The 46,241-nt window shown below is 58.9% G+C and carries 39 protein-coding genes and 2 pseudogenes; 19 read left to right on the forward strand and 22 right to left on the reverse strand.

The annotated features are described in order from the left end of the window. Positions 1-315, forward strand: coding sequence for a hypothetical protein (locus EN853_RS23685; protein ID WP_127861696.1), 315 nt, complete (start codon positions 1-3; stop codon positions 313-315). 272 nt (positions 316-587) lie between these two features. Here the strand turns inward: EN853_RS23685 and EN853_RS23690 are convergent, their stop codons facing one another. The 4 genes from EN853_RS23690 to EN853_RS23710 all read right to left on the reverse strand — a co-directional run bounded on the left by EN853_RS23690 (position 588) and on the right by EN853_RS23710 (position 6,214). Beyond that, on the reverse strand, positions 588-1,496 hold the full coding sequence (locus EN853_RS23690) for a hypothetical protein (RefSeq protein WP_127861697.1): 909 nt from the start codon (positions 1,494-1,496) through the stop codon (positions 588-590). 1,096 nt (positions 1,497-2,592) lie between these two features. Further along, positions 2,593-2,841, reverse strand: a complete 249-nt coding sequence (locus EN853_RS23695) for a DUF982 domain-containing protein (RefSeq protein WP_127861698.1) — start codon at positions 2,839-2,841, stop codon at positions 2,593-2,595. Positions 2,842-3,612: 771 nt separating this feature from the next. Beyond that, the gene (locus EN853_RS23705; RefSeq protein WP_127861699.1) at positions 3,613-4,611 is read right to left on the reverse strand and encodes a dienelactone hydrolase-related enzyme; all 999 of its coding nucleotides are present in this window, start codon (positions 4,609-4,611) and stop codon (positions 3,613-3,615) included. After that, positions 4,601-6,214, reverse strand: a complete 1,614-nt coding sequence (locus EN853_RS23710; protein WP_127861700.1) for a hypothetical protein — start codon at positions 6,212-6,214, stop codon at positions 4,601-4,603. Before EN853_RS23710 ends, EN853_RS23705 begins: the two co-directional genes overlap by 11 nt. 462 nt (positions 6,215-6,676) lie before the next feature. Between EN853_RS23710 and EN853_RS23715 the strand changes: the two genes are divergently transcribed. Continuing rightward, entirely contained in the window at positions 6,677-6,898 is a 222-nt protein-coding gene (locus EN853_RS23715) for a hypothetical protein (protein ID WP_127861701.1), read from the forward strand. 286 nt (positions 6,899-7,184) lie between these two features. Here EN853_RS23715 and EN853_RS23720 read toward each other — a convergent pair whose 3' ends face one another. The 12 genes from EN853_RS23720 to EN853_RS23770 all read right to left on the reverse strand — a co-directional run bounded on the left by EN853_RS23720 (position 7,185) and on the right by EN853_RS23770 (position 20,007). Further along, positions 7,185-8,390 carry an RES domain-containing protein gene (locus tag EN853_RS23720; RefSeq protein WP_245517166.1) on the reverse strand — a complete coding sequence of 402 codons (1,206 nt, stop codon included), beginning with the start codon at positions 8,388-8,390 and terminating at the stop codon, positions 7,185-7,187. A 350-nt stretch (positions 8,391-8,740) separates the two neighbouring features. Next, positions 8,741-9,874 (reverse strand): hypothetical protein, encoded by a 1,134-nt coding sequence (locus EN853_RS23725; RefSeq protein ID WP_127861703.1) that lies wholly within the window; start codon positions 9,872-9,874, stop codon positions 8,741-8,743. After that, positions 9,846-12,839: a hypothetical protein gene (locus tag EN853_RS23730; protein WP_127861704.1), complete on the reverse strand. Its 2,994-nt coding sequence runs from the start codon at positions 12,837-12,839 to the stop codon at positions 9,846-9,848. Before EN853_RS23730 ends, EN853_RS23725 begins: the two co-directional genes overlap by 29 nt. Positions 12,840-12,925: 86 nt before the next feature. Continuing rightward, complete coding sequence (locus EN853_RS23735; protein WP_127861705.1) at positions 12,926-14,770, reverse strand: hypothetical protein; 1,845 nt, start codon at positions 14,768-14,770, stop codon at positions 12,926-12,928. Next, positions 14,771-15,289, reverse strand: coding sequence for an ABC-three component system middle component 2 (locus tag EN853_RS23740; RefSeq protein ID WP_245517167.1), 519 nt, complete (start codon positions 15,287-15,289; stop codon positions 14,771-14,773). Continuing rightward, on the reverse strand, positions 15,274-16,359 hold the full coding sequence (locus tag EN853_RS23745; RefSeq protein ID WP_245517168.1) for an ABC-three component system protein: 1,086 nt from the start codon (positions 16,357-16,359) through the stop codon (positions 15,274-15,276). The genes EN853_RS23740 and EN853_RS23745 overlap by 16 nt, the downstream gene beginning before the upstream one ends. A gap of 522 nt (positions 16,360-16,881) precedes the next feature. Then, a complete protein-coding gene (locus EN853_RS34120) occupies positions 16,882-17,043 on the reverse strand; it encodes a hypothetical protein (protein WP_167524594.1) in 162 nt (53 codons plus the stop codon). Positions 17,044-17,066: 23 nt separating this feature from the next. Further along, the gene (locus tag EN853_RS23750) at positions 17,067-17,483 is read right to left on the reverse strand and encodes a hypothetical protein (RefSeq protein WP_127861707.1); all 417 of its coding nucleotides are present in this window, start codon (positions 17,481-17,483) and stop codon (positions 17,067-17,069) included. 12 nt (positions 17,484-17,495) lie between these two features. After that, positions 17,496-18,035, reverse strand: coding sequence for a hypothetical protein (locus EN853_RS23755; protein ID WP_127861708.1), 540 nt, complete (start codon positions 18,033-18,035; stop codon positions 17,496-17,498). A 111-nt stretch (positions 18,036-18,146) separates the two neighbouring features. Then, on the reverse strand, positions 18,147-18,860 hold the full coding sequence (locus tag EN853_RS23760) for a thermonuclease family protein (RefSeq protein WP_127861709.1): 714 nt from the start codon (positions 18,858-18,860) through the stop codon (positions 18,147-18,149). Then, positions 18,857-19,402: a thermonuclease family protein gene (locus EN853_RS23765; protein WP_127861710.1), complete on the reverse strand. Its 546-nt coding sequence runs from the start codon at positions 19,400-19,402 to the stop codon at positions 18,857-18,859. The genes EN853_RS23760 and EN853_RS23765 overlap by 4 nt, the downstream gene beginning before the upstream one ends. Next, positions 19,399-20,007, reverse strand: a complete 609-nt coding sequence (locus EN853_RS23770) for a hypothetical protein (RefSeq protein ID WP_127861737.1) — start codon at positions 20,005-20,007, stop codon at positions 19,399-19,401. The genes EN853_RS23765 and EN853_RS23770 overlap by 4 nt, the downstream gene beginning before the upstream one ends. Positions 20,008-20,074: 67 nt before the next feature. Between EN853_RS23770 and EN853_RS23775 the strand changes: the two genes are divergently transcribed. The 13 genes from EN853_RS23775 to EN853_RS23835 are packed head-to-tail and all read left to right on the forward strand — an operon-like array spanning position 20,075 to position 33,138. Further along, positions 20,075-21,115 (forward strand): lytic transglycosylase domain-containing protein, encoded by a 1,041-nt coding sequence (locus EN853_RS23775; protein WP_348631603.1) that lies wholly within the window; start codon positions 20,075-20,077, stop codon positions 21,113-21,115. 13 nt (positions 21,116-21,128) lie between these two features. Further along, positions 21,129-21,476, forward strand: a complete 348-nt coding sequence (locus tag EN853_RS23780) for a TrbC/VirB2 family protein (RefSeq protein WP_127861711.1) — start codon at positions 21,129-21,131, stop codon at positions 21,474-21,476. A gap of 2 nt (positions 21,477-21,478) precedes the next feature. Beyond that, positions 21,479-21,778, forward strand: a complete 300-nt coding sequence (locus tag EN853_RS23785) for a VirB3 family type IV secretion system protein (protein ID WP_127861712.1) — start codon at positions 21,479-21,481, stop codon at positions 21,776-21,778. A 3-nt stretch (positions 21,779-21,781) separates the two neighbouring features. Then, positions 21,782-24,193: a VirB4 family type IV secretion/conjugal transfer ATPase gene (locus EN853_RS23790; protein ID WP_127861713.1), complete on the forward strand. Its 2,412-nt coding sequence runs from the start codon at positions 21,782-21,784 to the stop codon at positions 24,191-24,193. Further along, positions 24,190-25,275, forward strand: coding sequence for a lytic transglycosylase domain-containing protein (locus EN853_RS23795; RefSeq protein ID WP_127861714.1), 1,086 nt, complete (start codon positions 24,190-24,192; stop codon positions 25,273-25,275). Before EN853_RS23790 ends, EN853_RS23795 begins: the two co-directional genes overlap by 4 nt. Before the next feature lie 11 nt (positions 25,276-25,286). After that, complete coding sequence (locus EN853_RS23800) at positions 25,287-25,991, forward strand: type IV secretion system protein (protein ID WP_127861715.1); 705 nt, start codon at positions 25,287-25,289, stop codon at positions 25,989-25,991. Between the two features lie 10 nt (positions 25,992-26,001). Then, the gene (locus EN853_RS34760) at positions 26,002-26,205 is read left to right on the forward strand and encodes a hypothetical protein (RefSeq protein ID WP_127861716.1); all 204 of its coding nucleotides are present in this window, start codon (positions 26,002-26,004) and stop codon (positions 26,203-26,205) included. 15 nt (positions 26,206-26,220) lie between these two features. Continuing rightward, positions 26,221-27,240, forward strand: coding sequence for a type IV secretion system protein (locus EN853_RS23810; protein ID WP_127861717.1), 1,020 nt, complete (start codon positions 26,221-26,223; stop codon positions 27,238-27,240). Between the two features lie 38 nt (positions 27,241-27,278). Then, a complete protein-coding gene (locus tag EN853_RS23815) occupies positions 27,279-27,971 on the forward strand; it encodes a type IV secretion system protein (RefSeq protein ID WP_127861718.1) in 693 nt (230 codons plus the stop codon). Next, positions 27,968-28,777, forward strand: a complete 810-nt coding sequence (locus EN853_RS23820) for a TrbG/VirB9 family P-type conjugative transfer protein (protein ID WP_127861719.1) — start codon at positions 27,968-27,970, stop codon at positions 28,775-28,777. Before EN853_RS23815 ends, EN853_RS23820 begins: the two co-directional genes overlap by 4 nt. Then, a complete protein-coding gene (gene virB10, locus EN853_RS23825; protein WP_127861720.1) occupies positions 28,777-30,003 on the forward strand; it encodes a type IV secretion system protein VirB10 in 1,227 nt (408 codons plus the stop codon). The genes EN853_RS23820 and virB10 overlap by 1 nt, the downstream gene beginning before the upstream one ends. After that, on the forward strand, positions 29,984-31,000 hold the full coding sequence (gene virB11 / locus EN853_RS23830; protein WP_127861721.1) for a P-type DNA transfer ATPase VirB11: 1,017 nt from the start codon (positions 29,984-29,986) through the stop codon (positions 30,998-31,000). Before virB10 ends, virB11 begins: the two co-directional genes overlap by 20 nt. Then, positions 30,997-33,138: a type IV secretory system conjugative DNA transfer family protein gene (locus tag EN853_RS23835; protein ID WP_127861722.1), complete on the forward strand. Its 2,142-nt coding sequence runs from the start codon at positions 30,997-30,999 to the stop codon at positions 33,136-33,138. Before virB11 ends, EN853_RS23835 begins: the two co-directional genes overlap by 4 nt. Positions 33,139-33,163: 25 nt before the next feature. Here EN853_RS23835 and EN853_RS23840 read toward each other — a convergent pair whose 3' ends face one another. From EN853_RS23840 to EN853_RS23860, 5 genes are all read right to left on the reverse strand, one after another. Next, positions 33,164-33,628, reverse strand: coding sequence for a hypothetical protein (locus tag EN853_RS23840; RefSeq protein ID WP_127861723.1), 465 nt, complete (start codon positions 33,626-33,628; stop codon positions 33,164-33,166). Between the two features lie 50 nt (positions 33,629-33,678). Further along, a complete protein-coding gene (locus EN853_RS23845) occupies positions 33,679-34,035 on the reverse strand; it encodes a hypothetical protein (protein ID WP_127861724.1) in 357 nt (118 codons plus the stop codon). Between the two features lie 239 nt (positions 34,036-34,274). Beyond that, positions 34,275-35,369, reverse strand: a complete 1,095-nt coding sequence (locus tag EN853_RS23850) for an ABC transporter ATP-binding protein (protein WP_127861725.1) — start codon at positions 35,367-35,369, stop codon at positions 34,275-34,277. A 96-nt stretch (positions 35,370-35,465) separates the two neighbouring features. Further along, positions 35,466-37,649, reverse strand: coding sequence for an iron ABC transporter permease (locus EN853_RS23855; RefSeq protein ID WP_127861726.1), 2,184 nt, complete (start codon positions 37,647-37,649; stop codon positions 35,466-35,468). A 109-nt stretch (positions 37,650-37,758) separates the two neighbouring features. Next, complete coding sequence (locus tag EN853_RS23860) at positions 37,759-38,781, reverse strand: ABC transporter substrate-binding protein (RefSeq protein WP_127861727.1); 1,023 nt, start codon at positions 38,779-38,781, stop codon at positions 37,759-37,761. 216 nt (positions 38,782-38,997) lie between these two features. Here EN853_RS23860 and EN853_RS23865 point away from each other — a divergent pair, with 216 nt between their 5' ends. From EN853_RS23865 to EN853_RS23880, 4 genes and pseudogenes are all read left to right on the forward strand, one after another. Beyond that, positions 38,998-39,744, forward strand: a complete 747-nt coding sequence (locus EN853_RS23865) for a response regulator transcription factor (RefSeq protein ID WP_127861728.1) — start codon at positions 38,998-39,000, stop codon at positions 39,742-39,744. Beyond that, positions 39,741-41,897, forward strand: a complete 2,157-nt coding sequence (locus EN853_RS23870; RefSeq protein ID WP_127861729.1) for an ATP-binding protein — start codon at positions 39,741-39,743, stop codon at positions 41,895-41,897. The genes EN853_RS23865 and EN853_RS23870 overlap by 4 nt, the downstream gene beginning before the upstream one ends. A gap of 59 nt (positions 41,898-41,956) precedes the next feature. Continuing rightward, a pseudogene (locus EN853_RS23875) lies at positions 41,957-42,129 on the forward strand (transposase); the annotation flags it as partial. 45 nt (positions 42,130-42,174) lie between these two features. Further along, positions 42,175-42,685: pseudogene (locus tag EN853_RS23880) on the forward strand (nucleoside kinase). Positions 42,686-42,979: 294 nt separating this feature from the next. Here EN853_RS23880 and EN853_RS34125 read toward each other — a convergent pair. Continuing rightward, on the reverse strand, positions 42,980-46,241 hold a 3,262-nt coding region (locus tag EN853_RS34125; protein WP_210234807.1), incomplete at its 5' end, for a hypothetical protein.

Genomic DNA, 46,241 nt, shown 5'->3' on the forward strand with positions numbered 1-46,241 from the left:
ATGAGCAAGAAAGATAACCGCCGTGAGACAGGCGCCAGGAAATACCCGGCCCAATCCACCCCGGATCCTTCGGACCAGTTCTCGCAGGCCGCCGCCAACAACGAAGAGCCTCACGATAGATTTGGGCTCACTCGGAAGAAGGGTGAGGTAGAGGACGAGACACATCAGTCCGAAGGCCAGAACCCTCCGCGTCGAGCGACACCCAGCCCGGCGACGGAGAAAAGCTCCGGGGCCGGCCCGTCGGTCGCCGAACATTCCAAGGACGCCAAGGCGCCCAAAGGCGGGCGCCAGCCCGGCGCCTATGTGAAGGATTGAGGCGGACGCAGGCAGGGCGAATCGGAGCTCAGGCGGGACAGTGCGAACGCCGTCGCCTCAGGTTCCTTGTTCCTCCGCACCTTTGTCTTGGATTGATCCCGCCGGCATCGGTGGTTCTCGGGATCGCCTTCGACCGTGTTTTCGCCCTGATCCAGTTTTCGCCTGGATGTCCCGATGCCAGGGTCGTTGGCCGCCACCTATAAACAGTCAAGAATGAGCGGTCGGTTTTTCAAAACCAAACCGCTCCGGGGCGGCAAGATTGCGAGTGGCCGTCAGCCGCGAACGAACAGTGCCTCGTCTTCATCTCGTTGCTTGCCGCCGAGCGCTGCGGCAACGCTGGCGATGAAAGCGCCAACCATCATCGACAGGGCGCCGACCAGCGCGAAAGTGGCGCTCGCCTTCCTGGCCGTGTCCGCGGCCGCCTTCGCCTTGTTCTTGGCGTCATCGACGGCTGCGAGAACGGTGTCGACGCGCTTGGCGGCGTCGGCTTCCGAAAGCCCGGTGCGGGAAGCGACCAGTTTCACAAGATAGGCCTTATCCTCGGCCGATACTTCGCCCTTGGCGGCGCTTGCCACCAGGATGCGTGTTGCCTGCGCCGTTACGGCGGCATCGTTCTGTCCGGTTGCCGCGACGGTGCCGGTCTCGGCCGGCCGGAATAGCGTATCGACGAAATAGCCCAGGCTGTTGTTGTCGGTTGTTCCAGCAGCCGCATTCGTGGCCGCAGACGAAGCGCCCGCTGCTGCGCCGGCCGCGACATTGGACGCAGCCTGCACACCTGCGCCAACCGTTGCGGACAATGCGGAACCAAGGACGCCGGCGACGAGCAACGTTGCCACTGCCCAGGCAAGGAAACCGTGCGCCGTATCGCGAAAGTAGACTTCGTCGTCATGGATACCGACCCATTTTGTCCGTAGCCGGCCGGTCAGATAACCACCCAGGCCGGCCGAGAGCCATTGCACGACGACCAGCCAAACCGCGGCCGAAACCGCGAAAGTGGTGGCTGATGCGCTTGCGCCGGTCCAAGGGGAGACCATCGTCAGCCCAAGTCCAGAGCCGATCAGCATCAGGATCACCGTCAGTGTCGACGCAGCGAAAGCGCCCGCCACGATCGGGCCCCAGCTTACCGCAGATGACGACGATTCCTTTTTGCCGGAGACTTCCACCTCAGTAACGGGGGTCATGTGAAGCTCCTACCGTGCGAACAGCATGAGCAGGATGATGATCGGAATCGGAACTCCGAGAAGCCAAAGCAATATACCGCGTCCCATTAGAACCTCCTATATTCTTGAGACGAAATACCAATTCCGCGAACTGGCTTTCGTTCCAAAGGTTTAGCGAGGAAATTGAAATAGGGTGCGCCCGATCTATTTTGGCGATCTGCGCAAGCCGCAAAGAACTTCGCTTCCCCGTCCCGTTAGGAGCGTGACTGACCGCGGCCCAGGGCGGTGCCGCTGCAAGGAAAACTTCGAAACTGTATATTAGTTCCACCTAAAGGGACGTGGACCAATATCGGCTGAAACACCTTGGGCAGCTCAACGCTCCTCCGCCAGACCTGCGAGATCAGCAGCGTTGCCAGGCTGCTGAAAACGACCCAACCGCGGATCTCGCTGTCGGGAACCGCGGACAGCGGGCCGAATCCGGGCGGCCGGTCCGTAGTGTTAGTCGGAGTGGATTGGGAGCGCTCTTCAGAAAGAGTCCATGGACGTTCGCTCGGGTCATGATGCCTTCCCCTTGGTGTGTTGCGCCCATAGGCGCTTCACCGTGGTGACGCAGGATCGCAAACTGGATTATCCCGCAAGGCTGTTAGGCTGCCTCCAACCTACCTTTTCAAGCTCAGCCGAGAGCCGATCAGCGTCGACTATGCCGCGTCTGTAAAAGCTCATAACCTTCAAGGCTACCTGTTCGCGCTCATCGATGTGCGTGATCTTATGATTCGCGCAGTAGTCGCTCACGGCTCTTGCCAGAATTTCAAGCTGGGCGGGACCAGCAACAACGCCACAGTCCAGCATGCTTGCCTCCCAACACAGGGGCGAAAGCATGGTAGCCGCTTCAAGCGTCCGCCTGCCTTTAGTGGTACGGACGATCCAAAAACCCTACGCCTGGAATGGGCCGACTGCGAATCAATTTAACCGGATGAAAGAAAGCCCGACAGGGAGCCATCGGGCCAGCTTGGCTTGGGCGTTGCAGAGGCAGGGGGTGGATCGGGGTCGCCTACTGCAACGAGGTCGAATGTGGTCATGTTAGCCGGTGCTTGGCAATGCGAAATCGCAGCCCGTGTCAGTCGAGCAGCAAGCCTTCTTTCCTTGCTGCGGCCTCGAATGCGGTGCGTACATCATCAGGGGATAATTCGCCGGCTAGTGCAGCTAGGCAAGCTTGTACAGCCTTGTTCCAGTGGGGTCCGCGCTTGGGCCATTCCAGCAGGTTTTCAGCGGCTGCCTGCACGTTGTTGACCTCATAACGGACGCCTGTCTGACGGGCCTTCACTGAGACCGGAGGATAGAACCAGAGTGTGCCATGCGTGCGCATCTATTCGTGAATGTCGAAGGACAAATCGAGAAAAAGGACCAGTCGCGAGGCATGCGCGACGGGTCCTCTTTTCTGGTCGCGCCGCCCTGAGGCTTTTGGGGGACACTCGGTGGCGGGTGCGAGCCTAAGTTGAACTTATCACATTTTAGCTATCGCTTGATAACGAAATCGATGCTGCGGTGCGGCCATGACAGGCCCAGGGCAGATGAGGGCCAGCGCGTCTACCCTCGCAATCTGACCCCTCTGGCGAGCCGGCGGCGCTTTACAAGGAGGAGAGGTAGCGCGCGCGCGGCTCTGCCTGGTAAACCTTCTGCGGTGGCCTCCTTGGCGCCTCCGGCGGCTAAGGCGGAAGAAATCACGCTTGAGACGGCCGCCGTCGAGGATGCGCAGTGGCTTGGTCAGGTGAGGGCGCCGCGGGACGAGCTGGCGAAGCTTGATGCGGAGCACGCGCAGGCGACCGAAGCAACCAAGTCAGAGCCGGTGAGGGCAGGGCAGGGCGCCGAGCTAGCGCGCCACGAGCCTGCCGCCGGCACGCTGATGATCAAGACGCCGATCGCTCCGGGCAGTGTCGATCTTCCACCCGCATGGCGATGTCATCGCGCTGGGCTCGGTCGCGTCCGGCTCGAAAATCGTCGTCGGATATCGGCCGAATTCGTCAATCGCAGCATCGACGGCTCCGTCTTCGCTGAAGCTCCCCCATCCGGCAGGTGCGCGCGCCTCCCCATACAGATAATCGTTTACAGGTCAGGATCGCCGGGCCCACTTGTCAGCTCACGACAGAAACCGCTTCAAGCTCAAACCGGCCAACAAAATGTAAGGCGGAATGGCGAGCGAATAGTGACCACAGTTTAGTTCCAAAATATTTGGCCTAGCTCCGGCGTCCTTCAGGGTCTGCATGAACCTCTCCGATAGTTCTGGCAACACCACTTTGTCTCTCTTAGCCAACACAACGTGGAGATCGAGATCAGACCGTGCCAAACTATGTGCGTAATTCTCCAAGTTAAGTGGCCCCCAGGCTCTTCTGAGATCGGTCAGCTCAATTTCAGGCTCAAGGCTGTCACGTATCAATCGTGTCGCGCGACCCGTCCAAACCATATCCGCTAGACTCCCTGCCGTCAGAAACAGGGCGGCTTTTGACACGGCCTGGTCGTGCGCAGCAATTAACCCCGCGACCCAGGAGCCTAAGCTCATACCGAGAACCGAAACCTTTCGATACCCTTCGCTCTTCAACCACCGTATGAGTTTTCGCCCATCCAATACTCCCTGCCTTACAGATTGAATTGTTCGACCGAGATTCGGGCTAAGCATATAATCTGCATGCAGGGACCCGGGACGGCTGCGCTCGAAGTGATATGGCATGGCAATCTCGACAACCGTGATGCCACGCCGCGAGAAAAAGTTGGCAATGTGACGGTTCCGCGCGCTTGCATTCCAATGGTGAAAGATCACCATCGCCTGATCGAACGACCCGCTTTCTGTGATTTTCGCCCAGACGACATTGTTCTCTTCAATGTCAGTAGAAATATCCGATGGAAATTTGAGCCACCCATCTTTCCTTTCAAAACCCTGATCGCTCTCACTCGGCTCACCGAAAAAGGCTGGATCAGCCACGGCCTGGTCCGCAAGGATACAAAACTCCTCGATACTTGCTACATTCTTCGCGCCTGGAAAGGCGCGTTCCGCGTCAAGGACGAAACCCGTTGTTTTCTTCCCTTCGTCACCGCGTCGCGCCCGCTGCTCATCCCAACGATCAAGCCAACTATGATACACTATGATTGTTTCCTAACTTACCCGCTCGCCATCCCCCAAATCCGGGATCAATTAGGCCGTATATCGCGAGCAGCGCTCCAACGCCCAGAAGGATCGAAAAGCCAGCAAATGCATCGATCAGCAAGTAGCTAGCAACGAGTAACACCACGACAGCAGACATCTTCCACAAAGGCACATGAAACCGACTTCCGACACCCAAACGGATGGACCCATACAGAAAAACAACACAGGTCGAAATAACGATAAGAAGGCTGCTATAATGCGTCGGCATTCTATAACCGAACCCTTCGCTCACATTATTCCCCCCATATAAGGCTGAAGACATATCGCCGATCAACCAAGCCACAATATTTTCCCCTCGCGATGTCAGGTAAGCGCTTTGGGCCTTCATGCATATAGCGATCAGAACCCCCAAAACAGTACACCGAAAAATCCCACGCATTACCATGAGGCCGACTTCATTGACCTCATGTTGATAATCAACCTCCAACCGACTCTTCGATGCCTCACCAATTCTCCCAAGGTCATATACCACCGTATAAAGCAATATGAGACCCACAAAGAAAAGATAAAAGCACAGGCACATGTATAGGTACGCGAGCCCGGTGAACACGACCGCCTCCGGTACCGATATGATCTCGGGGCGCACAATCGCTAACTTGCCCCAGTCCGTCGCATAGTTGCCACCGCCTTTCAAAAGCGGGATCAAACACACACCGATCCACTGAAAAAGACCGGCGAACATCACACAAATCACAAAAACCGCCCAATATGTATACGACGAAGCTTCCACGCTGCGTGTCCAGGCATGGTCGCTTTCCATCCGGTCGCCCTGCGCTACAAGTTTTATGTGACCATCGCGTTTCCAAAAGGCCAACAACTCTATCACGAATGCAAAAAACAACGGCAAGAACACCATAAAGTCGAGTGTCCAATTTGCCGCCCAAAGAAAACCAACCTGCTTAACGAGGCCATCCGACTGCACGTAAGTAGCATTGTGGATACCCGTAATATACGACAAGAACCCAAGGGCCGTGATACCCGCAAACACCGACGCCGGTAAATTTAAGGGAGATCCGCGACTAAAAATCGCCTCCGACGCCCTCGCCAGACTAAAACGCCGGCTCGGCCCCTTGGCGTCAGTATCCCGTGCCAGCTCTGCCGGGGACTCTGTCTCGTCATGGAAGGTCTCAGACCGCGCCTTATCTGGAACCTCCGGCGCAACGGTGCTTCCCGCTCTCTTCCATTCTCGTCTCTTGGCCGTTAACCGCGATTGCGCCGCACTGAGCTCCATCTGCCATTCGCTGGTTGCCACCGGATCATCGCACCCAAAAACCCTCGCCAGCCAGCGAATGTTGGCAGCGCTAATTCCCTTCTCGTTCTCTTGAAACCAAAGCTGCACCGTTCGCAGATCGACCCCAATCCGGTTGGAATCAATCTCTGAAATCGCCTCTGCAAGAAGCTCGGGCGTCCATGAGCCTGCAGGAAACCCGTCTTTGCCCAATGGCCGACCCGCACCCGCCGCCACTAATCCTTTGAATAATTCTTTGAAGTCACTCCCGTCTCTCGGCGGAGGGAGAAATAACTTTCCATTCTTAAACAATGACTTACAGGCTCTGGTTTCATTTCGTTTCGCTAGGCTTCGTATCCTATCGTGCCCTCGTCCCTGATCAACGTTTTTATCGACCCGATGCAACTAGTGGTTCGTCTCACTGAGAGGGGAGAAAGGGCTCTGCGCTCTCTCCCCAGCAAGCAGAAAACCGGTCTTCCCCATGCTTTGGCCTTTGGCCTGCAGCACCAGCCGGGAATCCGCCGGGCGGATCCCCGGTCCCTAGGGTTGGGCGATCCCCTTCCGGTTTTTCTGCTTGCCCCCCTCTTTCCCGCTGCTCCGCGCGAGCTCGGGGAGCAAGAGCGGGCTCCTGCCCCTTTCGGGCAGAAGGACCGCTTCGCGGGTAAAGGGAAAAGCAGCTTGGAAGGAGCTGAGGCGGCAATGTTTGAAACTCGGACAGAGAGCAGGCGACGGACCCTCGCGGAGCTGAAGCTGGTCGACGTAACCGAGCGTCACATGGCGACGCAAAAAGCATCTGCCATCGTCGCCGACGGGGAAGGGCGACGGGTGTCCGAAGAGGCGATGGCGCGCCGCGAGGTGACCATGTATCGGCCGGCCGATCACAAGGAGTCGATCGGCAAGCTCGTGTATATCGCTGCGTATCTCATCGCCCAGCGCAAGCGCCTCGAAGAGGAGGAATTGGCGGCCATTCTGGAAATGGCTGCGCCCGTCGGGTGAGCGTCCGACCATAAGGGAAAGTCCGCCGCCCAGGTGGACTTTTTTGTAGCGCAGGCGTTTCCGTGAAGGACTGTCACAGTAGATCAGGCCTTCCATGGACTAGTGGTGGAAATCTGACGCTTGATACCGGAGTCGAAATACCGGTTTCGACCCCTTGCAGACCTTCCCTGAAGGCGAGGGAGAGTCGTGACCCGAAGCCGTCGCTCCCGCCACGCTTCAAGAACGACTGCTGTGCGCCTGATATCGGTCGTTGGGTCGACCCTAGTCGTATCTCAGAAAGAGACATCTAAAGCGGCAAGTCCATATCATCGAGTTCCGGGTAAACTTCGTGATGCGGAACGGCTTCGAACGACGCCCCACGCACCACATGCACGTCGAAGCTTCCTGCCTTGAAACGCATGCGGGCTGCCCTGCCAGACGGTCCGAAACGCGGCAGGGAAGACAATAGGCTGTCGAATGGCTCACCATAAGGTGCAGATTTTGTCTTCTGCTGAACTGGAACAGCTTCGATGGCGCAGGCGTCCCCCAGGATGACAATGTTCTTGCCTCCCGGATGTTGCGCGGACCGATAGATGATTGCCTCGATGCGGCGCTTGGCCCCGCTGAGGTAGAATTCGTGATGATTGAGAAGATACTCCGCGACCGCCTGTGTGGGGATGTAGTCCAGGTGCTCGTCGTTCGGCGAGATCGGACGGGCTATCTCCCGCATGAAGCGCTGCATAAAGCGCCACTGAGCTGTTCGTCGGATGTGATCCTTCGAAAATAGATTCGGCTCCTTGAAGCCTCCAGAGAAGCGGGTCGTATCGATTACCCATAGAGGCGCGAGGATCTCGAACTGCGCGCATACGATCACGCTTCCAACGGATGGTCTCATTTCCGCAACACAGGTATCCAGATCGAAACCAGCATACAGCGCCGCAATGCCAGATGGGTTCATCCGTCCCGGCCGCCGCGAACGCGTGGGCGGAGGTCCCATGTGGGTCGGAACGTCCTGCTGAATTTTTCTTCTCTCATCGGGATCGTCGACGGTTCTCACCCGGTAGACGCTCGACAGTGGTGTACCGGGCTGGATTTCAAAGACCGGATTCGAGCGCTGGAGACCTCGCTGCAGTTGGATTCGGTCGAAGATTTCTGCCAGGAGTTCCTTTGCCCTATCGTTGAAGAACCTTTGCCCGTGAACAATGCTCTCGCAAAACTCGTCCCATAGATGGCTGTGGCCATTGAAGGCCTCGTAGCTGCGAACGTAGGAAGCATCCTCGGAATAGAATGCCTCCTCGCCGTCAGGTGGCCAGTAGGGATCATCGGCAATCAGTTGATTTGCAATGGCCGAAACCACGTCGTCGAGGTCTGCTCCCGTCAGGTCGTACAAAACACCGTGAAGGTCATCTCCCGAATAGTGGTCGGCCATGCTGTTATAGCGGCCGAAAGTGTAGTTGTTGCGGAACACCTCATCAATGATGTCGGCGACATCCTTGACGGGAATGCCCTTCATCGTCGGATGGAATGTGCACCTCTCGTCGGGAAACTGAGGTCGAATCTCGACTAGCCGCCGCTCGAGTCCCTTATTGGAAAAACAACGGGGGCACAAAAAGGTCATCAGCGGGTCTCATCTGTGGGCGACAAGCGACGAACAAAAGCGATATTGCCGCGGTTGCGGGCGTAGAAGTCGGATTCGTCGAGGTTGCTGGCATCGGCCAGCGCTCGCCGAGGATGCAGTCGATGGCCGACAGGGTGTCGTTTTGCAAGCGTAGTTTGCCCTAACAAGGCGAACATTTTCGCGGTAGGCCGACGAGATGCTTGCTCATTTTCATAACGTCGAATCATCGACTGCAGCGCTGACTTTCAGGTCGGCGCCATCTTCAACCAATAGTCCCGGTGCCAATTGGTGAAGAAGATGGGAATCGGCTCACCTGATACCCGATCGATTGCCTGCGCGATTCCGCCCTCGAGCCACATGGATCCATCTGCTCGCGCGATACGGTGCGGCGTCCACCGGTCGCGGAGTGCTTGAGTGACATCGGCGCGGCTCAGTCGCGTGCCGATTCCGTCGTGGTTGACCTTCGAGAGGATAAGAAGGTTGCCGGCGTGGCGAGCGCCACCAGCCGAAGTCTTATCAGGGTGATGACCTTCGAGCATGCGGATACGGTTCTCGGCATGTTCTGCGTAAGACCCGACCGGTGCCAGTTTCTCGGGCGATCGGCGAGCAAGCTCGATCTGACAATGCGACGCGTAGTGATCGGTCTTCAACTGCACGCGCTGGATATCCTCGGCGACTACTTGCGGGCGATTGCTTCCACCGCTTCGCGTGGTGTTACGGATACCGCCACCGGAATATAGTTCGCCCGGGTTTGGATTGTTTCGTTTGGGATCGGGGTCCGATCCCGGATGGGGCTGCGAAGACTCGCCAGCTTTTTCCTCGGCCGGTGTCTCGTCATAGCCGTCCTGCTCGTAGCTGTGCGGTTGCTGAGTTGCCCGAAAATCGCGGGTGCGGTGGCGGAGCGCGTCCTTCAGGACCGAACTCAGCCATCGAAGCCGGGGCTTCAAGAATACGATGTCTGCGATGGCCTTCATCAGCAGATCGTCGAGATCGCCGGCGCGATCGAGCCAGATTTCATTCGGCAGTACGACCCATTCGCGCGCCGCTCGATATTGGCGGCCGCGCACCTTGAACTGGACGGTCAGACCGCTCGCGATCACCACCCGCTTGATTGCGAGCAGACGGCTCTGGAACTGCGGTTCGATTAGGTTCTGGGAAACATCGAATTCCTGCAGCTGCTTCCGGAAGAGCTTGCCGGCGTTCGCGCCTGCCATCGCATGTACGGTCTCAAGAAAACTCTCCGAAGCGGGTTCCTGGTCACGGCCGGCGGGGTTGACGGGCTCTGTTGCGAGCGACGAAAGGGTCGGGATCTGCCAGTGCCGCAATTCATCGGCGATCGGGTTTCGCACGTTAGGGACGCTGTGGATCGCCAGCCGCAATTTCGAAAAGGGTGTCGCCGCGGATCGCCTCGGCGAGCTCGGGCATGTCGTCGACGACCGCGACACGGCGTGCCACCGTTCCGGCGAGCAGTTCGACCCCGCCATCATCTTCGACCGGGATGCAGCCCAGCTCGGGCGGCTGCATTAGCCAGGTGTCGACGCCTTTCGGATGATGGAGGTGCCGCATGATGCAGCCGATCTGGACGGTTCGCGTCACCTGGGGCTGCGCGTCGAGCCATTCGAAATAGGCGCGCGACGTCTCCGGAGTCGGGATTCCGCGGATGACGCCGGCCTTGCGATAAAGCTCCTGGACATTGTCGGCCAGGCCTTCACCGCTGATCTGGAGTTTCCATCCGCCCCAGAGTTCGCCGAGATTGCCCTTGAACGCGAGACGATCCGGAGCGACCAAGCCGTCTCCAAAGGGGAGGCACGGGATCTGGCGGACCTCCGACGCGATCTCGGGATCATCGGCCTCGGTGATAACCGCCAGCCGCGGCAGGAGCGCCCGATCATTGCCGGGGTCATCGCGCAATGCGTCGAGGGCCATTTGCGCGGTTGGGTTGCGCGCCGGCGGCAGGACGGCATCGAGGTCGAGCGTCGGGCGATCGATCAGGTCCTTCGGCTGAAGGTCCAGCCGGGAGCTCTCGCCACTGACGCGGACGAGCGTAATAACCGGCTTTAATTCGCCCGCGAGGCTGAGTCCGACCGCGCTTCCGCGTAGCGAGCGCAGCACCCCTGCGGCCCGCTTTGAACTGGCTAGCGCCGCGAGGGCGGATTCAAGAGCATGAAAGGCGGAGCGCTCATTTGCCTCCAGTGGGCGGGCGGTCGGAAACGCTGCGAGCTGATCCGAATAGAAGGCCATGACCTCGGCCGCGCTGGGTTCCTCGCGCAAGGTCAGCCGAGCGCGGCTACCCTTGAGCTTCTTGCACAGCACGCGCACCTCGCGCGTCGGTCTGGCAATATGGTCACCGAGCAATGTCGCGACCTTGCCTTCCGGCAAGCACAGCTCATCGAAGACGTGGACCGTGCCGTGGACCACTGGCCAGATCGGCAGGTTCTTGACCGCAGGCCAGTCGTCGCGGGCAAGCTCATCTGGATTGGCGGCGACCCAAGTGAAGAAGCGCTTACGGACCGCAACTGATTTGTTCTCGAGGTCGCCATCGCGCAGCAGGTTGCGCAGCACATAGCCTTCGAGATGCCAGCCTTCGAGCTTGAAGACCTGATGCCCGCGCAGATCAGGATGGATCGTGGGAGGGACATCGAGTTGGAGCCCGGATGGAATCGATGCGCCACGCTTCAGCTTTGACAGGGGATGAATTTTGCCCTCGCCGTCCGGCAGATATGCGGTAGCACCGCTGGGGCGAGCGGCTGCGGCGAAGCCGCTCAAAAAGGGGTGTAGCGCGTCGAGATGCGCTCTCGAGATGGCTGGATCGCCCAACGATCGAAGCCATTCCGCCTCGCTGCGCCATGGGAAATGCTCGGCATCAGAGCCCTCGAGGCGATCCAGCACATCCTGTCCGTCGTATCTCAGGTGATCGTTGCCCCATCCGGTGCAACTTCCGGTTGCGAGCAACTGGACCAGCGCAGCCGGGGTCTTTGGGTCGAGTATCGGCAATGAAACGGGCGCGACTTTAGCAAGCGCAGCGGACCATTCGCGCTCCCTGCCTTTATAAACCGGAACGGCCAGCAGCAATCGTCGCTTGTGGCGGACAGGCTTGCCCTGGGCGTCGATTGCCGGAAACGCGCGAACCGCCAACAGACGGTTGGCAAAGGAGAGCAGCCGTTCACCGGCAAGGGTGCCGAGCAGGTCGAGTGCCCCAGCGCCGTAGCGCGGGATGAGCAGCTTGGCGAGGGCGTCGGCTAAGAGCGCATCGCATGCCGCGATGATCGCATCATTCCATGCGCCCGATTGCGCCGCGAGTTCGTGCCGTTCGGTGTCGGAGACAAACGCCCCTGAGTAGTGCACGGTGGTTCCGCTCGCTGAACCGGTGTCATTCCCCGGATACGCGACGGGATAACGCAGACGTCCTGTGCCCAGTCTGAGCTTGCCGCCCGCGTCGACGTCCCATGCCACTTCGACGACGAGACCGCCGCGAGAAATTAGCCGCTTGCCTGCCGATCGGTATTCCGCCGCCTGGAAGAAGCGGGCCTTGCCGGGCGACCGCTCGGTCGACAGCGTGAGGCAGGCCTGCTCGCGTTCTAGCTGCCGCTCGCCATCGGCGAGAATCTCGCTACACTCGCGGAAATACGTGACGAGCCCCGACTCTCGGCGCACGCGGCCGGCGCTGAAGGCGAAAGTGTGTGAGCCCAATTTGTGGTGCGAGATGACCACCTCGTATCGTTCGAGCATCCCGGGTCGCATGATGCCGAGGAGCCGTTTGGGCAGCGTAGCCACGGCCTCGTTGAAAACCTGCTCTATCTTTGGGTCGGTCACCGCCGAGAATTCGATGGCCTCGCCATGCGGCACCGAGAAGCCTCGGCGGCGATAGGGAACTTCGATCTGCGTACCGCGCACCGGTGCGCCAGGATCGTCGCGCGGCGGGACGCGAACACCGGGATAGGGAGGTTTGTTGTCGCCATCCTTGAACAGTGTTTGTAGGATCTGCTTGCCAGCGGACCGCAGCGTGATGCTGTTGCCAAGTGTGAAGCATGCCTTGAGCCCGTGGTTCTTGACCCCGAACATTCCGACTTTGGCCGCGACTTCGTGGCCTGCGCCCTTGATGTAGCTCAGCCGCTCCCATCCAGGCGTGTCGATTGGGTCGCCATTGCCGGTGCAGACAAGTTGGTCGAGCTCGAACCGGATTTCGGTTCGCGATGAGCGCGCGTCGAGCTCATTGACGATCAGCTCGACGAGCAGATCGTCGCCGCGCAATCCGTTCAGGAATTGCCAGAACTCGGGCGCCTGGTCGGTCTTAAGAACAAATTCTTCCGCCTGCTCAGAATCTAGAGGGTGCTGAGGCCTCATCAGGTTGCTCCGATCGATCGAGAGCGAGCTTGAGCTCGCGATGGGTCCCGTGATGGCGCCGTTGTGTCCGCTCCTTGCCAAGGACACTATTGCGGAATGAAGCCCACCCGCTCTCCGGGCTCCGCCTCTTTGCCAGCGAACCGTTCGTAATGCACCGCATACGCCACATCAGGTGGCGGCTCCTTGTTCTCAATTACGATGATTTGGATGCCGCTTTTCACGTTGCGCAGAGATTCCCAGAAGGCGGCTTCGATGCCGGCATTTATGCGCTCATCCTCACTAACCGCTTTGCCCTTTTTCTTGTAGCTCGTCAGGGGTGAATCAATGATCACAGTGCCTAAGTGTGGGCGCCCGTTGTCTTGGCAGTAGCGCAGCAGCGCCATCACAAATGCGGCGTAAAGGATCGCCCGGACCCCTTTGCCGTGGGACTGACGGGCCTGTCCGTCAACCCTGATGTCGAATGCAGTTTCATCGAACTCAACGCGACCCTCGCCTTCCCAATTCCACTCCTTGAGAATTGCTTCCACCTCTCGGCAAAATTTCAGAAGAGCAGCGGACGGCAGAGCTTCCCACTTTTGTGTAGAGGCGCCCGCCTCGCTGCTCGTGGCAGTTTCGATCTGCTCTCTCAACTGCCTAAGGTTAGCTGCCTGAGTATCGTCATTCTGCATACCCTCAAGCTGCAGGCGGCGGGCCACCAAGCGGTCCAACCGCGAGCTGCCGTCCTGGACAGCAGGTGCTAAGATGGTCCCGATCGTCGTGTCAATTTGGCTTATCTCGTTCTGGGCATCCGTCTGCTCTCCAACCCGCGTTTCGCGGAGTTGCGCGACAGTTTCGATCGTCTCTCGCAGGTCCCGACGGTGAGCGAGAATTTTTGCAGCTTCGGCGCGTGCAGCCGAGTAAATAGCGGTGCTCTGTTCGGATGCTTTGTGAACGTGGTCCGGTGACATGAGTTGGTCACACAAGGGACAGCGGACCTCTTGCAGACCGTCAAGAAAATATGCGCCTTCCGCAATAAAATCTAAGCGCTCCAGATCGGTCCTGTAGCGTTCATCCAAGAGTCCATATTGCTTTAGCAGTTCGTCGATCGCGACTATCTGAGATTCAGCGCGCTGAGCGGATGCGAAGGCGGTGCGGCGTTGTGCTTCAAGCTCTTTTCTCTCGGTCGAGTGATCGGAAAGCGACTTGGATAGCGCCGATATCGCGTCATCGACCTTCTCTATCTCCTCATCGGCTGCATTGGACGGTCTTTTTTGAATCCGTTGTTCGATGGGCTCCAGCAAGTCCGAGATGAGCGACAGCTGAGCCGTGAGCTTCGCGTTCGCAATCTCTTTCTTCTCGCTCGCTATAATCCCTTCATCATCCTTGCCTGTAAGCAGGTAGGCGAAAGCGCGTTTTCGGGGAGTCCTATCGAATCCTCCGCGACCGAGCACAGGCGATCGCTCGTCGATCATAGAGACTTCATCGACGAGAAAGAGAGGCAGCAAGGTTCTTATCGTCAGTCGGTTTGTGTCTCCGACATCGTTGCGACGGAGCCGCGCCTCGGCAATCCCGGCGAATTTGAAGAGAACTTCGGTTGCGTCCTTCGCCTTACTCATTCCCGAGCGCTTCGGTGCGATGATTTCACCCTTCTCTTCTTCTCTGTCGGCAAATTTGCCGGAGTGAAGCATGAGGTTGCCACCAGAAAGGTGCCGCTCTAGGGTAATGAATTCGCCGATCGTGTTTTCGAACTCGACGAAGAGTTGCGAGTACGGCTCTGCCTCATCGATGCGCTTGTTGAGCTCATCGGCTCCAAACACGTAGTCGAGCAGATGGACGAGGTAGCTTTTGCCAGTATCTGAATCGCCCGCAAGTATGTTTGCCTTGTCGTGAAATTCGACAACCGCATCAGCGACTCCTTTCCCAGTCAGTCTGATTGAAAGAACCCGCAGCATCTAAAGCTCCAGGTCCTTTATCGCGGATAGGCGCTCAAATTCAGCACCCCAACGGCCGACGTTCGAGGACATAAGGGAATTCAGCTCGGCGTCCTGCATGCCACCAAACTTATCGATCACCCAAATCGATCGCTGCCGCAGGTCTTCCGCATAATGGGTTTTCAGGAGCGCAACGAAAGCAGACGTGAGCTCAGTTGCGCGATAGAGAATGCCTGAAGTGTCGAATGTTTTCGCAATAAGCTCCCGCGCAAACATCTGATTCAGTCCTGCGCTCAGCACTTCGCGCTTAACCAGCAGTTCTGAGCCCCTATAGGGTACAGAAGGGTGCAGGCTCTCTGGACCGTCTGCGACATCTCCGGAATGCACTAAAAGGTAATCGTAGGAAATGAGGCGTTGTAAATCAGCTGGCTTCCCGCTTGCCTCCAGGACAAACAGCATCCGAAGGCCGCATTCCAGCGGCGAGTTATAAGGACGGCTCGGCGATGAGCCTTCAGCATGAGGGTTCATGGCTGGTACCATGACACACGCTTCTCATTTGCGAGCTGGTGACACATTCCCTCTCGATCATTGGCAACGACATGGGGCGCAAGGACATGTCCCCCAAGTTGCAGCTGTTGCGCAGCCTTAACAGTTGCTGAGAGGCGTTGTAGCCCCGTCAGTCCAGTGGCGTTGTAATCGTGATAGAGCCCGTCTGAAAACTCATTCAGCAGGGTTTCGAAAAATGCGACGTCCGCCATCTGATCGCGCGCCAACTCTTTGAGGTTCTCGGCGCAGTAAAATGTGACTCTGGAGCGGTCAAATAGCTTCGCATGGATCGGCAGATGCACGAATTCCGATCTGTCGGTGACTGCTTTTCCCATGGCCTCGCCGATTGCTAGGAGCAGCTGTTGCACGTATTCCGCTTCGCCGGCAGCGACGGCTGAGGGCGGTATCGGAGGTGGCGGCCTCTCAATGAGTGGCGCACCGAAAACGGTCAAATGATAGCGGGTTTTCTCGTGTTCTTTGATCAACTCAAGGGGCTGCTTCGCCCGAAAGATGGAAAAATCGCACGACCCAATATGGGCCTTCATCGCTGCGTCCAGCGGCACTGTTCCCTTGACAATTTTCGTTGCACACCGCTGGTCCCATTCGGCGAGAATGTAAGCGCGCAGCTCGTCCGGATTGTCCAGAAGATCCTGGAAGTCAGAGGTTACGCCGGCATGTGTGATGAACCAGTATTCCTCCGGAGCGGAATAGTCCCCCTTTAAGGTGTAGTGGAGCACCTTTCCTATTTCCGCAGCGGCGACGCCTTCTCCGAGGCGCGCGCCATAATGTTTACATTGGTAAAGTCTCCACCTGCGCGGCTTAACAGATGGCGCGTCGAACCAAACGATCAAGTCGCGGCCCTTGTCGCCCGATCCCCCGCGCTGTTGCACCTCGTACACACCGACAAGTTTGTTCGCGATGTAGTCGGATGCCCACTCCAACGTAAATCGCTCGAAATCCAATGGGCTGAACTGCGCGAGGCGGTCTAAGGGTTGCACGGGCAAGCCAACACCCAAGCCGAGAAGTCGCGCATTGGCATTCGGCCAAGGTGTTGGCGCGCTCAACGGCTCAAAGCTCGTGGTATCACTATTGTGCACGTCTCCCCCCGTGACTGCGTTCTAGCCTGGATGGATGATTGGGGGAAGAAAACTTTGAATGAGCCAGATGGTACGGTCTAAAAGTGAAATTTCACGAAGGCAGACCCGCTTTTTTCCGCACTATCAGCTTGGTCAAGTCTGCAGTACGCGCGAATTTTTTGACCCAGACCACCCTAAGCGCGTCAGGCCAGCTATGCTGCCGCCAGCGGCTCCAGCAATATGATTCTAATATTCTACTCCAGAAGTTTGCGGACGCGGGCGCCGGCGATAGACAAACTCAAATGGCAGACGGGAGGCCGCTGCGGATCGGCAAGTTTTTCGCGAAATCATCTCGGAAGCCGCCATTCCCCTTCCGGCCCCGTTCGAGACATTTAGAGTGTAGAGTGCGACCCAGGAGAGGACTGCTCCTGGCGCATGGCCGTCATTCGTGCTGGTCCCAGCGGGCGACTGCTCACCACCCAAACGGAAGTCCGTGTCGGTTACCGAACGTCAGAATTTCACCACTAGGCGGATGAGTCCGGCCTGTGCCGCGCCGGTGACGATTCCAAAAAGCAACGCAGCCAGGAAGTTCCAGCCAAGGCAGAGTGAGATGACGAAGCAAACCACGGCTGTTGCGAAGACCGTCACGTAGTCGAGAAATTGATCTTCCATTACGAACACCTTTCCGTATCGGCCTAGAAGATTGTGGCAACCCATTCGCCGTTGGCCGCCCTTGCGAAGCCGACAACACGATTGAGGGGCTGTGCCTCGGGTGAGATCTTGACCGTGGTCATGCACGCAACGCCGGGACCGTTGTTGTTTTTGTCGCACTGGCCAAGGGCAAGCGAGATCTTCGGCGTGTCGTTGCGATCCCAGACCAACGGTGAGCTGGATTGGGCGTTCTGATAGGCAGCCAGGGCCTCACCCTCTGACGGTTTTTCCACGACTGGCAGAGGACACAGTGAGGGATCAGCGGCTATCGCCGCCGTGAGCTCGGCCTTGGGAACGGTCCTTGCCTCGACAGTCGGGTGTGAAATTACCAGCCAGGTTCCGCCGGCGCCGACCACAAGGGCGGCGCCGGCTGTTATGGCGAGTAGGACGGCATTGTTCATCGATCTGACCCACTAGAGATTCAGATTGAACCAGTGGCGTTGCTTGACGCCCTGTTCATTCGGAATGTCGAAGTACCAGGGATCAGCGCGCCTCGGCCGCTGCAAGGAAATTTCCTTGATGCAAGAGTCTTCTCCGTCACGGGCCCGGCGATTCAAAATCACGCCGGCTTGATTGGCAGGACCCTTTAGACCGGGGTGCGTTTGACAGGTGTTGAGGGTCTTGACGCAACGATCCGGCACGCCGCGATTTCCGTCCCGGCCATATTGGCTGTAGCCGATCTTGGTGCCTTCGGGGCAATCGGCATAGTCCTCACGACCCGGTGCACCGGCGTTTGCTTCGTTGCAGATGGGCCACGAGAAGCCAGGCTTCGACATGGCAGCAATAAGTTTGATCATCGGCGGGATGCAGTATTGCACGCCATGCCAGGACGGGTTTTGCGAGGCTGCGCAAAGCAGGACTTGGCAGCCCCAGGATGCGTCTTGTGCCTTGGCCGCTGTGGCTGGAAGGAGTGCGGCGCCGGCGAGGCCGGCGGCATAAATCAGGTGTTTCATGTCGGGCGGTCCTCTCGATGATAATTGCGGGCATCGCCCACGACAGACGGTGTGCGGCTAGAGTGGAGCGGTTCGCTTCGAAGCGTCTGGCACGTAGACGAAGTCCGGCAGCTATCGGTCTGTCCTCAACGGTCGCTTGCGGGCATCGGCAAAAGGCGGGGATATTTCACTCTCGCGTTCGGCCAGCAGATTGAAATCAGCGATCGGCCGGCGCTCTAGCGTCTTGTCGACCGCCTTGCGGCGCCATTCATTCATGTCGAGCACGTAGGTTGCCCACATGCCGTAGCGCGCGGCCATGGCGTAACGCTGATAGGCGGCATATTGGCCATTGACCGGATAGGGAGAGGCAACCCGCGCCCAACCGACACGGAGCATTTCCAGGGCAAGATCTCGAGCGCCGGTGGTGCAACGCGCGATCGCCGTACCGTCGACTCTGTAGGAGACGACGTTGCAGGTCACCGACTTGTCGCCGACCGTCCGTTTAAGCCATGCCTTGGCAAACGGTCCGCACGGAACGGGTGGAGGGGCCTTCACGCGCTCGCGGTCTTCCCACTTGGGATCGAGTGCCCATTGCGGCAGCTCGCACGCGTCGATGTCGGCCAGTTGGACTCTCTTTGCGTACTGAGGGTACCAGAGCGTCCGCCCGTCCATCACAGCGACCCGTCCCCCTAGAACAGGATGCACCCCGGTCACCTGGGCGGCGGATGGTTCTGAGGCTGGCCGGTAGACCTTGCGGACAGGCTCATTCCTGGTGACATCCGCCGCTTCGACGACCTCAGCGGTGAGGGCAAGCATTGCAGCCGACAGGAGGAGTTGGGCTTTCATTGCTTCGCCTCCTTCTTGGCGCGCTCGTTGGCTGTCTTGGCCAACAGGACTGCCGGGTGCACAACATCGGAAAACTGCCAGAGACCGGCCTTGCGTTCGCGGGCGTCCAGCTCGGCCACGGAGTACGGCGGATGAAGTGGCATGCCCTGATCATCGAGCGAAGCGAAGGCGTAGCCGCTCGAAATCATCATGGTGGCGAGGTCGAGGCGATCCTTGCCAACGGTGGCATAGCAGATGACGTAGGTTAGGTCCGCGGTCTCGGCGACCGGCGCGCAAACCGGCTTGGTGTCCTTGATATAGGCAGCAAAAATTGCCAGGGAGGCATCGCCACAATCGCGCTTTTGCCCCTTCAAGTCGGTGTACCTGGTGCCCCGAAGGCAGGATTGAATGCCAAAGAGGCGATAACGTTGCCCGTCGGCGACCCAAGTGTCGCCGGTTTCCAGTGTTATCCCCGGCTCCAGGTCGAAATAGCCATCAGGCGCACCAAGTGCCGTTGCAACACCGGCCACGGTGAGCGCAAGGGCGAGTGGAAACCTCTTCATTGGGCTTTCACTCGCGGATCGGCCCACATGCCGTAGGACCCTTTCTTGCCGACATCTTCGGCCTGCGCGAGGTCCGGCCGGTCATAGGAGCCATCGGGCTTTTTTGTCAGGCGCAACGCGCCAAGAGACAAAAGCTGTTCCTCGAACATATCAACCGAATCGAGGCTGCCGGGATAGTTATAGTAGCCGTAGCAGGTAGCATTCTGCGTCGGTGACGACTGCTCGCTGACGAAGGCCCGGCAGAAGATGACCTTTGGGCTTTTCAGCATGATTTGCAGCTGCTGTTGCGCGAAGTCGGCGCAAGTGCCGGTAAAGCCTTCCTTCCTGTTGACCATTTCACCTTGGCACGGCTGGAGACCGTAAAGGTGAAGACTGGTCTTGCCATCGACCCGGAAGTCCGTGGGCGATACCGCCACATATCCGGATGCTGACGCGTAGCCCTTTCGGTCCACGGCTTTGCCGCTGCCGTCATAGTATTCGACGACCAGCACCGTCTTGCCCGGTGCCGCCAGCGACTTGATGTAGTCCTTGTTGACGTTGCCGACCGACCAGGCCGGCGTTGCCATAACGCAACCTGCGAATGCAGCAAGGATGGTCCGTTTCATTTCCAGCCCTTTACCATATTGGTTCATGCCGAATCCCACTTTTGGGGTTTAAGTGTGGCGCAAAAACTTGTATCGCTACACCAAATCGGTTCATACCATGGCGAACTTAATCGGTTTTCGCCACAATCTCAACACCGCAAATGAGGCGGCCGCGATGACAAAAAGGGCTGGAGCGAGCAGTATCGGAGGCAATGGAACTCTGATTTGTCCGATCCTGCTGAATGTGCTCCTCGCTGGCGCCGCAATAGCCCAGGAAGCGCAGAAATCCGCCGATTTTGTTAGTAATTTCGCGCAAGCTGAAAGTGCCACTGACGCTGTTGACGCTGCCATCAGCCAAATTTTCGATACTAGATGGGGCACAAGGGGCGGTGATTACGTGCTCAGGGAGGACGGCGTTGTCGCACCAGAGAAGACACCCAAAAAGGATCGTCAGGCAGCTACCCATATTGGCGCGCTGAAGCGAGCGTACACGACGGAGGGCGGCACCACAGACGATACCATCATGGGTAATCTGCCGACAGGACAGATTACCCAAAATGTCTTAGCAAATGCAGATCAAGACAGCACGCCAAGCGTGCAGGCATGCGGTCCGTCACCGCTGAGCCCTTCGGAAATCAAGAAATTGGTTGTCGATGCGGCGCGGCGTCACAAGGTCGACGAGGTTTTCGCCACGGCGATTGCCTGGGCGGAAAGCGGCTTCGACCAAACTCGCAATTCGGACAAAGGCGCACGCGGCCCCATGCAGCTAATGCCTGCGATCGCCGAACGTTTCCAGGTCGAGGACATCTGCGATCCGGAGCAGAACATAGAAGGCGGTATGAAATACCTACGGGTCCTGCTCGACGAGTTCCAAAATCCTCTGCTTGTCGCCGCTGCCTACAACAGCGGCGAGCAACGCATCTACGAGTACGGCGGCATTCCGCCCTTTCGGGAGACCGTCGGCTACGTCGCCAAGGTGGTCAATTACCAGCTCGGATTGCCCATGCCGGCGGCGAAGGCAAAGCCCAAGGCATCCGGGACAATCGCAGACGGCGGCGAGAACGGCGACGTCGGGGTCATCGCCGTGAAGAAGACCGGCAAGTTTGTCAGTGGAGTGATGCACTTTTGAAGGAGAGAACGTCATGAAGTTCAATGCAATTGAGGGACCGGGGATCGGCGCATGGAAGCTGGCAGCCGTTCTTGGATTGGCCGCGGCAGTGCACATGGCCGGCGTCGATCTTGCCTTGGCGCAAAGTGGCGGCGCCGGCGGCGCCTTCGCGCCACTGCAGACGGCCGTTCAAATGATCGTGGATTTCATCACCGGACCGTTCGGGCGGCTGCTAGCTATCATTGCAGTGATCGGACTCGGTTTCCTCGCCTTCGCCGGTCGGCTGTCGTGGTTCACGGCCGGCGCCGTCATCGTCGGCATCGGTTTGGTCTTCGGTGCACCAACCATCGTCGATGAAATGATTGCAGCCGTCGGCAAATAGCGATGGCTGAGTTCGAGGACGAAAAGCCTGCCCTCACGCCGTTGGTGATCGGCTTGACCCGTTCACCGACGCTTTGGGGCGTGCCCTACATGGCCGTCGTTATCGTCGTCGGTTGCACGATCATAGGGTGGTTGGGCTCCAACTCCTTGTGGGCACTGCTGACCGCACCGGTCGCCTACCTCGTCCTTTTCACCCTGTGCACCTGGGACAACAAGATCCTCGACGTCATGCAGGTTGCGTCGCGCAAGACGCCCCGCACGCGCAACAAGAGCTTTTGGGGCACCAATTCATACGGACCATAGCCGATGCTGAAAGTCGTCACAGATGAGCTTGGGTTTGGGAAGGCCGCTCACAACGAGCGGCCAATGTCGACTCATATCCCCTATTTGCGCCATGTCTCCGATACTGTGATCGGCTTGGAAAATGGCGCCTTGATCAGCGTCATCAAGCTCGATGGCCTGTTCTTCCAGACTGAGGACCAGGCCACGCTAAACATGCGCTCCGTCGTGCAAAACACGATGATCCGCGCGCTCGGTTCCAGCCGGTTTTCGCTGTGGTCGACAGTCATTCGCCGCGCGGTTGAAACCGAGATCGGAGGCGCCATTGATGATCCGTTCTGCGACCTGCTCAACAAGCGTTACATGGAGCAGTTGCGCCACAAGCGCATGTTCACGAACGAGATCTACCTGACCATCGTAAGGTCAGGCATGCGGGGGGCGCTCGGTATCGGTCACACCCTTAAGCGGATACTCAACAACGCCAGCCGCGACGGCCGCTCTCAACAGTCACGCGAGGACGTGACGGAACTGGAGGAACTGGTCACCAACATCACGCGCGAGCTCGAGAAATACGGCGCGCGTGCGCTCGGCATCGCTCGCCGCGATGGCGAGCCCTATTCCGAACCCTGCGAGTTCTTCAACACTATCCTGACCTGCGGCGTGCCACGTAAGATGCGGCTCCCGCGCATGGGCATCAGCAACTATGTCGGCACCTCTCGGCTGCATTTCAGCAAGCGGACCATGCAGGCACAAGCCGCTGTCGACGAGGACAGCCGTTTCGGCGCGCTTCTGTCGGTAAAAGAATATCCCCCCTTCACAGGGCCGGGAATGCTTGACGGCCTTTTGCAAGTCAATCACGAGTTCATTCTGACGCAATCGTTCACGATCGCGGATAAGCCCATTGCTCAAGAGCGAATTACCCGCCTGCAGCGTCAAATCCAGGCCTCGGACGAAGCGGGTAGCTCGGTCGAACACGACATCGATTTCGCAGTTAACAGCCTGATGAACCAGGAAGTCGTTTTCGGCTTCCACCATCTGACACTGTTGTGCCTGTCGCGCGATCTGGAGGGCGTGAGCAAGGCGGTCTCCGAGCTTGGGGCATGCCTCACCGACATGAACATCAACTGGCTACGCGAGGATATGAACCTCGAAGCGGCCTTTTGGGCGCAATTGCCGGGAAACCACAGTTACATCGCCCGCAAGGCGTTGCTGTCGAGCGGCAATTTCGCCGGTTTGTCGTCGATGCACAATTTCGCGACGGGGCAATCCGACGGCGCGCATTGGGGCCTGCCGATCGCGATCCTCGAAACGACTTCGCAAACGCCGTACTGGTTCAACTTTCACCAACGCGACATTGGCCATTTCCTCGTCACTGGTCCAACCGGCTCGGGCAAAACGGTCGGCCTGACGTTCTTGCTTGCCCAGGCGATGCGCATCAATCCCGCGCCCAAGGCAGTTTTCTTTGACAAGGATCGCGGTGCGGAGATTTTCATTCGGGCGGTTGGCGGCACCTACGAGGTGCTGTCCCCGGAAACACCCACCGGCTTCAACCCTCTCCAGCTCGAGAACACCGGACCGAACCGGGAATTTCTCCTGCGGCTGCTAAAGGCAATGCTTCGCGCCAACGATCGTCGCGACTTTAGCCAGGAAGACGAAGACACACTCGAAAAGGCCTTGGCTCGGCTCATGCAAGAGCCCGCGGCTGAGCGTAACTTGGTGAACCTGTCGACCCTGCTCATCGGTCGCTCTCGCGCAGACGCCAACGACCTTCATGCTCGGCTGCGGCCGTGGATCGACGGCGAAAAGGCATGGTTGTTCAACGCTCAGCACGACGTTCTGTCGTTCTCAGGGCATCGTGTCTTTGGCTTCGACATGACCAACATCCTCGCAAATGAGGAGTTGCGCACACCGGCGCTGATGTACCTCTACCATCGGCTGGATGAGCTGCTGAACGGCGATCCTGTCATGTTCTTCATGGATGAAGGCTGGCAGCTGCTCCAGGACGAGACCTTCTCGGCGTTCATCGTCGACAAGATGAAAACCATCCGCAAGCTCAACGGCATTGTCGGTTTCGGAACGCAGTCGGCGGCAGACATCACCAAGGCCCGGGCGTCTCACACGCTGATCGAGCAGTCGGCAACCAACATCCACTTCCCTAATCCGCGCGCGGACGAGGAAAGCTACATCAGCCGCTTCGGCCTGACGGTCAAAGAATTCAACTTCATCAAAAACACCCCGCCCGAGAAGCGCACTTTTCTCGTCAAGCACGGGAATGACTCGGTCATTGCCCGCCTCGATCTGTCGTCGATGCCCGACATGGTGAAGGTCCTGTCGGGCCGAAAGAAGACGATCGAGGAGTGCGCAGCGCTTCGGGGAAAATACGGCGACGAGCCGGAAAAGTGGCTGGCTGAATTTTGCGGATGGGAGAAGGCCCAATGAGAAATTGTCTGGCCCTTGGCTTGCTGGTGTCAACACTCGCCACCCCCGTTCCGGCGATGGCGTCCGGTGTTCCCGTCAGCGACGGAGCAAACCTCGGTACAAAAACGGATCGGAAGGACGAGATCGGCGAAATCGAAAAGACCGACAAGGACCGGTATTCGATCAACAAAGGGGTGACCTGCTCCGTCTACAGGGAAGGTCGCAAGGACGATCCGGCCGCGGCCGCGCAAGCCAACCCTGAAATCGCCGGCCTGGTCAAAAGGGTCGCGCGGGAAGAAGGCGTCGACGAGAACCTTTTTATGGCTCTCGTCTACCAGGAAAGCCGCTTCAATCCGTGCGCCCAATCTGGCGCCGGCGCATACGGCCTCACACAGCTGATGCCGGGGACGGCGAGCGATCTCGGGGTCAATCGCTACAATATCGAGTCCAATTTGCGTGGCGGCGCCCGCTATCTGAAACAGCAGCTCAAGCGGTTCGGCGGCAACGTGAATCTGGCACTTGCCGCCTACAATTCCGGTCACGGCAGCGTCCAGAAATACGGCGGCATCCCGCCGTTCAAAGAAACGCAGGGTTACGTCAAAAAGATCACCCAACAGTGGCTGCCGGCACTCGGTGGGGCGAATGGGGCGAACATCCCGATCAACTATGGCGGCGGCAGCACATCGTACACTGGCATGCGGGATTCGACGATCAACGCCATGGCGACGTCGCAAGCCACGCAGGAGAGCGGCGCCAACGTCGTGTCATGGCTGCAGCAGCTCGGCGGCCTGACCACTGGAACCATTCAGGACAGCTGGGACCACAATTCCGGTGCGCGAAACGCCAATCTCGAAATGATGAACCAGGTCATCCTGCTCGGGACGACAATGGCTGACCTGTTCAATTCAAGAAACGCGATGCAGCTGACTGAAACGTCAGGCTCATCTCAGTCCTCTGGAGACAAAAATAAAGGCGAGATGCCGCGCGAAACCACTGGTCTGTGCGACCCGCGCGAAGGGTTCACCTGGAGCCCGGCGGACCAAGCCTGTGTCCAGAAGCGCGAGCGTGAATCCACCCTCAACCTGCAACTCAAGCTTCAATAAGGAGACCTTCTATGAAGCGCTCTATCCTCACTGCGTGTTCGGTTCTCTTTGCTTCCGCGGCATGGGCATCAGGTGTGCCAGTCATCGACGGCGCCAATCTCAAAGTGGCCAAGGAAACGGCCATGACCACCGACAAGATCCTGAACACGAACAAGGACATCCTGTCGACTGTCGAAGACACGTTGAAGGCCGTCACCGGCGATCGCGGCGGTGACGCCAACCAGATGCAGAATCTGGCTGTTGGCAACGGTTTCAGCGTGTCCTCCATGCCATCCTTCGACAGCATCATGTCAGGCGGTGTGCCAAATTTCGGCGGCATGGGTGGCGACATCAGCAAGATCGCGACCACCTTCATCAATGGCCTGCAGCTGGTGAAAAGCCTCTCTGGCAAGTCAAACAGCGGCTTTTCCAGCGACAAGTCCTATGAAGAGCTGATGAACACGGTGCTTGGCGTTTCGGCCCTTGTGACCGGATCGCAGAAGGCCGTGACGGCGCGCCGGAGCGCCCTTGAGCAAGCGGGACAGAGCATCGGCCAGGCTCAGGACATCAAGGGGTCGATCGATCAGAACACCCAATTGCAGGTCCAGGCCGGCCTCACGATCAACGAGCTGATCGGCGTGATGAACGGTGCTGTCGGTTCCCTGCAGGCCGATAACCAGCGCCGGCTTACCGACATTTCCAACTCGAAGAAGGCGTTGACCTACGGTGGTAACTAACTCTGCACACATGGTGAAGGCCTTGTTCGCGGTCGTGATCGCTGCCGGCGTTGCCGGCTGCGGCACGGTCAAAGGCAAAACGGCCCCCTGCAAGCGACCCGTAAATCTGACGTCCTACGCGGCCGACCCTCGCCAGGAATGCGGTCCGATGTCGTACGTCAACGGCGACCCAGCCACGGCGGCGGCCGCGATAAAGGCGATGGCAACCCAGTAAGGACAATCGGCGGCAATGGAAGATTTCTTAGGCAACCTTCTCGACCGGATTGAAGACACCGGAAGAACCTTTTCGGAAAGGGCATATGGGATTGTCGGCGGCGAAATCATGCCGCTGCTCAACGTCCTGTTCTTGGCCTATGTCGCCTATTACGGCCTGCAGCTCTTCATGGGAACATCCAGGGTCAGCGTTGCCGAAATCATCGGCCGTGTCGCCCGAATGGTGGTCATTTTGCTGATCGTCAAAGAATGGAGCAATTTCGACACGCTGTTTTACAGTTGGCTGAACAACACGCCAGAGGATGTCGGGCGCGCGATCCTGATGGCCACGGGAACCGGCATCACCGAACCGACAAATGGCCTGTCGATGATCTGGAAGACCGCCAATGAAGCAGCGGCGGCGTTTGCGGAACAGTCGGGCTACTTTGCCATTCTGCCGTCGATGATCGGCTTTCTCATCATGCTTTGCGTCGCGGTCTTTATCGCCGTCGCGCTGGCGATCCTGTTGCTGGCGAAGGTGATGATGTGGGTGCTGGTCGGAACAGCCCCGATCTTCATAGCCTGCATGCTGTTCGAGCAGACGCGACGCCTCGGGGTGTCGTGGTTCCAGCAGGTCCTTCTCTACGCACTGATACCGCTTTTCATCTATGTGGTTGCCGCCTTCCTCATCGCCGCCATGGATCCCGAGCTAACCAAGGTAACAAATGCAGCGAACCAACGCCGGCTGCAGCTCAGCGACGTGTCGGCTTTCCTGCTGCTGTGTTTCGCAGGGGCGTTCGTACTTTTCCATATCCAGGTGTTGGCGCAAAGCATCGTTGGCGGCGTCTCAGCGGGCATCGGCAATGTCGCGAGAGCTGTCGGCATGACGGCTCCAACGAAGGCACTCGACGGTGCACGCGGCGCGGCAGGCGTGGTCGGCAATGCCGGTATGCGAGCACGCGATCGTATCCAATCCGGCATGGTCGCCAATATTCGCACTGCCAATGAGCGCACTGCCATGCAGAACAAAATCACCAACAACAGCATGCCTCGCTGAGGCTGCTCGCTGGCAGGCAAAGTAAGGGCTGGATCAATATGGCAGACAACGAAGGTGCTCTGAGGAGCTATTTTCAGGACGGCGATCGATGGGAAAAGGAGATTGTCAAGAAAGCGAAGCGCTCTCGGTCGCTTGCATGGTTCGTGGCGCTGCTTTTCGGAGTGATCACGTTGCTGGCACTCGTCGCGCTCGTTCTCTTGGTCCCGCTGAAAAGCTTCGAGCCATATATCGTCGAGGTCGACAAGAACACCGGCTATATCGAGGTCAAGACAGGCTTGACCAAGCCGTTGACTCTGACAGAGACGCAAGCCATCACGCAAGCCAATGTGGTACGCTATATCCGCCAGCGCGAGGGCTATGACCCGTTCGCCATCGAAGAAAACTTCGGCGTCGCCGCTCTACTGTCGACCGGGGATGCGGCACGCGAGTTGGCAGAGCAGTACAGCGCAGCCAACCGGAACAATCCGGCCAAAGTCTACGGCAAAAACAAGCGCGTGCTGGTCGACGTCAAGTCCGTGACGTTCTCGAATGCCAGCACAGCGCTGGTCCGGTTCTCGACGACGGAAAAGTCCGACACGGATTCGATCGTGCGGCACTACATTTCGGTTGTGCGCTACCGGTATACGGACACGCCGGAAACGAATGAATGGCGGTTTGAAAACCCTCTCGGATTCCAGGTCTACAACTACCGCCGCGACCAGGAAACGGTTACGCCGGGAGACGAGGGATGATGAGGCGCCTGCTGTTTTCGGCGGCGCTTTCCGTCGCCATCCTGACTCACGCCCATGGCGCGCAAACGCCTCGTCCGGGCAACCTCGACGGGCGCGTTACCAGTGTCGTCTATCAGCCGAACAACGTGGTCACGGTCAATGCCACCTACGGCATTTCGACCATGATCATTTTCGACGAAGACGAGAAATTCGAAACGATCTCGCTCGGCGATACGGAAAGCTGGCAGGTGGCACCTTCCGAGAAGGGCAACATCCTGTTCGTCAAACCGGTCGCCAAGAACGTCACCACCAATATGAACGTGGTGACGACGAAACGAATTTATTTCATCGAGCTGCACGATTATGCGCCAGAGGCAGGCCGCAAGGTCTTCGGCGTGCGCTTCGTCTATCCAGAGAAGGATCTGAACGCCGCCTTGCGCAAAGAGGCAGAATATAGGGCGGCAAACCCCAACGTTTCGAGCATCGACAAGGCCAACGTCAACATTGACTACTCGTTCTCGGGCGACGCGGCCCTGAAACCGTCGATGGTCTTCGATGACGGCAAAAAGACCTTCTTCAAATTCAACGGCCGCGTGCCGGCGATCTTTGCCGTTCAATCGGATTTTTCCGAGACGCTGCGCAATTTTCGCAAGGAGGGCGAATATCTCGTCGTCGATGGCGTCGCCACTCAATACACGCTGCGCGACGGCGATCAGTGGACGTGCATTTTCAACCTTCGAAAGCCCGACTTCGGGACCCCAGACCCCGACGTCCTCGGCCCGGCTCCCGATCGCCAGGCTAAGAAGCGCTGGAGGAGCGGCAACTGATGAAGCAATCTCCAGAATTGGAGGCCATGCTTGCCGGCGACGATACGGCCATCGCCAACAAGAATGCCAAACGCAATCAGCTGCTCGGCGGTGCTGCACTGCTAATCGGTGGCGTTGTCGCTGCCTATTTCGTTCTCTCGCCCGCCAAAGAAGCCTCTCATGACATCACCCAGGGCGACGAAGAGTTTCGGACCACGACCTTCCGTCCACCGTCATTCGTGCGCGAGCAGAATAAGCCCGAGCCGCAACCCAACCCGGCGATCATCAATATTCCTCCGCCGCCCGAACCGGCTGAACCCAGGGTCGATACGACGGAGTTCAACGTTCCACCGCCGCCGCCTCCGGTTGCTGAGCCGGCCGCCGCGCCGCCCCCCGCGGACGGACCGCCACCGGAAGAATTTCCGCAACGCTACAAATCAGGACTGATCTCGCTCGACCAGGCCAAGGCTGAGGACGGCGCCGGCAGGCTTGGTGGCGCCAATGGCAGCGGCCCTACGGTCGCAGGTGAGGACCGCAACAGCAAGTACCTCGCTGCCGCATCGAGCCTGGCCGACCGTGGCGCGAAAGCCACCCAACTCAAGCGCATTGATGCCTTGATCCCCGAAGGCACCCTCATTCCCGGTATCCTCGAAACGGCGATCAACAGCGACTTACCGGGGGAGATTCGGGCGATCACGTCTCAGGATGTTTATTCCTTCGATGGCCGCCGTATCCTGATCACTACGGGAACGCGACTGATCGGTGAGTACCAGTCCGATGTGACCAGGGGACAAAAACGTATCTTCGTCATCTGGACGCGGCTTATCCGTGACGATGGCGTGAGCGTCCGGCTGAATTCGATCGGAAGCGACAGTCTCGGCCGTTCCGGTCTCACCGGCCATGTCGACAACAAATGGCGCGAACGTTTTGGGTCGGCCATCGTCCTCTCCATCGTTGGCGCCGGCGCCAGCTACCTGACCGGCTTCGGGAGCGACCAGGCGTACGGCAAGAACAACGACGATGCCAAACGCGGCGAGGAACTGGCGCGCGATACGATTGCTCAAACCTTCAGCGACATGGCCAACCAGGCCTTGAGCGAAAATCTCCGCATCCCACCGACCATCAGCGTTAGTCAAGGCGAGCGCATCTTTGTGTATGTCCGACAGGATCTCGATTTCAGCGCCATGTACGACGATCCCGTCACCGAAGCGATGAAGGAAATTCAACGTGAACGTCGCCGTCGGTAGAGCCCACAATCCTTATCATTTTCTCGATCGCGCGCTGTCGCCGCTGAAACCATTCCTGGAAGACCCGCGCGTCGTCGAAATTTCGATCAACAAGCCGGGCCATGTCTATGTCGAACGTCTCGGCTCCGATCATATGGAGCATCACCAGATTCAAGAGCTGACGGCCGCCGAAATCCAGAACATCGGTGAGCGCGTCGCCGGCGCGACAAGTCAGTTTATCAGCCACTCCAAGCCCGTTCTCAGCGCCGCGCTGCCGACAGGCGAACGCATCCAGGTCGTCCTACCACCGGCTGCTCCGGAAGGCGGTTCGATCTCGATCCGCAAGCAGGTGGTCAACAACTTCACGCTCGAGGAGTATCGCGACAGCGGTTCACTCGACAAAGTATCAGTCGCTGTCGGCGGCCTAAGTGACATCGATCGCGACTTGATTGCCCATCTGCGCGCCGGCCGTATCTATGACTTCATCCACACGGCGATCACGAAACGGGTGTCGATCCTGATCAGCGGCGGCACTTCCTCCGGCAAAACGACGTTTCTCAACGCATGCTTGAAAAGCATCGATGCCAATGAACGCATTCTGACGCTGGAAGACACGCGCGAACTGTTTCCGCCCCAGGCCAACAAAGTGCACCTCCTCGCCTCAAAGGGTGATCAGGGCACGGCTGATGTGACGATTCAAAGCCTGCTTGAAGCATCGCTTCGCATGCGCCCCGATCGCTTGTTTGTCGGCGAGATCCGCGGCGCCGAAGCTTTCTCGTTCCTCCGAGCGATCAACACCGGACACCCCGGCAGCATGTCTACTGTCCATGCCGACACTCCGATGGGTGCCTACGAGCAACTTGCCATGATGATGCAACAGGCTGGGATGTCGTCAGGTTATTCCAAGGCCGATCTGATGTCGTACATTCAGATGGTCATCCCGATCGTCATCCAGCTGCGCCGCGACGGGGGCAAGCGCGGCGTGTCGGCAATCTTCTTTGGCAGGGATGAATCATGAGCCAAGGCTTGAAGGCCTTTTACCTGCTCTTCTGCACCGGAATCGTGTTTGCAGTCTGGATCCTCGCCTATGGCCTCGGCCTGCAGATTTTTTTCCGTGACGGCCGCATTCTCGAAGCGACGATCACCGCCAATCCACTCGCACCATTGCAGCAACTCTGGCTCTACAAGAGCAACACCACATTGCAGATGGTGGCGATCGGGTCGCTCGTCCCTGCCCTGCTCGCAGGCGGCCTCGTCGCTTACACCGGCCTTCGGCCGCAAGGCAGCCCACTCGGTGACGCGGCCTTTCAGGACATCTCCTCTCTGCGTCGCGGCAAGTGGTTTCGCAAAGCCGGCCATGTCTTTGGCCGCATCGGCAGCAAAATCCTGCGCACCAAGGATGATCGCCATCATCTGATCATCGGGCCGACACGATCGGGCAAAGGCGCCGGCTATGTCATCCCCAATGCTCTGATGCATGAAGGGTCGATGATTGTTACCGACCTCAAGGGAGAGATTTTCAAGGCGACGGCTGGCTATCGCCGGCGAAACGGCAGCCAGGTCTACCTATTCGCGCCAGGCGCGGAGAGGACCAATCGCTACAACCCTCTCGACTTCATTCGCCAGGAACGGGGAAATCGTACGACCGACATCCAGAACACGGCGAGCATTCTCGTTCCCGAAAATACCGAATCCGAAAACTCGGTGTGGCAGGCGACCGCTCAACAGGTCATGGCAGGCGCTATCAGCTATGTGCTGGAAAGCCCATTTTACAACGGCCGGCGCAATCTCGGTGAGGTCAACTCGCTCTTCAACAGCGGCGTCGACCTGCAAGCGCTGGTGAAATTCATCAAGGCAAAAGAGCCGTACCTGTCCAAATTCACATTGGAAAGCTTCAACGCTTATCTGGCCCTTTCCGAGCGCGCCGCCGCTTCGGCTTTGCTCGACATCCAGAAGGCCATGCGGCCATTCAAGAACGAACGTATCGTCGCCGCGACGAACGTCACCGACATGGATCTCCGTGCGATGAAGCGCCGGCCGATCTCTGTCTACCTCGCGCCCAACATCACGGATATCACGCTGCTCAAACCGCTCCTGACGCTGTTCGTGCAACAGACAATGGACATTCTCACCCTCGAGCACGATCCGAACTCACTGCCGGTCTACTTCCTGCTCGACGAATTTCGGCAGTTGAAGAAGATGGACGAAATCATGATCAAGCTGCCCTATGTGGCAGGGTACAAGATCAAGCTCGCCATCATCATTCAGGACTTGAAGAATCTCGACGAGATTTACGGCGAAACCTCCCGGCATTCGCTGCTCGGCAATTGTGGTTATCAGCTCATTCTAGGCGCGAATGATCAGGCGACCGCCGACTATGCATCCCGTGCGCTCGGCAAGCGGACCATCCGCTACCAGTCGGAGTCCCGCACGATCGAGCTCTTCGGCCTGCCAAGGCGCACGAAGGTCGAACAAATCCGTGAACGTGACCTGATGATGCCGCAGGAAATCCGGCAGATGCCGGAGACAAAGATGGTCCTACTTATTGAAGGCCAGCGCCCGATCTTCGGCGACAAGCTGCGCTTTTTCGAGACACAGCCGTTCAAGTCCGCTGAAGCCTTTTCGCAGACGCACATGCCGGATGTGCCACCGATCGAATATCTCCCGGTACAGCCGGTTCCGGCTTTGACCGACGACTACAACCGGGCAGGCCAGCCGGCCGAAGATGTCGGGGCCCCGACTACCGGGATGGCTGATTCCGAAAAGAGAATCTCATCACCAGTTAATCGCGCTGAGGCGATGCCAACTATCGCTCCGACCGTGAAACCGGCGCCGGCAACAAAGGCGTCCGCAGCTCGCACCGTAAATCACAAAGCCAGCCTGCCGAAACCGAAACGCGATAAAGCGGCGTCGAGTGGCGGGTCTGGAAACGAAGCGGAGGCAACACCGGACGTAACGGGTATCGACGCGCGAATTAAGGTTGCTGAAGAAAGCCTGAAACCTAGCGCTGAACGCCTCAAGGAGACGGTTTCTCAGAAAGTCGAAAAGCTCGGCCAAGCATCGCCCCTGAAACGGCGGAACTATCTCGACATTTTCGCGACGACGGTTCCCGATCCCGTCGAACTCGGCCTAGTGCCCGCCGAAGGCCAAGCATAAGGGGCCGCGTCCGATGGCTCGACCGCTATTCTAAAGACTGGAGAATGGTGTCGATCTCTTCTAGCAATGAGTAGCAGTAAGAGATTCGCTCCGGTGCCTGTCGCGCGAATTCCACAAAATATTCCGCCGCGCCCATCACTGCCAATTCAGCGCCGATGGATCCCTCCAACCGCTGCTTCCACATCATCGCATCTCCAAGGGGCATATCGCCCATTTCGGATGGCCACGCTTCAACGCCGAGTCCGCCATCCTCGTCTGTTCGCAGGCAGAGCATCGACTCCTTATTGACCAGTGTAAACGCAAGTGGGACATATGGCGCAGTATAGCAATACTCTCGCTCACGCTTGAAGGTCTCTATACTCGCCTTGAGGCGCGAACGGGCCATCTTGGGATCATTGAACCTCTCCAGGAGCATGAGCGCGTGTCGACGCACGGCTGAAATCTGGGCCGGCTTACTTTTGTCAAATAGTTCGTCTGAATATTTCGACATCCTCGACGCGACCCTGAATGCTGACGATGAGGCATATTGTGCTGCGCCCATCACGAGTTACGCCAGTAGACGTCAAGTTCCCCGAGCTTGGCCGGTCGTCTATCCGCGACGCGCGAGCAAGGGTCTGCGCTGCATTCCACAAGATGCTGCGAGAACTCCCTGCCCTCGGCCAAAGGGGATGTTTGGCGCGCTAAAGTGGCGATGACGTTGTCAGGCTCGACATGAACGTCCAAATCCGGGAGCGCGCCGACGGGCGGCCGTACGCTGCCGGCAGCGAAAATCGCACGATATCGCGACGGGATTTCCTCCCAAAGCGCCAACCACATCATGGTCGCATGACCCGCCGCTGCCTTGCGCGCCAGTTCACGCATCGAGCAGAATGCGACGTCCGCCGGATGATCGAGCATATACTTCGCCGCCAGCATAAGCTACTGCGGCATCTCCCCGAACTGGTCGAGAAGCAGCTCCTCAACATCGTAGGGTGCTCCTGCCCCGAGACTCGAGGACACGAGGATTTCGTCCTTCGTCGCAAGCCGTTGGACCATATCTCCCCTCCTTTGTTGCTCTATTGAGAATTCCACGAACTTGCCGGCGATGCTTCTCGTCGAACGCGAAAGCCGCACTTCGCCTCAGGCTTCACTCGGTTTCAGTCAGTGACAAGCTTGAGCTTGCTGGGATCGAGAAGCAGTCCGACCGACCGTGAATCCATGTTCCGGATGGGAGCCTGATATTCGGTGTGGTAGAGCAGGCCGATTGGCGAGTTGATCCGGTAGAGAATCCTGTCGCCCAAAAAGGCGCAGGATTCGATTTCTCCGACCAAGCCGTCATGGGCTTCTGTGTGAACTAGACGAAGCGCTTCCGGGCGGACCACCAGCTTTGCCGGCCCGGCCAGGAGCGCCGCATCCGAAACTGCTATCTCGGAGCCTGCGATCATCGCGACCCATTGCCCGTCCCTGGACTGGCGCGCTTCGCACTCTAGTAGGTTGGCTTCTCCAATAAAGCTCGCGATGAAGGAAGACCGGGGGTGCTCGTAGAGCCCGGCCGCTGTTCCCTGCTGCGCGACGCGACCCGATTGCATCACGACCATCGCATCGGATACCGCCATCGCCTCCTCCTGGTCATGGGTAACGTAGACCGTCGTGACGGCCAAGCGCTGCTGCAGGGAACGTATCTCGTCGCGAACCAGGCGTCGGAGCTTTGCATCGAGGTTCGACAAGGGCTCGTCCAGCAATAGAACTTCCGGTTCCAGAACGACGGCACGGGCCACTGCGACTCGTTGCTGTTGCCCGCCGGACAGTTCGCTGGGTAGCCGAGTGCCGTAGCCGGCGAGGCCGACCATTTCCAACGCCTGCTCAGCCTTTAACCGTGCTTCAGTCTTGCGTATCCCCGACATCAGCAGGCCATAGGAGACGTTCTCGATCACGCTCATATGGGGAAACAAGGCGTACGACTGGAAAACCATGGCGACGTTGCGATACGTCGCGGGCAGCATCGAGACGTCACGGCCGCCGATCACGATTCGGCCGTGTGTCGGCAGTTCCAGCCCTGCGATCATGCGCAGTGTAGTCGTTTTTCCACAGCCGCTCGGTCCGAGCAGGGTGACCAGCGATCCCGGTTCGATGTCAAAGCTGACATCGTCTACGGCGCACACACTCCCATAGGCTTTGGACACGGCCTCGAACACCACGCGACCATGCTCAGCAAACACCGTGTTTGCAGCCGCTCTCGGAGTTTGCAGCATGAAACAGTCCTCCTTTCGTGACCCCGTCGATGAGCGCCAGACGGTGTTATGCAACATATGTTGCCGCCGCATGACGCCCGTTGTCTTGTCCAGCGCTCATGACCGAACCGGAGCTGCCGCTATTTTGGCAAGGCGTTCGTGCCGCCGCAGGCGGCGGGTTCCGAAAGCGAGCTGAACGGCGATAACGACCACAAGCATGACGGCGATGAGAACATTGGCGTAGGCAATCGCCATGCCATAGTTCCCGTTCTCGACGAGACCGACGATGTAGGCTGTCGCCATGTTGTGGTCGGCGCTTACCAGGAAAATGACAGCGCTCACCGAGGTGATGGCGCGGATGAAGGAATAGGCGATGGCCGCCACAATGGCCGGACGCAGCAGCGGCAGCACGATCTTGCGCAGCGTCTGCGAACTGTCGGCGCCAAGCGTCAGCGAGGCTTCGTCCAGGCTGTGATCGATCTGCTTCATCGCAGCGATGCCGCCGCGAACACCGACCGGCATGTTACGGAATACGAAGCAGAGGACGAGGATGACGCCGGTGCCGGTCAGTTCGATCGGCGGGACGTTGAAAGCCAGGATGTAACTCAAGCCAACCACAGTGCCGGGAACGGCAAAGCTTAGCATCGTCGCAAACTCGAAGGCGCTTTTTCCGACGAATTGCTGGCGAACCAGAAGCCAAGCCGTCAACAGTCCGAGGGCGGCTGTCAAAGGCGCTGCAATCAGCGAAATGCTGAGGGTTGTCGCCAGCGAGCCCCACGCCGAGCCGTTCCAGATCAGCTCGCCATCCGACCAGCCAAGACCGAAAGCTTCGCGATAATGGTCGAGCGTGAATGCGTGGTCGAGACCCCACAGTTTCACAAAGCTGCCGTAGACGATCATGCCGTAGACGACCACCGTCAGCGCAAGCCAGGGAAGCGTGAGGCAATGGACGACCAAGGCATGGGTGCTGGACAATGGCGTGTGTGCGCCATTGTCGCCCTTGCCTGTAATGGTCGCGTAGTTTTTTCGCCCAACCCAGCGGCGCTGGAGCAAGAATGCGCCCAGAGTGAACAGGAGCAAGATGATGGCGAGCACAGCCGCGCGCACCTGATTTGCTTGGGCGCCGACCACTGCGAAGTATATCTCGGTGGAAAGAAAGCCGTGCGCGCCGCCAAGGACGAGCGGATTGCCGAAATCGGCAAGGCTTTCGATGAAACCCAGTAGGAAAGCGTTTGCGAGTCCGGGCCGTAACAGCGGCAGCGATATCGTGCGCATGGTGGCTGAAAGGTCTGCCCGCAGGGTCTGGGCCGCCTCTTCGAGCGACGGACTGACGCCCTCGACAACACCGATCAGAACCAGGAAAGCAATCGGTGTGAACGCAAGCGTCTGTGTCAGCCAAACGCCCCAGAAACCGTAAAGCCAGCGCCCGGCTTCGATATCCGCCACTTGCGACACCCAGGTCGTTACGGCGCCGGCACGCCCGAAAAGCAGGATAAGCGCCAAGCCCACCACAAAAGGCGGCGTGATGATCGGCAAGACAGTCAGGGCGCGCAGCAATTTTTTCGCGGGAAAGTTGGTACGGGTTATCAAAAGCGCGAAAGCCAACCCAAACAGTGTGGTGCTGCCTGCCGTCATCAGCCCGAGGAGCAGTGAGTTGATCGCCACGCCGCAACTGCGCCCGCCAGACAGGCACGCAAGACCCCAGATATCTCTTCCGGCCGCGGTGGTGAGAAATGAAGTGATCGAACCTTGCCCTCCAGAGGGAGCGAAGGCTTGAACCAGGACGTGCAAAATCGGGTAGAAAACAAACATGCCGACAAGCGCCAGAACAAGGCCGATTGAGGCGATGGTGAAGGCGTCCCGGTTGCCCAAGCCTAACTTCGACCAGACGATGGCCACACAAACGAACAGGCCCCCACAGGTGATCATCGCCCCATAACCGAGCGCGCTGGAATTGACGGCGGCCAAAAATTCGAGTCCGGTCCAGCGTTCCACGAACGGCGGCGCGACAATTGCCAGCAAGGCCGCAACCAACCCGACCAGGAGCAATCGCTCCCAGCCTTGCAGGAAGCGCATATCAAAGGCCGACAGCAGCGCCAGAGCCAGGGACAGGAAAGGCAACGCTAGCAAAAGCCGGCCTTGGAAAAGCAGGTGAAGAAGGCCGGGGGCGCCGGCTTCGGACAGCAAACCGCCGGCTTCAATCCAATCCGGCTCGAACAGGCCGTACTCGACACCAAACCAGGGAAAGAGGCAGAACCCCGCAAGGCCGAGTGCCGCAGAAATGGCGAGGGCGCGTTGCATGACGTGCTCCCTTCTTGGCGCGCGGACGACGTCCGACGCATGATCTTCGGTTGAAGTCGGCAGTTGGGCAGGTCCTGACCCGGCCTGAGCCTAACTAAGGATTCCTCACCTACCTGGCGGCCTTGATTTCGCTGTCGAAACGCGACAGCAGTCGGGCCCGCACATCGGCAGAGCCGTAGGTGGCGAAGTCATAGTCGACAAGCTTGATCTTGGTGATGTCTGGCGCTCCCGGCGGAACGGAAGCCTTGCCATTCGAGGGCACTTGGTTCTGTCCGACCGCGGCTCCCGTCGCCTGCCCCTCCGCGCTGAGGGCATAATCGACGAACAGCTTGGCGTTCTCCAGATTTCGGGCTCCCTTGACGATGCTGACGGCGCCGATCTCGTAGCCGGTTCCCTCGCAAGGGGCGACGATCTCCAGAGGGAAGCCGGCCTGCTTTTGGGTCACCGCATCATGCATGAAGGAGATGCCGATCAAGGTTTCGCCGCGGGCGGCCGCCTTGACCGGGGCTGAACCCGACTTCGTGTAGTTGTTAACATTGTGGTCGAGCTCGCCGAGGTATTTGAAGGCCTCGTCTTCGCCGAAGATTTGGACCAGCGTGGCCAGCACCGTATAGGCTGTTCCGGAAGAGTTCGGATTGGCGATTTGTATTTCGCCTTGATAGGCCTGGTTGGCGAGATCCTTCCAGCATTTGGGCGCTGGAAGGTTCTTTTGCTGCAGGATTTGCTTGTTGTAGGCGATGCCAAGCGCACCGGCATAGATACCGGCCGCGCGACCACCAGATATCTCGAAGAAATTCTGTGCCCAAGGCAGCAAATCGGCCCTGTTGACTGAGGTGTATGGCTCCAACAGCCCTTCGGATGAGCCCTGCAACTGCGGGTCGCCTGTGCCACCCCACCAAACGTCGACTTTGGGGTTTTCCCTCTCGGCACGGACCTGGGCGAGGATCTCGCCGGAGCTCTTGCGCACCATCGACGCGTCGATGTTCGTCTTGCGCTCAAATGCCTTCTCGAATGCGGTGCACCATGCCTCATCCGCGCCGCAAAGGACGTTGAGCCTGCCGCTTGCCTGCGCGACCGGCACTGACGCCAGCAATGTCGCAAAAGCCACTCCAGTGAGCATCCCAATCTTCATACTATCCTCCCTTCCGACGCAGCCGGCCATGTCCTCAAGGCCGCCGGAAAAGGATCTTACATGAAGCGAAAATCGCAACTCGATTTGTGTTGCGAGCCTTTCACGCCCCGCTCAATCTGCTTTCAAAAATGGCAATTGTTACATTTGTGACGAAGCCGGTCATTAAGCTCCCTTTTGAAATCGCCGCGCGCGACTGTATGTTGGTACCAGGAGGAGTTGCTGTTGGAAAACATCAAGATCCTGATCGTGGAGGACGATCCGGAGATGTCTGAACTGATCTCCGATCTCGTGTTCTCCGAGGGTTGGATGCCGATCGCCGTTACATCGGCGGAGGAGGCTTGGCGGACGCTCGCGCAACAGCGCGTTCACATCGCTCTGATCGACCATAATCTGCCGGGGCTATCAGGACGCGCTTTCGCGCAGCGTCTGCGCCAGGAACAGAACATCGGCATTTTGCTGGTGACTGCATCTGGCAGCGCTGCCGACCGTGTGTTGGGCCTCGAGACGGCCGCCGACGACTATGTCGTAAAGCCATTCGAGCCGATCGAACTAGCGGCGCGCATCAAGGCTGTTCTACGCCGGTCGACGCGACATTCGCACCTGGAGCCAAACGGTCCTTCACGAGAAGAGGCAGAACCGAGACTGCGAATCGGAAACTGGCAGATCGACTTCAAGCAGCGGCGCGCAGTATGCCTGGATGATCCCGCCGCCACGCTGACGAACTCGGAGTTCGCACTCCTGGAGGTTCTGGCCGAAGCACCGGGCGAAGCCGTCGATCGCGTTCGCATACTCAATCGGCTGGGTTCGGATGACGATCGCTTTATCGATCGCAATGTCGACGTGCTGGTGCTGCGGTTGCGCCGCAAGATCGAGCTCAATCCTTATCTGCCAAGGCACATCAAGACACGGCGGGGCAAGGGCTATGTTCTGGTGGTGGATCCTGCGAGCGAGGCTGCGGGTTGAAGCATCGATCGTTTTTCTCTTCCATAGCGTTCCGGTTGCCGTTCGCGATCCTGTCTATCTGCGGGCTGGTGGCAAGTCTCGCGCTCGTGGCGATCTACGGCCTGTCTCGGGCACAATCGGAGATGACCTCCTACAGCTCGACCGCCTTCGCCAGCCTGGCCAAGGCGTCGACGATTTCGCGGCAGGTGTCTACGCTGCTGTCGACGGCACCGTTTCTGCTCAATACGACGTCGCCCTATAGGCTCTCCAACGAAAGTCTGCAGATCGTTCGCCAGATCGACGCTCTGATGGAATATGTCGGGCGCCAGCCTGCCGATATTCTAGCCGATCTCGACGAAGACGACCGAACCCATCGGGTCCTCGACGTGCTTTCGGCGATCCGAAAGGAGACGCTTGCGCTTGCCGACAATGCGGACGAGGCGCAGCGCTACAAGAGCCTTGTTGGTGCTACCGTGGCGAAACTGGAGGCGCTGCAGCAAGAACCCAGGTTCGTGCCAACAAACAACGTCGCCCTGAAGCAGATTGCGATATCGGCGGCAGCGTCCGACAACTTTCTCCAACTGGGCGAGTTGCAACGCCAATATCTGAGGCTCAGCGAACCGCCCGGCAGCACGAGCCCCGCGGTCGAGGCCAAAGGTACACTGGCGCTTTATGACGGCGTTTTCGAGCTGCGCCAGGCTTATCTCAGCCGCATGTTCGCAGTCCGGTCGGCGCTCACCCGGCTCGGCACGGCTTCACAAAATCTGGGGGCGGCCACAGAAGCGCAGTTCATGGGTACAGGGCAAACACTGAGCAAGGGGTTCGCTTCGACGACCCAGGCACTCAGTCATTTGCGCCAAGTCATCCTCGCCGCCCTGTTGCTGGTTATTGCGCTCAGCGTCGCTGCAATCCTCACGGTGATCCGGGTGTCCAAGGCCATAATGGGGATTTCCGAGGGCATGCATCAGCTGGCTCGGGGCGAGAAGGACGCTCAGGCGCCGCGCTTCGAAGGTCCTGAAACAGAACTGCGTAACCTTGTCCGGGCTTTCACGGCATTCAAGGCAAGTGTCGACCGCGTCGCGCGCCTGCGGAGCACCGCCGAGGCTGCTGCACGCACCATTCGATCGACATTTCGCAGCATGAATGAAGGTATCGCCATATTCGACCATTCAGGCCGGCCGATAACCATGAACCACCGTATCATCAAGCTGATGCAGCAGAAACCGTCCGCCCGCAAATTGCCGGCGCGCTCCTTTGCGTCGAAGATCAAAGAAATCGCCCCGGACCTGCTTCCTGATGGTCTGGCGCACCCGGGCAATTTGCGCAACCCGATAGTCCTGCGAGCCAGATGCTCGGCACAGAGTGTCTTGGAAATCTCGCTTTCACGACAGGCGGGCGAACGGGTAGTGATGCTTGTCCGCGACATCACGGAGGCGGACCGCCAAGAAGCTGATGCCAGGAGAGCGCAAAGGCTCGACGCGACGATGCGCATGACGCACCAGGTCAGCCACGAAGTCGGAAACATGATCGGCATCATAACGGGCAGCTTGGGTCTGTTGGAAAAGGCCTCGCCCCTTGACCCGATGCAACAGCGCCATCTGGCGCGCATACGCAAGGCGGCGGAGCGCGGAAAGACGTTGGCCAGCAGCATGCTTTCGGCTGCAAGCCACCAGGTGCTTGCTCCGGCACGATTCGATGTCAGCGCACTGCTGCTGGGAATGCTGGATGTTCTCGAGATGGCTGCCGGCAATCATTGCGTGATAAGGCTCGATCTGCGCCGGCCGTTGCCGCCCGTCTTCGTCGACCCTGCTCTGTTCGAGCAAGCGGTCCTTAATCTGTGCTTGAACGCTGCCGCAGCTATGCAAGAGGGTGGCGAAATCCTCATCACTGCCGAGCGACGGCAAGCGATGCTTGCCGTCGAAATCTGCGACCGAGGGAGCGGGATGGCACCTGAAGTGATGGACCGGGCATTCGAGCCCTATTTCACGACGCGACCGAACAGGGGTGGCACGGGGCTTGGCCTGGCTGTCGTGTACGGCTTCGTCCGACAGAGCGGCGGAGAGGTGTCGATCCACTCACGCCTGGGCGAAGGCACACGCGTCGAAATGCTCTTTCCAGCACTGCCGGAGCACCGCGGACACGAACAATCCCCGGAACTGGCGAACGAGCATTAGGGAGCAGATCGTCAGCGGTGGCCGCTGCATACGCAGGGTGTCATTCCGGCCCCCTACCGGACCGGTTGATCGCACCCGATCACGTCGGCCCAGACATCCGGCTCGACTATTGTTGGGCGCATGCACGGCGCAAGCTAGTCGAGATCATCCGCGCTGGCTCAGCGCCGATTGCGGAGGAGGCGTGAAGCGGATCGGTGAACTCTATCGCATCGAAGCCGAGTTGCGTGGCCTCAGAGTTCTCTTCTCGCCGGATTGAACGACATGATAAACGGCGCCTATGGGAATCAAGAACTATCTGATCGAAGGGGGTTCCGGCACTGGAAAAACGTCTGTCGCTACCGAACTGGAGCGGCGGGGTTACCATGTCGTCGATGGTGACCCGGGTCCTGGCCTATGTCGGCGACCCTGAAACAGGCAAGTCACTGCCAGGCCCCCCCGAAGGCGAGGATCGCATCGTTTGGGGGTACGCGCACTGGATTTGGCCCGTCGACAAGGTCCGGACCATTGCTGCCGACCCCACCCATCCTGCCACCTTCTTCTGCGGCGGATCGCGCAACTTTCACAAATTCCTGGACTTATTCGACAAGGTTTTTGTGCTCGACGTAGACGTTGAGACATTGAACCGACGACTAGATGGGCGACCGAATGAGCCAGGTTTCGATTTGGCCGAGCGGCGGCTGGTACTGCGCAACCATCATACCCGGGAATATCTCCCGGTTGGCATCGATATCGACACGGCGGGTACGGTCCCAAGCGTCGTCGACAATATCCTAGCTCAACTCGGCTGAAGCCCTGGACGCATCGTGAATGGGGTGGGAAGCACTCGAATTGCGGGAAGCCGCTAGTCTAGCCGCTGAGCGGCTCACTGGCGGCGCTGAGACTCTGCAGCCGACCGGCAGCTTGCAGATCGGCAAGCCGGACGCCCAACGACTGACTTGAAGGCGCGAAGCAGCCGTCCCGTCATGGCGGCAATCATCGAAACTACCAAAAGCATCTTGGTCAAGGTGCGACAGCGACACCGCTTACGGTGAAACTGTTGGTTATGTTGGCATAGGGAATGTCAGAACCTTCAGGAGGCAAGATCAGTTCGGCAGATAGATCCTGTCTCCGGGAAAGATCAAGCTCGGATCAGCGATATGGTCCATGTTGAGCATCACTGTTTCCGCGACGTCCACCGAATGGCGACTGGCAACAAGGCGAATGCTGTCGCCATCCTTTGCCTCCACCCACCGATATCCAAGCTCATCCAGGTCGGGATTGAGGCGGCCATTTTCGGCCAGGCCGTCCTTCGGGCGCATTTCGACGAATGTCTCGAGGTTGAGGCCGTCCCCGGAGATGACGAGTTGCTGAGGCGCAGGAGGATCGAGGAGAACCAAAGGCCCGGAAATTTCAGACAGTTCCGGCGGTCGAGTTGGTTGGGCCGGCCCGGCCGCAGGCCACACGGGCACGTAGCCATCTCCGTCGAGCGCTTCCATGCCCTCAAATGTCCAGTCCAGAATGCTGCGGCTCTTTGAATCTTCCTTGTCCGAAAGAATGTCCTCGATGACCAGCAATGTCGGCACAACAACACCGAGGGAGATGGAGCTCCAGCGGATCACCGGCTTGGCTTTGGTAGGGATTTCCAGCTTTTCCATGAGGTCCGGGTTGAATCGCAGCCTTTCGCCAATCTTCAGATGGGGGTCCTGCTGGACCATGACCCACGCAATGCTGCTCGCTGTCTGGCTATACAACAAGCCGGCCATAACGGTATCTCCCCTGATCGCGTAGTATGTTCCGAGCATGATGTAGCTGGCAGCACTGAACAGGCTCATATAGTCGCCGACCGTGTTCCATTTTTTTCGCTCGGCATCGAGCTTCTGGAGTTCTTCTTCTTTTTCAGGCGATCTTGGAAACGGATAGGTCTTCTTGAGGTTGTCGATCTTGCTCAAGATTGCCAGATATATCGCCTTGACAAACATAGTCGGCCCTGCCCGCACCGGATCGGAGGGATAGGTCAAGCCGCCGATCGGCTTGGCGAGCCAGTTGAGGAACATGTTGAATGGCGCAGCAAACGAAAGCAACTTGAAGAAATATCCGACCTTGGTCGCCGGCGCCAAAGAACTGCCCGGATATTTCTCGGCCGCCTTGTGGCTGATTTCGTTCCCTTCCGTCTTGCTCGGCGACGCCTCGCCCAGAATCTGGTGAAGCGTCCTGTAAACCTCTCTGGCGCCCCACGTCTCCAACAGCCTTTCGGCGAGAATGCCACCGTCCTGGAGATCGTCGGGTCCTAGGCGATCCAGCTTTTCGGACAGCTCCTGGAGGACAGTCTCCCGATCCTTGTTGTAGTACTCGCCAGACTTGTCTTTCGCCATCCAATTGATAACATTGGCGAATTCTGGCTCTTCCAACCATCCTTGAACAATCTCTGCGGATGTAGGCCGGCTCTTCCCGCTTACATCGGTCATCCCGGGCATGACCTTGCGTGCCTCGGACGACACGGCTCTGAATGCGTCGCGATAGTCCGCACCGGCCTGCGCGACGAGATCGACCATCGCCCAAACATCGTCGGTTTCAGCCTCGGTCAGCTGCGCCCCTCCGTTGCGCGGGCCCGCATCCAGGATCTTGCCAAGCCGGGTTGCGGCCCGTTCGGTGCTTCCCCTTGCGGCTAGGTCGAATACCCCGGCCAAGCGCTTGCCGAGCTTGTAACCATGCAGTCTCAGCAGCGACTGGAGGTAGTGCGGTAATGTGGGTGTTCCGGCGGGCTCATGCCTTCCTTTCGGGTCAATCTTGTTGGGCAACGCCTCGCGCATGAGTTCATAGAGGGTCTGGTAGGCCTCTCTGGCCTCCCGCGTGCTCGAAAGCTTTTCGGCAAGCACGCCGCCGTCCGGGATCTCGTCGGCGGCAAGGTCGCCGAGTTTCAGCGACAACATTTGCAAGATCGTCTGCGAATCTTGACCGTAATATTCGCTGGCCTGGTCCTCCCGCATTGCCGTCACGATGGCGTCGATCTCAGGCACATCCTGCAGATGTTCCGAAAGCCAGCCGTGCACGACCCCGCCGGAAGCAGGCAGTTTGCGGATATCGATCTCCGGCAGCGCCTCCCGCAGTTTGGGCAGCAGCGCTTTTCTCGCCTGCTTGTATGCGTCGCCGGCCAGCACGATTTGGCTCACCAGGTCCCGCAGAGCGTCCGCTTCCTCTCCATTGAGCTTTGCGGCGCCCCACCAGGGAGCATGTTTGATAACCTTTTCCAGCAGCTCCTCGGCCTCATCCTTCATCCCCCTCGCGGCCAGCTCAAACACGTCGATCATGGAATGGTTCTGGCTCAACCAACTCAGTTTCGAGTAGGCCGACCCGACGTTTGCGATCCAGCCGGCAAACGCGCTGCTCATGATGTCGAACGGCCCCAGATTGCCGAGGCCGAGTTGCACCGCCAGTGTCCACAGCGCGGCTGTCCTGAGGTTCAGGGGCGGCGGCGTGCTGCCCTCTTTTGTTACGGCGCCGTCAAGAGGTTCCCCACGCAACGCATCCGGGAGCCGGGCGGGGTCCGCGAAGTCTGGATTGTAGACCGGCTCGCCGATCAGGCGTCCGTCGGGACTCACCCGCCTGGCCGCGAGAATCTGCTCCGGAGGAATCGTGTCGCTGAAACGGATTTCGTAGTGGTTTCCCCTTGGGAAGCCTCCTTCCACAGGCAACGAGGAGACGATATCCCCGTCGGACACATCATACACGACGGTATAGAGCCACCCGCCTCTGCCGTCAGGCCGCCCATCCTCATCCGCGCCTTTTGCAAAGCCCTTTGCGTCGGACGCCGATAGGGATGTCGAGATCATGCCATTGGGATAGGACTGACCGTCCTCGGTGAAACCATCAACAAAGATTTCATCAGGGCCGCGCGTATCGCCGCGAAACAGGATCGTCGGCTCCTTTTGTTCGGGCAATGGGGTGTAGGCATCTTCAGCGGCCCGAGGCAGCCGGGCTCTCAGGGCACTAGGCCGGTAATCGGGACTTGATTTATTGACCGGCCTTTGCACGTGCGGCTTCTGCGCGTCATTGGTGGCTGCGCCCGCAAGGTCCGCCACCTCTCCTTCGTCGACCGCATCCTGGAGATCGTCGCCGCTCCGGTGGGCACGGTGTTGATTGCTCTCGTGCACGATCCCGACGCCGCCGAGGCTGAGCATGGCGGGACCCATGACGGCCATCAGCCAATCGCGGGCCTTGGCGTCGTCGCCGGCGAGCAACACCTGGCGCAGGCCGTCGAGGGAGAGCCAGCCGCCGGTTCCCAGATCGATCAGGTTGCCCGCCTGCGTGCCCAGATACGCGGATTTCGCCGCCCGCGTCACCAGCCCGGGACCGGCGGCGTCGAGC

It is taken from the genome of Mesorhizobium sp. M1C.F.Ca.ET.210.01.1.1 (assembly GCF_004791585.1).
In the GTDB taxonomy this organism is placed as follows: Bacteria; Pseudomonadota; Alphaproteobacteria; order Rhizobiales; family Rhizobiaceae; genus Mesorhizobium.

Bases quoted from the DNA above. Each gene is read 5' to 3' on its own strand.
- EN853_RS23815 (WP_127861718.1), top strand. From the start codon at position 27,279: ATGGCAGACAACGAAGGTGCTCTGAGGAGCTATTTTCAGGACGGCGAT.
- EN853_RS23850 (WP_127861725.1), bottom strand. From the start codon at position 35,369: ATGCTGCAAACTCCGAGAGCGGCTGCAAACACGGTGTTTGCTGAGCAT.
- virB10 (WP_127861720.1), top strand. From the start codon at position 28,777: ATGAAGCAATCTCCAGAATTGGAGGCCATGCTTGCCGGCGACGATACG.
- EN853_RS23860 (WP_127861727.1), bottom strand. From the start codon at position 38,781: ATGAAGATTGGGATGCTCACTGGAGTGGCTTTTGCGACATTGCTGGCG.
- EN853_RS23810 (WP_127861717.1), top strand. From the start codon at position 26,221: ATGGAAGATTTCTTAGGCAACCTTCTCGACCGGATTGAAGACACCGGA.
- EN853_RS34760 (WP_127861716.1), top strand. From the start codon at position 26,002: ATGGTGAAGGCCTTGTTCGCGGTCGTGATCGCTGCCGGCGTTGCCGGC.
- EN853_RS23855 (WP_127861726.1), bottom strand. From the start codon at position 37,649: ATGCAACGCGCCCTCGCCATTTCTGCGGCACTCGGCCTTGCGGGGTTC.
- EN853_RS23690 (WP_127861697.1), bottom strand. From the start codon at position 1,496: ATGACCCCCGTTACTGAGGTGGAAGTCTCCGGCAAAAAGGAATCGTCG.
- EN853_RS34120 (WP_167524594.1), bottom strand. From the start codon at position 17,043: ATGGAAGATCAATTTCTCGACTACGTGACGGTCTTCGCAACAGCCGTG.
- EN853_RS23750 (WP_127861707.1), bottom strand. From the start codon at position 17,483: ATGAACAATGCCGTCCTACTCGCCATAACAGCCGGCGCCGCCCTTGTG.
- EN853_RS23695 (WP_127861698.1), bottom strand. From the start codon at position 2,841: ATGCGCACGCATGGCACACTCTGGTTCTATCCTCCGGTCTCAGTGAAG.
- EN853_RS23835 (WP_127861722.1), top strand. From the start codon at position 30,997: ATGAGCCAAGGCTTGAAGGCCTTTTACCTGCTCTTCTGCACCGGAATC.
- EN853_RS23685 (WP_127861696.1), top strand. From the start codon at position 1: ATGAGCAAGAAAGATAACCGCCGTGAGACAGGCGCCAGGAAATACCCG.
- EN853_RS23795 (WP_127861714.1), top strand. From the start codon at position 24,190: ATGAGAAATTGTCTGGCCCTTGGCTTGCTGGTGTCAACACTCGCCACC.
- EN853_RS23755 (WP_127861708.1), bottom strand. From the start codon at position 18,035: ATGAAACACCTGATTTATGCCGCCGGCCTCGCCGGCGCCGCACTCCTT.
- EN853_RS23740 (WP_245517167.1), bottom strand. From the start codon at position 15,289: ATGGTACCAGCCATGAACCCTCATGCTGAAGGCTCATCGCCGAGCCGT.
- EN853_RS23730 (WP_127861704.1), bottom strand. From the start codon at position 12,839: ATGAGGCCTCAGCACCCTCTAGATTCTGAGCAGGCGGAAGAATTTGTT.
- EN853_RS23800 (WP_127861715.1), top strand. From the start codon at position 25,287: ATGAAGCGCTCTATCCTCACTGCGTGTTCGGTTCTCTTTGCTTCCGCG.
- EN853_RS23785 (WP_127861712.1), top strand. From the start codon at position 21,479: ATGGCTGAGTTCGAGGACGAAAAGCCTGCCCTCACGCCGTTGGTGATC.
- EN853_RS23765 (WP_127861710.1), bottom strand. From the start codon at position 19,402: ATGAAGAGGTTTCCACTCGCCCTTGCGCTCACCGTGGCCGGTGTTGCA.
- EN853_RS23790 (WP_127861713.1), top strand. From the start codon at position 21,782: ATGCTGAAAGTCGTCACAGATGAGCTTGGGTTTGGGAAGGCCGCTCAC.
- EN853_RS23720 (WP_245517166.1), bottom strand. From the start codon at position 8,390: ATGAAGGGCATTCCCGTCAAGGATGTCGCCGACATCATTGATGAGGTG.
- EN853_RS23760 (WP_127861709.1), bottom strand. From the start codon at position 18,860: ATGAAAGCCCAACTCCTCCTGTCGGCTGCAATGCTTGCCCTCACCGCT.
- EN853_RS23840 (WP_127861723.1), bottom strand. From the start codon at position 33,628: ATGTCGAAATATTCAGACGAACTATTTGACAAAAGTAAGCCGGCCCAG.
- EN853_RS23715 (WP_127861701.1), top strand. From the start codon at position 6,677: ATGGCGACGCAAAAAGCATCTGCCATCGTCGCCGACGGGGAAGGGCGA.
- EN853_RS23770 (WP_127861737.1), bottom strand. From the start codon at position 20,007: ATGAAACGGACCATCCTTGCTGCATTCGCAGGTTGCGTTATGGCAACG.
- EN853_RS23820 (WP_127861719.1), top strand. From the start codon at position 27,968: ATGATGAGGCGCCTGCTGTTTTCGGCGGCGCTTTCCGTCGCCATCCTG.
- EN853_RS23780 (WP_127861711.1), top strand. From the start codon at position 21,129: ATGAAGTTCAATGCAATTGAGGGACCGGGGATCGGCGCATGGAAGCTG.
- EN853_RS23845 (WP_127861724.1), bottom strand. From the start codon at position 34,035: ATGCTCGATCATCCGGCGGACGTCGCATTCTGCTCGATGCGTGAACTG.
- EN853_RS23735 (WP_127861705.1), bottom strand. From the start codon at position 14,770: ATGCTGCGGGTTCTTTCAATCAGACTGACTGGGAAAGGAGTCGCTGAT.